This is a genomic window from Shewanella basaltis (genome assembly GCF_023283885.1).
GTDB lineage: Bacteria > Pseudomonadota > Gammaproteobacteria > Enterobacterales > Shewanellaceae > Shewanella > Shewanella basaltis.
The window spans coordinates 288358-346028 of record NZ_JAKILA010000001.1 but is presented as its reverse complement, the minus strand read 5'-3'; the positions used below and the strand labels follow the sequence as shown (position 1 = coordinate 346028).

The 57671-nt window shown below is 43.4% G+C and carries 52 protein-coding genes and 2 pseudogenes (1 of these 54 running past the window's edge); 19 read left to right on the top strand and 35 right to left on the bottom strand.

Features of this window, described 5'->3' with window-relative positions:
- The 3 genes from L2703_RS01595 to L2703_RS01585 form a co-directional block, all read left to right on the top strand.
- Positions 1-49: the final stretch of an AMP-dependent synthetase/ligase gene (locus L2703_RS01595; protein ID WP_248969396.1), read on the top strand. The gene continues 1745 nt to the left of window position 1, outside the view; only the last 49 of its 1794 coding nucleotides appear in the window; its start codon lies beyond the left edge, outside the window; its stop codon occupies positions 47-49.
- Positions 50-160: 111 nt separating this feature from the next.
- Positions 161-949, top strand: coding sequence for a lipase family protein (locus L2703_RS01590; protein WP_248969395.1), 789 nt, complete (start codon positions 161-163; stop codon positions 947-949).
- 79 nt (positions 950-1028) lie between these two features.
- Entirely contained in the window at positions 1029-1433 is a 405-nt protein-coding gene (locus tag L2703_RS01585) for an acyl-CoA thioesterase (RefSeq protein ID WP_283107767.1), read from the top strand.
- On the opposite strand, the gene L2703_RS01580 is transcribed toward L2703_RS01585, so the two are convergent.
- From L2703_RS01580 to mtnC, 3 genes are all read right to left on the bottom strand, one after another.
- Complete coding sequence (locus tag L2703_RS01580; protein ID WP_248969393.1) at positions 1434-1691, bottom strand: GNAT family N-acetyltransferase; 258 nt, start codon at positions 1689-1691, stop codon at positions 1434-1436.
- A gap of 46 nt (positions 1692-1737) precedes the next feature.
- The gene (locus tag L2703_RS01575; RefSeq protein ID WP_248969392.1) at positions 1738-2160 is read right to left on the bottom strand and encodes an acyl-CoA thioesterase; all 423 of its coding nucleotides are present in this window, start codon (positions 2158-2160) and stop codon (positions 1738-1740) included.
- Between the two features lie 831 nt (positions 2161-2991).
- Positions 2992-3672 (bottom strand): acireductone synthase, encoded by a 681-nt coding sequence (mtnC, locus tag L2703_RS01570; protein WP_248969391.1) that lies wholly within the window; start codon positions 3670-3672, stop codon positions 2992-2994.
- A 201-nt stretch (positions 3673-3873) separates the two neighbouring features.
- Here mtnC and L2703_RS01565 point away from each other — a divergent pair, with 201 nt between their 5' ends.
- Positions 3874-4134 (top strand): hypothetical protein, encoded by a 261-nt coding sequence (locus L2703_RS01565; RefSeq protein WP_248969390.1) that lies wholly within the window; start codon positions 3874-3876, stop codon positions 4132-4134.
- Positions 4135-4249: 115 nt separating this feature from the next.
- On the opposite strand, the gene L2703_RS01560 is transcribed toward L2703_RS01565, so the two are convergent.
- From L2703_RS01560 to hutI, 6 genes and pseudogenes are all read right to left on the bottom strand, one after another.
- Positions 4250-6121, bottom strand: a complete 1872-nt coding sequence (locus tag L2703_RS01560; RefSeq protein WP_248969389.1) for a DUF885 domain-containing protein — start codon at positions 6119-6121, stop codon at positions 4250-4252.
- Positions 6122-6365: 244 nt separating this feature from the next.
- Positions 6366-6668, bottom strand: a pseudogene (locus L2703_RS01555) (GNAT family N-acetyltransferase); the annotation flags it as partial.
- Positions 6640-6913: pseudogene (locus L2703_RS01550) on the bottom strand (type II toxin-antitoxin system TacA family antitoxin). The pseudogenes L2703_RS01555 and L2703_RS01550, both read right to left, overlap by 29 nt.
- A 109-nt stretch (positions 6914-7022) precedes the next feature.
- The gene (locus tag L2703_RS01545; protein WP_248969388.1) at positions 7023-8690 is read right to left on the bottom strand and encodes an amidohydrolase; all 1668 of its coding nucleotides are present in this window, start codon (positions 8688-8690) and stop codon (positions 7023-7025) included.
- A 122-nt stretch (positions 8691-8812) separates the two neighbouring features.
- A complete protein-coding gene (locus L2703_RS01540) occupies positions 8813-9589 on the bottom strand; it encodes a haloacid dehalogenase type II (RefSeq protein WP_248969387.1) in 777 nt (258 codons plus the stop codon).
- A 203-nt stretch (positions 9590-9792) separates the two neighbouring features.
- Positions 9793-11025 carry an imidazolonepropionase gene (hutI, locus tag L2703_RS01535; protein ID WP_248969452.1) on the bottom strand — a complete coding sequence of 411 codons (1233 nt, stop codon included), beginning with the start codon at positions 11023-11025 and terminating at the stop codon, positions 9793-9795.
- A gap of 134 nt (positions 11026-11159) precedes the next feature.
- On the opposite strand from hutI, the gene hutC reads away from it, so the two are divergent.
- The 5 genes from hutC to L2703_RS01510 all read left to right on the top strand — a co-directional run bounded on the left by hutC (position 11160) and on the right by L2703_RS01510 (position 18125).
- On the top strand, positions 11160-11864 hold the full coding sequence (gene hutC, locus L2703_RS01530) for a histidine utilization transcriptional repressor HutC (protein ID WP_248969386.1): 705 nt from the start codon (positions 11160-11162) through the stop codon (positions 11862-11864).
- Between the two features lie 76 nt (positions 11865-11940).
- Positions 11941-13611 (top strand): urocanate hydratase, encoded by a 1671-nt coding sequence (gene hutU, locus L2703_RS01525; RefSeq protein ID WP_248969385.1) that lies wholly within the window; start codon positions 11941-11943, stop codon positions 13609-13611.
- 3 nt (positions 13612-13614) lie between these two features.
- Complete coding sequence (hutH, locus tag L2703_RS01520; protein WP_248969384.1) at positions 13615-15153, top strand: histidine ammonia-lyase; 1539 nt, start codon at positions 13615-13617, stop codon at positions 15151-15153.
- A 219-nt stretch (positions 15154-15372) separates the two neighbouring features.
- Positions 15373-16635: a mechanosensitive ion channel family protein gene (locus L2703_RS01515; protein WP_248969383.1), complete on the top strand. Its 1263-nt coding sequence runs from the start codon at positions 15373-15375 to the stop codon at positions 16633-16635.
- Positions 16636-16667: 32 nt separating this feature from the next.
- Complete coding sequence (locus L2703_RS01510) at positions 16668-18125, top strand: alpha/beta fold hydrolase (protein ID WP_248969382.1); 1458 nt, start codon at positions 16668-16670, stop codon at positions 18123-18125.
- On the opposite strand, the gene L2703_RS01505 is transcribed toward L2703_RS01510, so the two are convergent.
- From L2703_RS01505 to L2703_RS01485, 5 genes are all read right to left on the bottom strand, one after another.
- Positions 18122-18694, bottom strand: a complete 573-nt coding sequence (locus L2703_RS01505; protein WP_248969381.1) for a lysophospholipid acyltransferase family protein — start codon at positions 18692-18694, stop codon at positions 18122-18124. The genes L2703_RS01510 and L2703_RS01505 overlap by 4 nt on opposite strands.
- Before the next feature lie 229 nt (positions 18695-18923).
- A complete protein-coding gene (locus tag L2703_RS01500) occupies positions 18924-19391 on the bottom strand; it encodes a DUF2489 domain-containing protein (protein ID WP_248969380.1) in 468 nt (155 codons plus the stop codon).
- A 94-nt stretch (positions 19392-19485) separates the two neighbouring features.
- Positions 19486-20034 (bottom strand): Der GTPase-activating protein YihI, encoded by a 549-nt coding sequence (gene yihI / locus L2703_RS01495; protein ID WP_248969379.1) that lies wholly within the window; start codon positions 20032-20034, stop codon positions 19486-19488.
- A 55-nt stretch (positions 20035-20089) separates the two neighbouring features.
- Positions 20090-20752 carry a class I SAM-dependent methyltransferase gene (locus L2703_RS01490; protein ID WP_248969378.1) on the bottom strand — a complete coding sequence of 221 codons (663 nt, stop codon included), beginning with the start codon at positions 20750-20752 and terminating at the stop codon, positions 20090-20092.
- An 809-nt stretch (positions 20753-21561) separates the two neighbouring features.
- Positions 21562-22185, bottom strand: coding sequence for a c-type cytochrome (locus L2703_RS01485; protein ID WP_248969377.1), 624 nt, complete (start codon positions 22183-22185; stop codon positions 21562-21564).
- A 265-nt stretch (positions 22186-22450) separates the two neighbouring features.
- Between L2703_RS01485 and yihA the strand changes: the two genes are divergently transcribed.
- Positions 22451-23122 (top strand): ribosome biogenesis GTP-binding protein YihA/YsxC, encoded by a 672-nt coding sequence (gene yihA / locus L2703_RS01480; protein ID WP_248969376.1) that lies wholly within the window; start codon positions 22451-22453, stop codon positions 23120-23122.
- Between the two features lie 602 nt (positions 23123-23724).
- Here the strand turns inward: yihA and polA are convergent.
- Positions 23725-26481, bottom strand: a complete 2757-nt coding sequence (gene polA / locus L2703_RS01475) for a DNA polymerase I (RefSeq protein ID WP_248969375.1) — start codon at positions 26479-26481, stop codon at positions 23725-23727.
- Between the two features lie 625 nt (positions 26482-27106).
- Here polA and elbB point away from each other — a divergent pair.
- A complete protein-coding gene (gene elbB / locus L2703_RS01470; protein ID WP_248969374.1) occupies positions 27107-27763 on the top strand; it encodes an isoprenoid biosynthesis glyoxalase ElbB in 657 nt (218 codons plus the stop codon).
- A gap of 37 nt (positions 27764-27800) precedes the next feature.
- Here elbB and glpG read toward each other — a convergent pair whose 3' ends face one another.
- From glpG to L2703_RS01445, 5 genes are all read right to left on the bottom strand, one after another.
- The gene (gene glpG, locus L2703_RS01465; RefSeq protein ID WP_248969373.1) at positions 27801-28643 is read right to left on the bottom strand and encodes a rhomboid family intramembrane serine protease GlpG; all 843 of its coding nucleotides are present in this window, start codon (positions 28641-28643) and stop codon (positions 27801-27803) included.
- Positions 28640-28948: a thiosulfate sulfurtransferase GlpE gene (gene glpE / locus L2703_RS01460; RefSeq protein WP_248969372.1), complete on the bottom strand. Its 309-nt coding sequence runs from the start codon at positions 28946-28948 to the stop codon at positions 28640-28642. Before glpE ends, glpG begins: the two co-directional genes overlap by 4 nt.
- A 99-nt stretch (positions 28949-29047) precedes the next feature.
- Positions 29048-30073, bottom strand: coding sequence for an L-threonine 3-dehydrogenase (gene tdh, locus L2703_RS01455; protein ID WP_248969371.1), 1026 nt, complete (start codon positions 30071-30073; stop codon positions 29048-29050).
- A gap of 34 nt (positions 30074-30107) precedes the next feature.
- Positions 30108-31301 carry a glycine C-acetyltransferase gene (locus tag L2703_RS01450; RefSeq protein ID WP_248969370.1) on the bottom strand — a complete coding sequence of 398 codons (1194 nt, stop codon included), beginning with the start codon at positions 31299-31301 and terminating at the stop codon, positions 30108-30110.
- 482 nt (positions 31302-31783) lie between these two features.
- On the bottom strand, positions 31784-32440 hold the full coding sequence (locus L2703_RS01445) for a TetR/AcrR family transcriptional regulator (RefSeq protein ID WP_248969369.1): 657 nt from the start codon (positions 32438-32440) through the stop codon (positions 31784-31786).
- 131 nt (positions 32441-32571) lie between these two features.
- Here L2703_RS01445 and waaA point away from each other — a divergent pair, with 131 nt between their 5' ends.
- Complete coding sequence (gene waaA, locus L2703_RS01440) at positions 32572-33846, top strand: lipid IV(A) 3-deoxy-D-manno-octulosonic acid transferase (protein WP_248969368.1); 1275 nt, start codon at positions 32572-32574, stop codon at positions 33844-33846.
- Here waaA and L2703_RS01435 read toward each other — a convergent pair.
- Positions 33841-34560 carry a 3-deoxy-D-manno-octulosonic acid kinase gene (locus L2703_RS01435; protein ID WP_248969367.1) on the bottom strand — a complete coding sequence of 240 codons (720 nt, stop codon included), beginning with the start codon at positions 34558-34560 and terminating at the stop codon, positions 33841-33843. The genes waaA and L2703_RS01435 overlap by 6 nt on opposite strands.
- Positions 34561-34669: 109 nt before the next feature.
- Between L2703_RS01435 and L2703_RS01430 the strand changes: the two genes are divergently transcribed.
- Positions 34670-35710: a glycosyltransferase family 9 protein gene (locus tag L2703_RS01430; RefSeq protein WP_248969366.1), complete on the top strand. Its 1041-nt coding sequence runs from the start codon at positions 34670-34672 to the stop codon at positions 35708-35710.
- A 57-nt stretch (positions 35711-35767) separates the two neighbouring features.
- Here L2703_RS01430 and L2703_RS01425 read toward each other — a convergent pair whose 3' ends face one another.
- Positions 35768-36637 (bottom strand): adenylyltransferase/cytidyltransferase family protein, encoded by an 870-nt coding sequence (locus tag L2703_RS01425; RefSeq protein WP_248969365.1) that lies wholly within the window; start codon positions 36635-36637, stop codon positions 35768-35770.
- Positions 36638-36892: 255 nt separating this feature from the next.
- On the opposite strand from L2703_RS01425, the gene L2703_RS01420 reads away from it, so the two are divergent.
- Complete coding sequence (locus tag L2703_RS01420; RefSeq protein WP_248969364.1) at positions 36893-37966, top strand: CDP-glycerol glycerophosphotransferase family protein; 1074 nt, start codon at positions 36893-36895, stop codon at positions 37964-37966.
- An 85-nt stretch (positions 37967-38051) separates the two neighbouring features.
- Here L2703_RS01420 and L2703_RS01415 read toward each other — a convergent pair whose 3' ends face one another.
- From L2703_RS01415 to L2703_RS01400, 4 genes are all read right to left on the bottom strand, one after another.
- The gene (locus L2703_RS01415) at positions 38052-40241 is read right to left on the bottom strand and encodes a YjbH domain-containing protein (RefSeq protein ID WP_428848636.1); all 2190 of its coding nucleotides are present in this window, start codon (positions 40239-40241) and stop codon (positions 38052-38054) included.
- Positions 40242-40243: 2 nt separating this feature from the next.
- Positions 40244-41029 (bottom strand): capsule biosynthesis GfcC family protein, encoded by a 786-nt coding sequence (locus L2703_RS01410; protein WP_248969363.1) that lies wholly within the window; start codon positions 41027-41029, stop codon positions 40244-40246.
- The gene (locus L2703_RS01405) at positions 41026-41745 is read right to left on the bottom strand and encodes a YjbF family lipoprotein (RefSeq protein ID WP_248969362.1); all 720 of its coding nucleotides are present in this window, start codon (positions 41743-41745) and stop codon (positions 41026-41028) included. Before L2703_RS01405 ends, L2703_RS01410 begins: the two co-directional genes overlap by 4 nt.
- A gap of 92 nt (positions 41746-41837) precedes the next feature.
- On the bottom strand, positions 41838-42119 hold the full coding sequence (locus L2703_RS01400; protein WP_248969361.1) for a putative periplasmic lipoprotein: 282 nt from the start codon (positions 42117-42119) through the stop codon (positions 41838-41840).
- A gap of 246 nt (positions 42120-42365) precedes the next feature.
- Here L2703_RS01400 and coaD point away from each other — a divergent pair, with 246 nt between their 5' ends.
- The gene (gene coaD, locus L2703_RS01395; protein WP_248969360.1) at positions 42366-42860 is read left to right on the top strand and encodes a pantetheine-phosphate adenylyltransferase; all 495 of its coding nucleotides are present in this window, start codon (positions 42366-42368) and stop codon (positions 42858-42860) included.
- Positions 42861-42868: 8 nt separating this feature from the next.
- Positions 42869-44347: a capsule assembly Wzi family protein gene (locus tag L2703_RS01390; protein WP_248969359.1), complete on the top strand. Its 1479-nt coding sequence runs from the start codon at positions 42869-42871 to the stop codon at positions 44345-44347.
- 125 nt (positions 44348-44472) lie between these two features.
- On the opposite strand, the gene mutM is transcribed toward L2703_RS01390, so the two are convergent.
- The 7 genes from mutM to L2703_RS01355 all read right to left on the bottom strand — a co-directional run bounded on the left by mutM (position 44473) and on the right by L2703_RS01355 (position 50640).
- On the bottom strand, positions 44473-45288 hold the full coding sequence (gene mutM, locus L2703_RS01385; protein ID WP_248969358.1) for a bifunctional DNA-formamidopyrimidine glycosylase/DNA-(apurinic or apyrimidinic site) lyase: 816 nt from the start codon (positions 45286-45288) through the stop codon (positions 44473-44475).
- 9 nt (positions 45289-45297) lie between these two features.
- Positions 45298-45756: a hypothetical protein gene (locus tag L2703_RS01380; RefSeq protein ID WP_248969357.1), complete on the bottom strand. Its 459-nt coding sequence runs from the start codon at positions 45754-45756 to the stop codon at positions 45298-45300.
- A gap of 223 nt (positions 45757-45979) precedes the next feature.
- Positions 45980-47794: a bifunctional molybdopterin-guanine dinucleotide biosynthesis adaptor protein MobB/molybdopterin molybdotransferase MoeA gene (locus tag L2703_RS01375; RefSeq protein ID WP_248969356.1), complete on the bottom strand. Its 1815-nt coding sequence runs from the start codon at positions 47792-47794 to the stop codon at positions 45980-45982.
- A gap of 10 nt (positions 47795-47804) precedes the next feature.
- The gene (gene mobA, locus L2703_RS01370; protein WP_248969355.1) at positions 47805-48401 is read right to left on the bottom strand and encodes a molybdenum cofactor guanylyltransferase MobA; all 597 of its coding nucleotides are present in this window, start codon (positions 48399-48401) and stop codon (positions 47805-47807) included.
- Positions 48385-49137 carry an energy-coupling factor ABC transporter ATP-binding protein gene (locus L2703_RS01365; protein WP_418357748.1) on the bottom strand — a complete coding sequence of 251 codons (753 nt, stop codon included), beginning with the start codon at positions 49135-49137 and terminating at the stop codon, positions 48385-48387. The genes mobA and L2703_RS01365 overlap by 17 nt, the downstream gene beginning before the upstream one ends.
- Before the next feature lies 1 nt (position 49138).
- The gene (locus tag L2703_RS01360) at positions 49139-49846 is read right to left on the bottom strand and encodes an ABC transporter permease (protein ID WP_248969354.1); all 708 of its coding nucleotides are present in this window, start codon (positions 49844-49846) and stop codon (positions 49139-49141) included.
- Positions 49843-50640 carry an ABC transporter substrate-binding protein gene (locus L2703_RS01355; protein ID WP_428848638.1) on the bottom strand — a complete coding sequence of 266 codons (798 nt, stop codon included), beginning with the start codon at positions 50638-50640 and terminating at the stop codon, positions 49843-49845. The genes L2703_RS01360 and L2703_RS01355 overlap by 4 nt, the downstream gene beginning before the upstream one ends.
- Positions 50641-50926: 286 nt before the next feature.
- Here L2703_RS01355 and L2703_RS01350 point away from each other — a divergent pair, with 286 nt between their 5' ends.
- A complete protein-coding gene (locus L2703_RS01350; protein WP_248969352.1) occupies positions 50927-52315 on the top strand; it encodes a sigma-54-dependent transcriptional regulator in 1389 nt (462 codons plus the stop codon).
- 53 nt (positions 52316-52368) lie between these two features.
- A complete protein-coding gene (locus L2703_RS01345) occupies positions 52369-54459 on the top strand; it encodes a sensor histidine kinase (protein WP_248969449.1) in 2091 nt (696 codons plus the stop codon).
- 754 nt (positions 54460-55213) lie between these two features.
- Here the strand turns inward: L2703_RS01345 and L2703_RS01340 are convergent.
- Positions 55214-55894 (bottom strand): 7-cyano-7-deazaguanine/7-aminomethyl-7-deazaguanine transporter, encoded by a 681-nt coding sequence (locus L2703_RS01340; RefSeq protein ID WP_248969351.1) that lies wholly within the window; start codon positions 55892-55894, stop codon positions 55214-55216.
- Between the two features lie 50 nt (positions 55895-55944).
- Between L2703_RS01340 and L2703_RS01335 the strand changes: the two genes are divergently transcribed.
- Entirely contained in the window at positions 55945-56208 is a 264-nt protein-coding gene (locus tag L2703_RS01335; protein ID WP_248969350.1) for a hypothetical protein, read from the top strand.
- Here L2703_RS01335 and L2703_RS01330 read toward each other — a convergent pair.
- Positions 56205-57560 (bottom strand): isochorismate synthase, encoded by a 1356-nt coding sequence (locus L2703_RS01330; protein ID WP_428848635.1) that lies wholly within the window; start codon positions 57558-57560, stop codon positions 56205-56207. The two genes, L2703_RS01335 and L2703_RS01330, sit on opposite strands and share 4 nt — an antisense overlap.
- Positions 57561-57671 lie beyond the last annotated feature (111 nt).

Genomic DNA, 57671 nt, shown 5'->3' with positions numbered 1-57671 from the left:
GATTTACAGTAAATACCATAACGAAATTAATGCTATGTATACTAGCTAATGGTTTGAGTGTTTAAGCCAGAGGGCGCATGATGCGTCCTTTTTGTTGTTCACTGAATTGTCATCTTTTTGTCTTATGCTCAAGTCTGTCTTACCTGGCAGGCCATAGGATGTGAAAAAGCTTAAGCGTTACCAATATGAACGTTACGCAGTGCTCTGTAAGGTAACGTATCAAACCGACTTTGATCCGCAAAGTTTGGGATTCTCACCTGATAATTATGCCGAAATTGCCAATCGTTGGGGACATATTTGTGCGCGGGTTTTGTGGCGTGATGATCACCCTGAGGTGCTGGTGGTGTTTAGGGGCTCGCAAACGCTACACGAGTGGCTTATCAATATTTATTGTTTACCCAAAGTGAAACGTTTTGTTGGTTGTCGTTATCATGTGCATGCGGGTTACGATTATTTACTCGAGCAGCCTAGTAACCCATGTGCGCCTGATTATCAACGTGACGTTAGTATTTATCAGCAGTTAAATGCCATTGTGAGCCCGCTGATTTTATTGGGAAAAAGAGTCACGCTTACAGGGCATTCATCTGGTGGTGCGATGGCAATCTTGGCGGCCGACAGGCTAGAGCGCCAATACATAAAATCAATAAAGCGCGTGGTGACATTTGGTCAACCTGCACCGGGTTTTGGCAGTTTTAAGCGCCAATATTTATTGCACAGGCGCACATATCGAATTTGTTGTGGCGTTGATGTGGTGACATTTTTACCGCCCCTGCCGGGGATGTTTCATCATGTTGGGCGTATGCTGTGGCTGCATAACGAGCGTATTTATGACAATATTTCGCCTTTTAAGCGTTTTGTATTGAGTTTTGCCAGTTGGTTGTTGTCGCCTTTTGCCTCTCATTACATGCACAAATATATTCGTGATAAAGATTTTTTTGATGACCTGTAGCGAGATGTGTCGTTAGAATGGCTTCACATTGATACATTATAATAATAAAGGATTTATTGTGGCTGATACTCAATTTAGCATGACCCTTAAACCGCGTTTTTGTGAAACCGACGCACTAGGACACATCAATAACACAGTGATACCCGTTTGGTTTGAAGCAGCACGCGAGCCTATTTTTGATATTGTCAATCCGGGGCAAGATTTAACCAAGTGGAACATGATTATTGCCGGTTTTACCATCGCTTTTACCGCCCCTACTTACTACGGCACTGAAGTGACAGTAAAAACCCATATTAGCCGTTTGGGTAACAGCAGTTTTGATATTGTACAAAGCTGTTGGCAACACGGTAAACAAACCGCACAAGCGACCACCACCATGGTGCACTACAACTACCAAACCGAAAAAAGCGAACCATTAACCGATAATGTGCGTCAGCAATTAGCTGTGTTAACGGGCCCAGTATGCTCGCAGGCTAACAGCTAATTAACCTAAAAACTTAACCACATAACTGCAGCTGGCATTAATATTAAAATCGTTAGATTTTGCCCACGCCAGCCCAGTACGCACGAGCTTTTCGGCTATGCCTTGTCCGCGCAATTGCGGCGATACAAAGGTGCGATGAAAGTCAATGTTTTGGCCTGCCAAATGATATTCGAGCATGGCTTCAGCCCCTTGAGTTTTAACCACAAAACGTTGCTGCTCAGCTTGGTGCTCTACGTTTAACGTATCCTTATTGCTCATGCTGTTATCCTTGTAGGCTATTAATTTAACGATGAATTGCTCAAGCTTATTGATGCTTCGACAAGGCGTCTAGTAATTGTGGGGTGAGTTTGGCTTTTTGTCCGGTTTTCACATTAAACATCACCACTTTTGCCCAACCAATGGTGGTGACAGCTTGCTGCGCTTGGCTAAACACAGTGTAATGCATGACAAAGCGGTCTTCAGTAATATCGCTAATTTTGGTACCGACAATAATGGTGTCTGGAAACGTTAGCGGGCGCTTAAAACGGGCGTTAGTTTCGCTTAATACTGGGCCAACACCTGTGGTTTTTAAGTCGGCAAGTAGGTTTATTTGGTTGAAAAAATCGAGGCGAGCCGTTTCAAAATACTTAAAGTAGACAGCATTATTAACGTGTTGTAATGCATCCATTTCACCCCAAGCTACTGGGATTGTTGTGTTAATTGGGTGTTGAGCTAAAAAGTTATCCATGGGTTGCCTTGTGTTAGGGGGTGTTGATCTTTCAAGGTTGTTTTTGCAGCCAATTGTTGGCCATTACTCACATAAACACCTGCGCGGCACAGACGTTGAGGCGTGGTTATTCTACATAAAAAGCCGATAACGCAGTAACAATGGCCAACAAACGCAGCACATAAGATTCGGCTAAAAACGTGTGACGCTTTGCAATAAAGAGTTGCTTAGATGGCTAAGCTTCAATCCATTCGCCTCGATTAACAGGTTTTTAACTCGAACAACATTCAACCTGAAAAGGGCAGTGTTGCCTAGGGCCTGTTGACCTTTCAAGGTTGTTTTTGCAGCGAATTGTTGGCCATTACTCATATACAAGTGCGCGGCAGAGACTTTGAGGTGTAGTTATTCTACATAAAAAGTCGATAACGCAGTAAAAATGATCAACAAACGCTGCCCACAGGGTTCGGCTAAAAACGTTTTACTCTTTGTTGAACGATGCTTTACAAATAAAGAGTTGCTTAGGTGACTAGGCTACAATCCATTCGCCTCGATTAAAACGTTTTTAACTCGAACAACATTCAACCAGCAAAGATCAACAGGCCCTAGTTAATTGATTGTTTTTATTGTTTATTAATGTATCAGCCTGAGCGGTGAACAACAAGCGTTAAGCTTAATACTTCGTTATCAATCACAATTGTGACTGTGAAAATAAGCACGATTCAGCTTTTATGGTATTTAAAGTGTATCTGGCAAGGATTTAGGGTAATACAAATAGTTATACCAATCCGCATTATAATAAGAGCAAAAAACGACCATTAAGGTCGTTTTTTGCTATAGGGAAAGCTGCACTGTTTAGTCAAAATGCAGTTCATTAAAACTGGTGACTTTTTTACAATCCGCTTGGCGTTGGTCGGTAAAACGTAGCATTTGGCAGGTTGTCATGCCTGCTGCAGCGGCTGCTTTTAGCTCTTCAGCAACATCAGATACAAACAAAATTTGTTTGGGCTTTAAGCTAATCGTATTGCAGATGTTGCAGTAGGCTTGCTTGTCTAATTTGTTACCAGTACGGGTGTCAAAGTGACCACTAAATGCGCTGGTTAAATCGCCTGAGTCTGAATGACTAAAAAGCAGCTTTTGTGCTTCAACCGATCCAGATGAAAAACTGTAAATACGGATACCTTTTTGGGTTATACGTTCAATTGACTCGATAAAGTCTGGGTAAATATGGCCAGTAAAATCAACACGATTGTAGCCTTGTTTCCAAATTAACCCTTGTAAGGTTTTTAGGGGCGTCACTTTACGGTCTTCATCGATCCACTGTTGTAAAATTTCAGTTACACGCGCTAATGAGGCCTCTGGCTCTAAGGCAATATCTTTTACATCGCTAATGCAGCAATCGACCAACACATTGTGTTGGTTTTTCTCAAGAAAATCGGCCATTGCAGTGCGTGAGTATGGAAATAACACATCCTGAATAAAGTTAAGATCGGTAGTGGTACCGGCGGTATCAACGATGATAGCTCTAATACTCATAAGATTTGTGACTCCCAAACAATAAATTAACGTGCCCATGATCCTATGCTTTATTGGTCGCTAAGGCTAGTGCTATTGACGATATTCCCCCTAGGTTTAGCGACTTTTAGTACAAGATGTGACCTCGGTTTAGATAATGCTAAATTGCCTTGTGTGAAGAGGGTAATGGATGTATTTTTGCAATCGCAAACCGATTAGCCAGTGCAAACTCGTTACCTATTGGCGCTCGAAGACCGCTTTGTTCATGATAATCCAGCACAAGCAATTGCGGTATATCAAGATACGCTCAATGCTTATCCTCATGCGCATACTGCGTATCATGCTTTAGCCATGGTTTATGCCGATTTAGGCGAATTAACGAAAGCCATTACGGCTGAACAGCAAGCCTTAGCAAATACTGACCATCCATTTTATTTGAACAAATACACTCAGCAATTGGCTAAATTTCAACAGCCGCGATAATGATAGTTATTCATCAATGCACAGTGTCACAGGACGAGTATCGCCCTGTGACAGGCTGTTGAGTGTGATTGACTGTTTAAACACACTGTGAAAATCATTTATCTTATCGCTTAATTTATACCGTGGTTTGGCTGGTTAACCACTGGTCAATTTTTTGCTCCATTAAATCGAGCGGCAATGCCCCGTTTTCTAATAAGCGATCGTGAAATACTTTAATATCAAACTTATCTCCTAAGGTTTTTTTCGCCTTTTCACGTAGTTCGATGATTTTCAGTTCCCCTAATTTATAACCGAGAGCCTGGCCTGGCCACACAGTGTAACGCTCAATCTCGGCAGTGGCCTCTGAACGATGGATCCCCTCTGTGGTAATAGCATAGTCGATGGCCTGTTCACGGCTCCAACCTCTGGCATGCATTCCAGTGTCAACCACAAGTCGAACTGCACGGTGTAGTTCAGACTGTAAACGGCCAATATCGTCAATAGGGTCATTGGCGTATATTCCCATTTCTGCAGCTAAACGTTCGGCATACAGTGCCCATCCTTCACCTGCAGCATTGGAATAAAATACTGTGCTTAATATGGGCAAGGTGTCAGATAAACCAATAATAGTTTGTAAATGATGACCTGGATTTGTCTCATGGTAGGTTAACGTTTGTAACGAGTACGATGGTAGGGCTGCTGTGTCGTATAAGCTGATCCAGAATGTGCCTTTGCGAGAACCGTCTTGTGATGGAGCATCATAAAATGCGCCACTGGTCGATGCCGCGCGACTGTCTGGTACTGCTTCAATTGCGACATCTTGGTCGGGTAAGCGGCCAAACCATTGCGGTAATTGGGCATTAATTAAGGCTAGGTCTGCATCAATATCGGCCATGAGTTGTTGTTTACCTTCGGCGGTGTTGGGGTAAAGGTACTGTGGGTCGTTAAGTAACACTTGCATGCGTTCACCTACTGTGCCGTCAACATAACCCACTTTTTTTAGTAATCCGTCCATTTCTGCTGTGATGCGTGCAACTTCGGTTAACCCAAGTTGATGAATGTCTTCAGCAGTTCTGTTCGAGTTCCCTAAATGTTGGATCATCGCTTGGTAAAGCTTCGCACCCTGGGGGAGGTGGCTAATGCCTGCATAATGACGTGCTTTAGGCTGGATAACTTCCAATGCTGCAATCAGTTGGCGGGTGGCCGCGTAGTATTTAGTGTCGACTAATTCTACCGCTGAGTTTACCAAAAGCTGAGACTTTGCCACCTTGGCAGTATTGAGCTTGTGGGCAAAACTGGTGACTAAAGGATGGCTGTTTGCTGGGCCACTAATTTGGGCTTTTAAGCCATCTAAGGTTTGACTAATCACAAAATCTGGTGGGATAACGCCCACTTCAACATCGTGGTTTAACTTGTCGATTAAGGTGCCCATTGCCGCGGGATACATACGTAAACGAGTGAGATAGGCATTGGCTTCATTGGTGTTGGTGACGGCAAATTTGTCTTCCATATAGCTTGGAAACTCAATGTGTAAACCTGACAGGTGATTAACGGCATAGGGTAAAAACCACACCCCATATTCGCCCAAAACTGTACCGTAATTCACGGTTTTTGCAGGGAGCAGGGCGCCATTAATTTCAGACTGTATGGCACGTAAGCTCACTTGTTCTGATGTGTTTAATGTCGAGGCATCAATGCTATTTAGTTGATCTAATAGGCTCGCGAGGCCATTTCGGCGATGAGTTTCGCCAGACGGACTGTAGTCCGTTAGTTTAGACATCACATCGGCACCAATGCTGGTATCACTTACACCGTAGTAAGTTGCAATCTCTGGGCGTAAGACAAAATAGTCTTTGGTTATGCTTGTGATTTGTTGCTGCAGACTTTGTGTTACCGTCACGTCAGTTTGGCTCGTTTGGGCTGCTGTTGTGTTGGTGGTTTGTTCATTAGAATCGGTACATCCGCTCATTAACAGCGCGATGACTAAACCATTTATTATTTTGTTCATTGGTTACTCAGTGAGGTTTGTTGGTATTTTTAGGTTGTTCAAATCGATTTGGATAAGTGCGGTTATTGACGTTTTTGTTGCACATTTATTGGCTATGGTAGCAGTTTTTAGGTGTCGATCGCGATTTAACCTCGTGGCATCTGTAGCTAACCCTTAAGGCTGTTAAATACAGCAAACATAAAGGGGCGAAATATGTTAGGCGAAAAACATGCGTGATGAGTCGATTTTCCTGAATATACACTGACCATTCCACCCCCCCCTGGCCTTTGTAACGCTTATCTACTACTAAGCGGGCGATGAGGCCGCCTGAAGTTGAAGACTGATACTTTTTTGGAGTTTATGTGGCAGGGCTTTTATGTTCTATCGGGGTCATTGTTAATGTATAAAAACCGATAATATGAGCGTTATTGATATCATCTTCTAAAACAAAGGTTCTGGTGTTGTCTTTTTTAGCTTGCTAACTCGCCATAACTTTCAAGTAGTTATTAAGTGCGTCACTGCCACAGTTAAAGCGGTTTCTATCGTGTTTTGCTTTTATAACGTTCAGAAGCCGCTTGTAGATTTGAGTTTTCGGTTGCTGGGAGGTCTAGGGCTTTCATAAGTAAAGTGGCATCAGCTTGATTAAGCTTTAGCGTTTCTTCACGTTCAATCACTTGTCTGGCCTTTTTCGATTGCAGCATTTAACACAAATGAATTTAAGCTCGACATGCCAGTAAACGCCGCGGCTTTCGTTAATCAATCTTGGGTGTCAGCATCCACTCTAGCGGTGATGCGAGGTAACGAAACTGCCATAATATTTTCTCCAGTTGTGCCAAAATGTCACATACACATTATGTGGTTAAGTTGCTCAAAAAGTAATCTGCGTATCACTTTGGCACATAAGGAAATAGATTGAGAAACTCTATTCCTCTTCTTTCACAAATACCTGACGACCGTTGACCCAGGTGGCAATGACCTTGTTTTGCCATATTTGTTGTGGGTCGACTTTAAAATAGTCATCGTCGACTAAGATAAAGTCTGCTTTTTTACCTGGCTCTAATGAGCCCAATAGCTGCTCTTGGTGGCCAGCGTATGCGGCGTCGATGGTGAAGCTTTTGAGTGCTTCGATGCGTGAGAGTTTTTCAGTGGCGAGCCAGCCGTCGAGAGGTTGATTGGCATGATCTTGGCGCGTGACAGAGGCATGCAGGCCAAAGAATGGGTTAGGCGATTCGATAGGAAAGTCTGATCCATTAGCAATGACGGCATTGGCATTTAACAGTTTTCGCCACGCATAAGCACCTGCAAGACGCGCCTTGCCTAAACGGTTTTCAGCCATGTTTTTGTCGCTGGTGGCGTGAGTTGCCTGAATAGATGCAATCACTCCAAGTTGCGCAAAGCGGGGCACGTCAGCTAAATCAAGAATTTGTGCATGCTCAATACGATGACGCAGTGCTTTTGAGTCGGTTGCGGCAATGGCCGTTTGGTATTTATTGAGCACTACCTGATTCGCATTGTCGCCGATGGCGTGGGTGTTAACCTGAAAACCGGCTTTCATTGCCTGTGAAATCAGTTTACCTAATTGCTCGTCTGAATACAGCATTAAGCCTTTGTGGCCAGGTTGGTCTGAATATTCCTTAATTAACGCAGCGCCACGGCTGCCTAATGCGCCATCGGCTGATATTTTAACACTGTCGACTTTAAACATGTTGTCTGCTGTGTTGATGTGGCCTTGTTTTAGAATGCTGGGAAAACGAGGGTCTTCAACCGACAGCATGCCATTAACGCGCACGCTCATGGCATTGTTTGCCGCTAATTGTTGGTAGGCTTTAATGTTGTCTATGCTGATGCCCGCATCGTGCACACTGGTTAACCCGTAGGAGGCTAAACTGTCCATCGCGAGGGTTAAGGTTGATTGTAATTGCTGCTGATTAAGATCGGGGATCACGTTAAACACGAGGTTCATGGCATTGTCGATTAATACACCAGTCGGATTCCCTTGTTCATCTTTGACTATCTCGCCGCCTTTTGGCGCCACGGTACTGGCTGAAATCCCGGCCAGTGCTAATGCTTTGCTGTTAACCCAAATAGCATGGCCGTCAACTCGGCCAAATGAAACCGGATTAGCAGTAAACACCTTATCTAGCGTTTCTTTTGTCGGAAATTGTTTGCTGTCCCATAACTCTTGGTTCCATCCGCGACCCATTAACCAGCTGTCTGTTGGATTTTTTTTAATAAATGCTTGTGCGCGAGCCACTGCATCTTGTTCGCTTTGGGTATTGGTTAAGTCGGCGGTTAACAAGCTTAAACCATAGCTGAGAACATGGCCGTGGGCGTCAATTAACCCCGGCAGTAAGGTTTTACCTTTACCATCAATGCTAATGATCTCGTTGGTTGTGGGTAAAGCCTGGTCTTTGGTGAAAAGTCGGTCGATTTTATCGTCGGTGAACTGTATGGCATTAAAGGTGTGTAATTTACCGTTAACCAAGGTGTAGCCGTTAACATCATGCACCAGGGTGGTTTGCGCCAAGGCACAGGTGCTAAAACCGGTAAAACATAATGCAACCGCCAGTGTTAAATACCCTTTCTTCATCATTTTATCCCTTTATGCGACTTATTCATCAATAGGTATTAAATGTTAAGTAATCGTTAATAGCAAGGGGTAACATAATTGAAAAACCGCCTAATAGGCTTAGGCGGTTTGGGTGTTGATGCTTAGTTAAATTTAGCTAAGGTTTTTGCTAAGTCATTGACATCTAGCACGTTATAGTCTGGCTTTTCCGCCAGTGGAAACAGCACTTTACCCTGACGACGAATAAACGCCGTTTGTAAGCCTGCTTTTTCTGCACCTGCGATATCCCAGCCGTGTGCAGCAACCATTAGGGCGTCGTTAGCGTTAACGCCTAAATCTTTAATGGCCCATTGGTAAGTACTTAAATGTGGCTTAAATACACCGACAGACTCGATGCTCAGGTTAGCATCAAAATACTGGCTTAAGTTGGCATTTTTTAGCTGCAGTTGAACGCCTTCTAATGATGAGTTAGTTAACGTTACTAATTTATAACCTTGCGCTTTTAATGCCGCTAAGCCCTCAGCTACATCTGGGTGAGCGGGTAATGAACGTAACGGTGTCACAATGGCGGTTTTGGCCTGCTCGTGCGTAATGGCAATACCGTAAATCTCGGCCACCATTTCCAATGATGCGACCCCAATATTACCAAACGACTGATACTCGCCAGTAGCAGACACCACTAAAGAGTGGTGCAACATGGTTGAGAACCATAATGGCAATAAGTCGTCTCGGCCATTTAGTGCTGTGCCGACTGATTTACGCATGTTTTCAAGGTCTAATAAGGTTTCATTCACATCAAAGATAATCACTTTAGGTTTAGTGAGTTGAGCTGCTGATTCTGCTGAGTCGTTAGCGAAAGCATGGCCGCTGTTTAACAATATCCATGTGCTAGCAAGCGTGAGTAGAGTGCGAATTTTCATAATACCTCTGTTATTAGTTAGGTTAAGCGTAGTTAATTTGTTGAACGATCGTTCACTTTATGCCTAGACTAAATGAAGCTGAGCTTAAAATCACCCTTTTATTGCGAAGAGATACAGAATTTACGGGTTAGTGGGCGTTTGAGTTTAGCGTTAATAACTCAAATCCCGCTGGTAGTGATGGCTTAACTACGGCCAAGATAAGGTCAACGAGGCAGGGCAACAACTTGGCCGTTTTTGACCACGTTTTGACAAGGATTAACCCCAAAAGCATAAGCTAATTGTGCAGGTGTGTGGATATCCCATAAACAAAAGTCAGCTTGTTTGCCCACGGTAATGCTGCCAATGCGCTGCTCGAGCCCCAATGCTTTGGCGGCATTAAGGGTGACCCCTTGTAAGGCTTCTTCTGGGGTTAACCTAAACAGAGTGCAAGCCATGTTGAGCATTAATAGCGTTGAACAAAGCGGTGACGAACCGGGGTTGAAGTCGCTGGCAACCACCATAGGTACGTTGTATTTACGCAGCAGATCAATTGGCGGTAATTGAGTTTCGCGTAAAAAATAAAAAGCACCAGGTAATAAGGTTGCACAGGTGCCACTTGCACTAATGGCTTTGACACCTGCTTCATCTAAAAACTCAATATGGTCGACAGATTTTGCGCCTAATTTTGCCGCTAGCATGCTTCCGCCCAGATTGGATAATTGCTCAGCATGCAGTTTTATCTGCAAACCGGCTTGTTTGGCTGCATTTAATACCCGTTCGGTTTGAGTAAGATTAAACGCGATATTTTCGCAAAAAACGTCAACGGCATCGGCTAAATTTTCAGCGATAACCGCTGGCAGCATGTCATTAATAACGAGATCGACATAGCCGTCTACATCGTCCTGGTATTCTGGCGCAATAGCATGGGCCCCTAAAAATGTGGTGCTCACATCAATATGATGATGCTCGCCAAGTTCGCGTGCAACCCGTAACAGTTTAAGCTCGGTTTCGGTGTTTAAGCCATATCCAGATTTAATCTCAACCGTGGTGACACCTTCTCTGGCTAAGGCATTTAAACGTTGGCGACCCAGTTCAAATAATTCAGCTTCATCGGCGTCGCGGCAGGCATTAACGGTTGAAATAATGCCACCACCGGCGCGGGCAATGTCTTGATAGCTGGCACCTTGTAGCCGTTGTTCAAACTCGTTGGCGCGATTACCTGCAAACACTAAGTGAGTATGCGCGTCGATGAGACCTGGGGTTATCCAGCCACCTTTGCCTCTGTAAACTGGCGTTGCCAAAACATCAAATTCTGGCAATGCATTGCGCGGGCCAACCCAAGCGATTTTACCGTCTTTTACTGCAATGGCTGCTTGATGTATTGCGCCGTAAGCACCATCAATACTCGGGTCCATCGTTGCTACGTTGACATCTATCCAGACTTGATCCCACACCATGACAACCCCTAAAAACACAAAAAAGCGATAACGCAATATTTGGTAAACAATACTTGTTTTGGCTTGTATATACAAGGTAGAGTTAATGCAGTAATAAACATTCATTCTATTTTAGCGAGCGTGGAATTCTTGACATGGCCCAAGCAAAATTTGCTCAGATTAAACAATTTATTTTGGCGCGTATTGAAACCGGCCAATGGCAAGAACACGACCGCGTGCCGTCAGAAAACCAATTAACTGAACTCTTTAGTTGCAGCCGCATGACAGCAAGACGTGCGTTAACTGAGCTGGTGGACTCGGGTGTGTTAGAGCGCACTCAAGGTGTGGGCACTTTTGTTGCGGGACTCAAGTCGCAATCGTCACTCTTAGCGATCCGCAATATTGCCGATGAAATTAAAGATCGGGGCCATGGATACAGTGTAAAACAGCTTGAGTTAAAGCAGATTGCTGCCAGTGCCGCAGAGGCAAATGCCTTAGGGCTTGAGGTCGGTAGCCCGGTATTTTATTCAGTGCTAGTGCATTGCGAGCAAGGAATGCCACTGCAAGTTGAAGAACGCTTTGTGAACCCTAAATTAGTCCCCCAGTACCTAGAGCAAGACTTTAGGTTACAGACACCGCACGAATATTTATCGGCTGTGGCGCCCTTAACAGAAGCCCGCCATACCGTTGAAGCCATTATGGCAACAGCCTTGTTGCAACAAAGGCTTGCAATAAGCGCAACAGAGCCTTGTTTACAAATTTTACGCCGTACCTGGTCACGCCAAGGTGTGGTGAGTTTTGCCCGTTTAGTGCATCCGGGCAGTAAATTTAAACTCACCTCTGCGTTGGTAAAACAATGATGCTAATCAAGCCGCTATAACAACAATACAAAACACAACAAGACCAAACCGGATAGATTCGGTTGAAGAGGACATTATGGATAAACGACATGACTCAAGCAGGCGTATTATTGCGCCGCATGGCACTCAATTACAGTGTAAAAGTTGGTTAACGGAAGCCGCAATGCGGATGTTAATGAACAACCTTCATCCCGATGTAGCTGAACGCCCTGAAGATTTAGTGGTATACGGTGGGATTGGCCGCGCCGCGCGAGACTGGCAAAGTTACGACAAAATTATTGAGGTTTTGCAGCGTCTTGAAGACGATGAAACCTTGTTGGTGCAGTCTGGTAAACCGGTTGGGGTGTTTACCACTCATGCTAATGCGCCACGGGTGATTATTGCTAACTCAAACCTGGTGCCACACTGGGCGAATTGGGAGCATTTTAACGAGCTAGATAAAAAAGGCTTGGCGATGTATGGCCAAATGACCGCTGGGTCATGGATTTATATTGGCTCTCAAGGCATTGTGCAAGGCACCTATGAAACCTTTGTCGCTATGGCCAAGCAGCATTTTAATGGCTCGTCTGCGGGTAAGTGGATTTTAACCGGTGGTTTAGGCGGCATGGGCGGTGCACAGCCGTTAGCGGGCACAATGGCGGGCTATTCGGTATTAACCTGTGAAGTGGATGAAACCCGAATTGATTTTCGTATGCGCACTGGGTATGTCGATAAAAAAGCCACGTCATTAGATCAAGCCTTAGCTATGATTTACCAAGCCAATCAAAGCGGCAAGCCTGTTTCTGTGGGTTTATTGGCTAATGCAGCCGATGTGTTTTCCGAGTTAGTTACCCGTGGTATCACCCCAGATGTCGTCACCGACCAAACCTCGGCACACGATCCCTTAAACGGTTATTTACCTCAGGGGTGGACTTTAGCGTACGCCGCAAAAATGCGTCAAACCGATGAAGCTGCGGTTGTTAAAGCGGCTAAGCAGTCGATGGCCGTGCAAGTTCGCGCCATGTTGGCATTGCAAGCGGCAGGGGCGGCAACCACAGACTATGGCAATAATATCCGCCAAATGGCCTTTGAAGAAGGCGTGACTAACGCGTTTGACTTCCCTGGGTTTGTGCCTGCGTATGTGCGCCCGCTATTTTGTGAAGGCATTGGACCATTTCGCTGGGTTGCGCTATCTGGCGACCCTGAAGATATTTATAAAACCGACGCTAAAGTCAAAGAGTTGATCCCTGATAACCCCCATTTACATCACTGGCTCGATATGGCCCGGGAGCGCATTGCGTTTCAAGGTCTGCCGGCACGCATTTGTTGGGTTGGCTTAAAAGATCGCGCCCGTTTAGCGTTAGCATTTAACGAAATGGTAAAAAACGGTGAGTTGTCGGCGCCCATTGTGATTGGCCGAGATCATTTGGATTCTGGCTCAGTGGCCAGCCCAAATCGTGAAACCGAAGCCATGCTTGATGGCTCTGATGCCGTGTCAGATTGGCCATTAATGAATGCGCTGTTAAATACCGCCAGTGGCGCGACCTGGGTGTCGTTGCATCATGGTGGCGGTGTTGGCATGGGCTTTAGTCAACATTCGGGGGTAGTGATTGTCGCTGATGGTACTCAAGAGGCCGCAGTGAGGTTAGGCCGAGTGTTATGGAATGACCCCGCAACGGGCGTGATGCGCCATGCCGACGCTGGCTATGAGCTTGCAAAAAATTGTGCCAAAGAGCAAGGCTTAGACTTGCCAATGTTAGGAGCCTAATCCATGTCGACTTACTCATTTGAACTGGTACCAGGTACCTTAACATTGGCACAAGCTCGGGCCATTAGTCGTAACAACGTCAAGCTAACGCTTGCCCAAGAGGCGATTAAAGACATTAATCACAGTGCCGAAATTGTCCAGCAAGTGCTGCGTGAAGGTCGCACGGTTTATGGGATTAACACCGGGTTTGGTCTATTAGCCAACACCAAAATTGCACCACAAGATTTACAATTATTGCAGCGCTCAATCGTGTTGTCTCATGCTGCAGGTATTGGCCAGTACATGCAAGATGCCACCGTGCGCTTAATGATGGTGTTAAAAATCAACTCATTAAGCCGTGGTTTTTCTGGCATTCGGTTAGAAGTGATTGAGTTTTTAATGCAGTTAGTGAATACGGGGGTGTATCCGTGCGTACCAGAAAAAGGCTCTGTGGGGGCGTCTGGAGATTTAGCGCCACTAGCACATATGTGTTTGCCCTTATTAGGCGAAGGCGAAATGAGCTATCAAGGGCAGATTATCTCGGCAAGCGAAGGGCTTAAGATTGCGGGGTTAAAGCCGATTGAGCTGGCCGCGAAAGAAGGTCTGGCGTTATTAAATGGTACCCAAGCATCAACCGCTTTAGCGCTTGAAGGCCTGTTTAATGCTGAAGATTTATTTGCTGCAAGCTCAGTGATTGGTGCCATGAGTGTTGAAGCAGCCATGGGGAGTCGTAGTCCTTTTGATGCGCGTATTCATGCCGCGCGTGGGCAAAAAGGTCAAATCGACTCGGCGGCAATTTTTCGTCACTTGTTGACTCACGAATCTGACATTAGCCTTAGCCACACGCATTGTGAAAAAGTACAAGATCCTTACTCGCTGCGATGTCAGCCACAAGTATTGGGTGCGTGTTTAACTCAAATTCGTCAGGCGGCAGAAGTGCTAGGGGCTGAGGCAAATGGTGTAACCGACAATCCATTGGTGTTCCAAGATACTGGCGACATTATTTCTGGCGGTAATTTCCACGCTGAACCTGTGGCAATGGCCGCAGATAATTTAGCCATTGCCATTGCCGAAATGGGCGCCATTGCTGAGCGTCGTATGGCATTGCTTATTGACTCGAGTTTGTCAAAATTACCCCCATTTTTAGTCAACAATGGTGGGGTTAACTCAGGCTTTATGATTGCTCAGGTCACGGCGGCGGCTCTAGCGTCTGAAAATAAAACCTATGCTCATCCGGCCTCGGTAGACAGTTTACCTACATCGGCCAACCAGGAAGATCATGTTTCAATGGCGACGTTTGCTGCGCGCCGTTTACGCGAAATGAGCGAAAACACTCGCGGTGTATTAGCCATTGAGTTACTGGCTGCGGCGCAAGGGCTAGATTTTAGAACCCCATTACGGCCCAGCGCATCAGTGGCAATGGCTAAAGCTGAATTAAGGGCAATTGTGGCGTTTTATGATCAAGACCGCTATTTTGCCCCAGATATCGAAAATGCGGTCGATTTATTGGTTAGTGCGAGTTTTAATCGACTGTTACCGCAAGGGTTGATGCCAAGCTTTTAGCTCACTTTTATTGTTAAACTTATATAATAAAAGGACCGCAAGGTCCTTTTTTTCGGTAAAATTCTCAATAATTTGTGAACTATCGTTATTGAATGAATGTGCTGAATTGTATGCTCAATTCAGTGCATAATGTTGGCAGGGAAACCTTAACATTCTGGTTTGTGTTTTGGGTATTAAACGTTCTTTTGTGTAAAGGACAATATTGCTAAGGATTTGTGTGTGAATACAGAAGTACGGATTGAAATAGCGGCCTGGTTAACCCGCCTAGGTATTAATAGCCAACCTACCGATGGACTCGCCACCTCCATATTAATTTTTGCCTGCTTAATCATTGCTGGCATTGGTTACTTTATTGCGCATCGATTTGTTGTGAATGTGCTTAATGTCATTATTCGCCGCTCTTCGGTAACGTGGGACGACATTTTCATGCGTTTCAATGTTCTTGAGCGTCTTGCGCTATTAGTGCCGATAGCCATTCTCGATTTGCTTATACCGATAGTGCTGACCTCGCATGAGTTTGCCAGTACGGTAATTGATCGCTTGCTAAGTTCGTTATTAGTGGTCTTTATTTTACGCGCTATTTACAGCGCCCTAAATGCCGCTGATGAGATTGCCGATGTTAACCATATCAATCGTCGTTTACCTGTAAAAAGCTTTGTGCAGTTAACCAAGTTATTCTTATTTTTTATTGGTTTAATTGTTGTTTTTTCGATACTAGCCGACCAGTCGCCTATCTATTTTTTTAGTGGCTTAGGTGTTGCCACTGGCTTTGTTATGCTGGTGTTTCGTGACACTATTTTAGGCTTTGTTGCAGGTATTCAGTTAGCTGCAAACCGCATGGTCAGTAAAGGCGACTGGATCCAAATGGACAAGTACGCCGCAGACGGCGCGGTAGAAGATGTCACACTCACCACGGTAAAAGTGCGTAATTGGGATAACACTATCACCATGATCCCTGCGTATGCTTTGGTGTCAGACGCCTTTAAAAACTGGCGGGGTATGTCAGAGTCTGGTGGCCGCCGGATCAAGCGCTCAATCAATATTGATGTTAACAGCATTCAGTTTTTAACTGATGACGAGCGTATTCGTTTAGGTAAGGTCAATTACTTAAAAGAGTATTTACCGCAAATATTTAATGAAATTAGTGCAGCCAATGCCAATGTAAGTGATATTGACATGAAAGTTAACGGTAGACGACTAACCAATATCGGTACTTTTAGGGCGTATTTACAAGAGTATTTACGTCGTCATGACAAGGTGCACAAAGACATGACCTTAATGGTGAGGCAGTTAGCGCCGACTACCGAAGGCTTGCCGATAGAGTTGTATATTTTTACCAATGATATCCGTTGGACTTATTACGAAGCGATACAAGCTGACATTTTTGATCATATTTTTGCGGTGTTACCCGAGTTTGGTTTACGTGCATTTCAAATACCTACCGGAAATGATATCCGCAGTATTAAACAGGGTGCTGAATAGTGTGTTAACCAAGTTACCTAAGGAAATGTAAAGTGGCTAAGTGGTTCGTGTTAGTGTTGTTATCTTTGTTGATGTTGCCTGTACAGGCGAACTGGCTAAATGACATAAACCGAAAAGTGCGTGCTTTAGGAGAGCCTGAAGCAGAAATACAAGTAGCCAAACCGCTTTCAGCGTTAGAGTTAGCTGACTATCCACCTCAATATCAATATCAACGTGTGATGGTGCCGAGTCATGACACGCCTTTATTTGTTCTGCAAGCTGGACTTGAGCATCAAGATACCGTGGTGCTCGTGCATGGTTTAGGAGACTTAGCCTCTAAAGATTGGCTTACTGTGATCCCGGCTTTAGCCGCGCAATACCATGTGGTAGCGATTGATTTACCCGGTTTTGGTTTGTCTCAAGGGGCGGTGTTTACCTATTCTCCGAAAGAATATGCCAAAGTGATTGATTGGGTTATTACGCAGTATCGTCACCCTGGGCAAGTAAGTTTGGTGGGCCATTCCATGGGGGCGGCGATCAGCCTATATTATGCTAATCAATACCCTGGGCGTATTGGGCAACTGGTGTTAGTTGATGCGGCGGGCATTTTAGATCGTACAGCGTATATAAAACATCTCTCGACACGTGATAACGATAAGGCCGATTTACCGCAAGGCGTGAGGCGGGTCATCGCGCGAGTCGATAATTTTGCCGATAAAATGCTAGAAAAAACCGGTACCGGATTTGACCCAACGCGTCTGTTTAGTAACGATTCTTCTTTGCGTAACATGACGATTGGCGAACAAACTAATATGAACGCTGCGCTAGCATTAATGGAACAGAATTTCTCGGTACTTAATTACCAACAAATGCCCACGACCCAAATTATTTGGGGGGCACAAGACACGGTCGCCCCCTTGCGAACAGCTCATGCGTTACAGCATGTGTTGCCCTTGTCTCAATTGCATGTCATTAGCGATGCGGGCCATGTGCCAATGAAGTCTCATCCACAGCGATTTAATTCATTACTGTTGGCAAGCTTGCAAGGTTTGACGACGGCGCGCCCCGCGCGGATGACTAATGTTAGCCAGCGAATAGGCCGCTGCTTTCAAGATGATCACACTCACTTTAGTGGCCAGTATCAACACATTATATTAAATGATTGCAAACTTGTGCGCTTTGATAACCTTGATACCCAACAGCTTACCTTGACCGACTCGATTGTGAGTATGAGCAAAAGTCGTATTGGTACCGCTGGCCACACAATGGTAATCACGCGCAGTGTAATGACCGCCACAGATACTGACATAGTGGGTAGGATTAACAGTAATCGCAGTCGTTTTGATTTTGCCGGCGTGAGTTTTTACGGTGAGTCACCAGTGTTTATTTCGCAAGCGTCAACTCGGCTTGTATTATCACTCACCAGGATTATTACTCCCACCCAATCGACACGCTTAGGTGGAAGTTACGTATTAGCAGAACAAAGCCTTGAGAGTATGTTGTCGTATTAAGGTTGCTTGTTTGAGGGCGGTAGCTGATAAACCGGGATCGCTTTTGCGCGATAGCCTTTAATGGTGCGATAAAAATCCATGAGTTGATTTATCTCATTTTCAATATCCCCTGTTGGTGTCATCGGGGCAGAAAGCACTATCGCCTTGCGAGAAAAGTCTAATCCTACTGGCACTATCTTTACGTTTGATTTCATAGCGATATGATAAAAACCACTTTTCCACCGCGTAACCGGACTGCGTGTGCCTTCAGGTGCCAGTGCTAATTTATAGTTGGGATCTTGCTGAAATAATTGAGCTGCAGCATCGACTAAGTTGTTATGTTTACGCCTGTCTACCGGGCTGCCTCCCATGGCGCGAAATAACCATCCCCAGGGCGGTATAAATAATTGGTGTTTGCCCAAAAAATGGATTTTAGTGCCCAAAGCACTGCGGGCAATAATACCAATAATAAAGTCCCAATTACTGGTATGTGGGCCAACGATAATCACGTAAGGTTGAGTGCTGTCGAGTTGGCCTTCAAATTTCCAGCCGATGAGTCGCAGTAATCCTGAGCAAAATGTACTTAACATGTTGGGATCCTAATCAGAGCGTTAACGCTTCTTGTTATAAGTCTATTTTTGTGCGCACCAAAGCGGGGCATTTGCTGATTAAAGCATATAAGCCATTATTCGCCAATGGCGTTTTGTTGAGGGGTGACGGGTTTATTGGGTACAGTTTGGCTACACATAAACAATATGTAGTGGTTAAAGCAAGAGTGCTGTTTAACGCAAAGGGAGCGTTAATGATTGAAAGTTCAGGCTAATGAGTCTTTGGCTGGTAAAATTCAGCGATACGTTTTGCCTCATCTAATATAGCCTGTTCTCGTTCTGCTTCTGACTTCATTCGGGCTAAATCAAACTTCATCCGTTGTTGTTTTGGAAGTGCTTTGCGTGCTTCCATGATGGGGTGGTCGCGAATGATGTCATAGTGAGCAAATAAGTTTGGAAAGTCGCTGTTGACTTGTTCAGACATTGATAATGCATCAAACAGTTTACCAATACGCACAACGCCTTCAGAAAGCTCGCAACGGTCCTCTAGCATGGCAGCAGCAATGTAACGTATGTCGGTAAGTATTTGTTGTTTTCGCTCCTCTGCTTTAGCTTGGCGCTGAGCTTGCGCTTGTTGATTGGCTTTAGTACGACGTTGTAGCGTAAGCAATAAGTAGGCGGCGTAAGTCGCTAGAGAGATAATGATTAGCGAGGCAATGACAATAGCGATAGTAGGCACAATTTATCCTTTTTTGAATACAAAACTGGCGCCCGTACCCAATCGATTAGGTGTGCGCCAGTTTACTTGATTCAAATGAAATGCATTGAGTGGTTTAGTCTTGTTTTTGATAATCTTTAAGCAAATCTGCACCGGATTCAAAACGACTTAGCAGTTCATCATCTGACAGCTGTTTTTTAGCACTTGCAGGAGGCGTGTCATCATCTTCAGTTAACCCTAAACGCTGCATTAGCTGCTCAATTTTATCTAATTGAACGTCTAACCATTTTTGGTCTGCGTCAGATAAGTCACGGCCTTCTTCAAGTTGGTCAAGTAACTGATTGAGTCTTGGGTCTTCTTCCAGTTTCAATAACTTTTGTTCGTCAGTTAATTTAGGCTGTTTAGGCTTAACTGCTAATGGTTCAGCTATCGATGTTGGTAATGACAATGCCACAGGCTTTTTACTGCCATGACGCGCGTCTTTTTTTACCGCAGAACCCTGACCTGAAGCTTGCTTTAGTAATGCTTCATTGTGGCGGCTACCAGATTTACGACCCGTTTCTGATTTTTTACCATCGACCGTTTTGCGATCGGCTTTTTTTACTCTTGGGGCAAACTTAGGGCCGTTTTCGCCGCCTTTGCGAGTTTTTTTACTGCGAGCCATGATGTTCTCGTTAGGTTTTCTTAACACGTCCTCGCAGAGTAATTTCTACAAGGCACTAAATATGGATGCGCTTTATATCAGGTTTTGACGTTTTTTGCATCAAAACCAGATCTTTCGATGCAAATAATAGCTCAAAATCGCTATTGGAGGCTAAATATTCGAATGTAGCTTGTTGATAAAAGCTCACATGGGTCGGATTATTTTTATAGTGCCATTTAGAAAACAGGGCTTTGTCAGTCATCAGTGGTGTACTGACGGCTAACCAACCATTGGGTTTTATTAATTGATTAAGTAATTTCCATTCACGATTTGGGTGCCTAAAATGTTCAAATACTCGATAGCAACACACAAAATCATAGCGTTGCGTTAACACTGATTGATCTGCGGCAAAGAATGGGTCGTATTGATTAACTACATGGCCTGCTTCGTAAATGGTATGTTGGCTTTTTTCATCTAAGACTCTGCCAAAGTTTAATCCAGTTAACCGGCCCGTTTGTTGTTGTGAAATTTGTTGTAATAGCGGTAATACAAACTGCGATAACTGCTTTTGTTTAGAGGAACGTTGCGCACGCCCATAACGTTGTCGCTCTAAATTGGGCATCAGATGTGATTGAGGGTTTGCAAAAACTAACCCGCATTGAGAACAAGCGTAAAATGCTCTTTTTTTGTCCTGTAAAAAAAAGTCTGCTTGATAGCTACACAGTGGGCATGGATTCATTAACGACAGCAACACCTTAATAAACAATATATATAGTGATAACAGTAAATTATGCCAATGTCCAAATTCTCATGTTGGTATAACGCATAAAAAAAGGTGGCAGTAAACTGCCACCTTACAAAACAGTGCTTAAATGCACTTTATCCTGATTCCAAGTTTCCGTACTTGCTATGTGACTTTCCCGGTCAGATCTTAACTTTTATTATGCTTTCCGTGCTTTTTTAGTTGTTATTGGTCATCGCTGACGCTTTTTTATATTCTGTCGCCATCCTGACTACAGCTTCCGTAGATGGTCTTCAATGACGCATCATTGTCCTAATTGTCTTCTGTGACTATCAGTCAACCATCCTTGTTTTAATGTACCTTCGAGCAAGCTTCTTATGGATGCATCATCAACAATATGTTGGGTTTGCAATTATTTGAATCATTCAAATAACGCCAAAAGGATTACTCTGTTGTGTAAGGCAATGCTAAATAGCGAGTTGACCAGTGGGTCTGTTCCTTACAAATTTTACGACCAGGATTTCAACTGAAACCGCGACTCATTATTATTATTGTTGAGTGGCCTTAAATTATTATTGTTATGACTTTTCTTTATTCTTATATCTTAAATGTGCCTGTCCGAAATCTGCTTGATGTTATTTGATTTATGGTTCAAACAGCTGGGTTTACCTCGGTACGGGGTGTATTTAACTCTAAAACCGTGAGCTATGTCAAGCAATAATGCATGAAGTTTACGTCAACGTAAACTTCGGGGTGTAAAAAAAGGGCAACAATATCGCCCTTTTTGTTATTTCAAACTCAGTAAATTACTGCTTAATTGTTGAAATATATTTAGATAATGCTTCGATATCGGCATCAGACAATTTTTTAGCAACATCTTGCATCATGCCATTTAAATCGTTGTTACGAGTGCCATCACGGAACTTGGTTAACTGGATTTTAATATAATTTGCATGTTGACCGCCAATCATTGGGAAACCTGCAGCCGCCGCACCACTACCATCAGGGCCATGGCATGCGATACAAGAGGTGATACCACGTGCAGCGTCGCCGCCTTGGTATAGCTTTTCACCTGCCTCTGTGCCTTCAACCGCTGGATTAGCTGATTGGGTTTGGCTTGCAAAGAATGCCGAAATATCTGCGATGTCAGTATCGCTTAACGCAATAGACATACCACCCATGATTGGGTCCATACGGCCTTCTTTTCCGCCCGTTTGCATGGCAGAGCGGAATTCTTTTAATTGTTTCTCAAGGTATGCAGGGTGTTGGCCTGCAAGCTTTGGATACATATCGATCATGCTGTTGCCGTCAACACCGTGACAGGCAGAACATACGATTACTTTAGTTTTGCCGACTTCAGCATTACCTTCAGCCATAGCAGGTGATGACATAGTGGCTACTACAGACAGCGCAAGAGCTAACTTTTTCATGGCGTTCCAACTTCTTGTTAATTTATTGTCCTGAGCTTACTAGGAAGACCCGCAAGCGTGGTAAAATACTTTTTCCAAGCGCTTTTGATGTAGTTTACGTTGCTCGAATAGAACGAGATCAAATATCACTACATCACACATATCAGCGTTGCTTGGGTATATAATGTGATCAGGCTAATATTTTACACGAAAACGTGCAAAAGTAAGCAATTGTTGAACATTTATGGTAAAGCGTTTACTAAACGTAATTTAATTGGAGTGACTAGTGACCGAATCTCGTATCGATTTCCGTAAGGCTAAATTTTTAATTAGTGCGCCAGATATCGCGCATTTAGATCAGTATCTTCCAGGTGATATCGGGGTTGAGATTGCGTTTGCTGGGCGTTCTAATGCAGGGAAATCGAGTGCGTTAAATGCACTGACAGAGCAAAAAAGTTTAGCGAGAACCAGTAAAACACCGGGGCGTACTCAATTAATTAACGTTTTTGCATTAGATGCCGATCGCCGTTTAGTGGATTTACCTGGCTATGGGTTTGCGCAAGTGCCTTTGGCACTGAAAAACAAATGGCAACAGGCATTAGGTGAGTACTTACAAAAACGTGCATGTTTAAGTGGTGTGGTGGTGTTGATGGATATTCGTCATCCACTAAAAGATCTCGATATGCAAATGATTGAGTGGGCAGTATTAAGTCATATTCCGGTATTGGCGTTGTTAACCAAGGCTGATAAATTGACTCAAAGCATTAAAACGAAAACGGTTAATGATGTTCGAAAAGCGTTAGCTGAGTTTGGTGACAAGGTACAAGTCGAGCCGTTTTCATCATTAAAAGGCACTGGTAAACCTAAGGTGTTGAGTATTTTAAATGACTGGTGTCATCCTACATGGTTGGCAGAACAGCAAGCATTGCGTGAGCAAAATGAGCAAGAACAGCAGTGATGTTTATCATGCCGTTTACACAAACCGACTTTGATGTCGGTTTTTTTATGTTTGACGAAATGAATGCAAAAAAAAACCGACAACCAAGTGGCTATCGGTACAAAAATTAGCTCTTTTGGGGAGAAGCTAAATTCAACAAGACTCAAGTGTCATCAACTCAATTTGACGACCCTCAATAACCATAGAATAACTGCTTTTTTGATAAAGTTAAAGTATTTACTCTAAATATTTTTGTTAGCTAAAAAAATGCCAAAAAAAGCCCCAGCAACCTAAGTTGCTGGGGCGCCGAATTTGGCTAGTCACTATTGCTAGTGAAATAAAGGTTTGAAAGATTGAACATCTTAACCTCTGTACCCTACAGACGAGATAATACCCTATTCGCCTTAAAATGAAAAACTGTTTTTCATAAAAAGGTACAATAACTGTGAGTTATACCTCAAATCGTTGCTTATTTGTTAATCTAGCTCGACAAGCTGTTATAAGTTTTATACTGATATGAATACAAGGTTAGTGATATTGAGAGATGCTTTGTCACCTTAAACAACAATGCCGCATTGAAGCAATGCGGCATTGTTGTTGAGTGTAATACGTCAATATTAGCTTTAGTGGGCTTCGTCCCAGTTATTACCGATACCCGCTTCAGCCAGCAGTGGCACATCAAGTGTTGCTGCTTGTGCCATTAGGTCGCACACTTTGGTTTTTAGTGCATCGGCCTGTGCTTCATCAACTTCAAAAACCAGCTCATCGTGTACTTGCATAATGAGGGTGATTTCACCTTGTGTGTCTTGATTAATCCACTGGTGAATGGCAATCATGGCTTTTTTAATGATATCAGCAGCAGTGCCTTGCATTGGGGCGTTAATCGCGGCGCGCTCAGCGCCTTGACGGCGCATTGCATTGCGATCGTTAATTTCTGGTAAGTATAAACGACGGCCAAATAGGGTTGATACATAACCTTGTTCAGCGGCGGCTGCACGGGTTTCTTCCATGTATTTCAACACACCAGGGTAGCGAGCAAAATAGGTGTCGATGTAAGTTTGTGCCTCGTTACGCGGGATATCCAACTGCTTAGCTAGGCCAAATGCAGACATGCCGTATATCAAGCCAAAGTTAACCGCTTTAGCACGGCGGCGCTGTTCGGTGGTGACTTCTTCAAAGTGAACGCCAAATACTTCTGCTGCAGTGGCTCTATGAATGTCTTTCCCTTCAGCAAACGCTGTTAGCAAGCCTTTGTCTTGAGAGAGATGAGCCATGATGCGCAATTCGATTTGCGAATAGTCGGCCGCTAAAATCTTACGCCCTGCTGGGGCAATAAAGGCCTGGCGAATACGGCGACCTTCTTCGGTTCTAATTGGGATATTTTGTAAGTTAGGTTCGCTTGACGACAAGCGCCCAGTTGCAGCATTGGCTTGATGATAACTGGTGTGAACACGGCCAGTGGTGGCATTGACCATGAGCGGTAATTTGTCTGTGTAGGTGCTCTTTAATTTGGCTAGGCTGCGATGCTCAAGAATAATTTTAGGCAGCGGATAGTCTAGTGCTAATTCTACTAATACTTCTTCTGAAGTTGAAGGCGCACCTTTGGGGGTTTTCTTTTTAACGGGGTAGTTAAGCTTTTCAAAAAAGAGCGTTTGCAGTTGCTTAGGCGATGCGAGATTAAACTTCTCGCCAGCAATGTCGTAGGCTTTAGTTTCAAGGTCGTCGAGTTTTTGGGCCAGTTCACCACTTTGCTGGCTAAGTAGCATAGAGTCGATCAGCACGCCTTGGCGCTCAACGTCTGACAGCACTTGAATTAACGGCAGTTCTAGTTCGTTAAATACTGAGGCTAATTCTGACTCTTTTTCTAGTCGTGGCCATAAGTGCTCATGTAAACGCAAAGTAATATCGGCATCTTCTGCGGCGTAGGGCCCTGCTGTGGCTAAATCAATTTGATTAAAGGTGAGTTGTTTGGCGCCTTTACCTGCAACCTCTTCAAAGCTGATATTTTTATGGCCTAAATACTTTAACGCCAAACCGTCCATGTCGTGGCGTGATGCTACCGAGTTAAACACGTAAGACTCAAGCATGGTGTCAAAACGTACACCGCCAAGCTTAATGCCTGCATTGGCTAAAATACTCATGTCATATTTTAGGTTTTGGCCGACTTTTTGTGGTGTTGTCCCTTCTAATATGGGGCGCAGTTTTTCAAGTGTAGCGGCTTTGTCGAGTTGCTGTGGCGCATCAAGATAGTCATGGGCTAATGGCAGATATGCAGCCTTGCCTGCTTGAGTGGCAAAGGATAAACCGACAAGCTGTGCTTCCATGTAATTAAGGCTTGTGGTTTCGGTGTCGACGGCAATCAGCTCGGCTTTGCTCAGCTCATCAATCCATTTGTCTAATGCTGCTTCGCTAAGGATGGTTTCATATTCGGCTTCTATAGCGGCAGACACGCTGACCTCTTCGTCGCTATTTGGGCTCACCGTGCCCGTTGGCTGCTTGTTGTCTAATACTTCTGCTAACCAACGTTTAAACTCCATTTCACCGAAGCATTTAATTAATTCATCGCGATCTTGCGGCTTAACGCTTAATTCATGCCAGTCTTGATCTAATTCGACATCGGTTTTGATGGTGGCAAGCTCATAAGACAGCTTAAGCATGTCGGCGTTTTCGATAATTTTAGCCGGCATGGTTTTGCTGCCTCTAAAGCCGACTTCAACCACACTTTGTGGGTCGGCTAATAGTTGTGCCACACTGCCCACCCCAGTCAACATGGCTAATGCGGTTTTTTCGCCAACACCTGGTAATCCTGGAATGTTATCGGCTTTGTCGCCCATTAATGCTAAAAAGTCGATGATACGATCTGGGCCTACACCAAATTTTTCTTTGACTTCTGCTGGGCCCATGATGGTGTCTGTCATGGTGTTAATTAGGGTGACATGGTCATTGACCAATTGTGCCATGTCTTTATCGCCGGTGCTGATTAACGTGGCCCGGCCTTCTTTGCTCGCTTGCAAGGCTATAGTGCCAATCACATCGTCGGCCTCGACGCCGGGAATACTGATTAGCGGTAACCCCATCGCATGAATAATACGGTGTAATGGTTCAATCTGACTGCGAAGATCGTCAGGCATAGGTGGACGTTGTGCTTTATATTCGCCATACATATCGTTACGAAAGGTTTTGCCTTTAGCATCAAAGACAACAGCTATGTGGCTTGGGCTATAGCGGCTTAATAAACTGCGTAGCATGTTCACAACACCATAAACCGCACCAGTGGCTTCACCTTTTGAATTCGTTAAATGCGGTGGCGCATAATAAGCGCGATAAAGATAAGAAGAACCATCGACAAGAATGAGCGGATTATTAGGAATTGTTGGCATAATATGATTTTCGTTTTGTGTATTTTGCGAGACTGATAGGATGACATTATACCCACAGCACCTCAAGGTGCTTGTGTCATTGTCTGTCATTTATCTTTTGGGCGAGAATGACTTTAATGGTCCAATAAGCCGCGTCACTGGTGAGTTTTAACGGGTTCAGTGTTGAGGATAATGTTTATTTTGACCACGAAAAATAACCCACAGCCTGTGGATAAGTCTGTGAGTGAAATAATCAACCTTGCTAGATAGATTTTCTTACGGCTTGATGCGAAATCAGTAACTTGTTGAATTTTATTTGTTATTTTTATTTTTGTGAGCTGTTTATTAATTTCAATAAATTTAACTAATTTGTGGACTTTTTTATTGATGTCAGTTAAGCCACAATCAATTTAGCGCACGTTGCCAGTAGCGTGATATGGCTTAAAAAGCCCATGGGCTAAATTCGACGTTCTAAGTTAGCACGTTTTTTAATCAGATCAACCGTTTTGTTGGATTTTTGTTGTAAAATTTACACTATTCATTAAAAGTACAATTAAAAGTACAACTAAAAGCTGAGTGTCAATTTGCAACCGAATACGCCTTAAATTTATGGGCCAAAATTTCATCACATTTGAAGGTAAAGAATATGAAAAAAATAGCAGTGTTACTGAGTGGGTGCGGTGTGTTTGATGGTACTGAGATCCATGAAGCCGTGTTAAGTTTGCTTGCTATTACTCGTGCTGGTGCGCAGTATCAGTGTTTTGCCCCTGACATTGTTCAAATGCATGTGGTTAATCATTTAACGGGCGAGGTCAGCACTGAAGAGACTCGCAATGTGTTGGTTGAGTCAGCTCGTATTGCGCGCGGTGAAGTCCTTAATGCAAGTAGTTTGCAGGTTAATGACTATGATGCGTTAGTGGTACCAGGTGGTTTTGGTGCGGCCAAGAATTTATCTAACTTTGCGACGACACGCAGTAGTTGCCATATTAACCCAATAGTAGAAAACTTTATCCGCGACTTTGCTAATGCCCGTAAGCCTGTTGGTTTTGTGTGTATTTCCCCTGTGATGATCCCACAGATTTACGGCCAAGGAGTGGTGGGGACGATAGGTAATGATAGCGGCACGGCAAAGGCGTTTAATGAAATGGGGGGCCAACATCAGGCGGTGCCGGTGGATGATATTGTGGTCGATGAGGTGCACAAAGTGGTGAGTACGCCTGCCTATATGTTGGCAACGTCAATTTTGGAAGCGCATATTGGCATTGAAAAATTAGTCAATAAAGTGATTGAGATGATTGACTAGCATAAGGTTTGGGTAGTTTGTTATTGTGATCAGTCAATTATATTTGAGGCTGTTTACGGCTATCAAACAATGCTTGTGCAAGCCCAACCAGCAAACCACCTATGTGGGCGCCGTTTGCAATTGGCATGCCGAGTAAATCCGTAAAACCGAGCACAAGCCAGACCATCATAAACCCCATGTATGCTTGTGGTAATTGAATACCGCAGTGTGGTTGGCGGATACCCATCAACCAAGTATACCCAACCACAGCGTATACTACGCCAGACAAGCCGCCAAAGTGAGGGCCACTGAGATAAAATTGCACAATACTGGGAAGCGTTCCTGCTACTAGCAGTAAAAATAGTAATGGTCTGGTGCCAATTTTATTTTCGATTTTTCCGCCTAAATACCACCACCACAGCAAGTTAAAGATAATATGCATAGCCGAAAAGTGCATTAAACTCGGTGTAAATAAGCGCCATATCTGGCTTATGTCACTTTGGGGTACTGCACCAAAAAACGAGAGTTGGGTATAAATTGCGTCGGCAAAACCTAGGTTCATACCTGCAAATACCGCAACACAAATAAAAAATGTTATTAGCGTGAGTGGGCCTGCACCCATCAGGAACTGTTGTACTAACCCTTGGGTACCTGAGCCGTAGTTAAACTGGGCTGAAGTGTCTCCATTGTCCCACGATGCTTGTAGATATTTGCTGTCATAAGGATTTTTGGCAAATTGCAGTAGTTCTTGGCGAGCTTGTTGCTCATCTTCTGGATGAATGATAACAATGCCAACACCTTGGGCATGTTGTACGGCGTTGCATTGAATATTGAGCCCTTTTAGGTAATCAATAAATGCCTGTGCTGCACGTGCATTTGGGAGTTGGCCAATTTCTATCATGAATGAGCAAGGCTCCAAGCACTAAAGCCACCATCAAGACTGTAGACGTCATCAAAGCCTTGTTCGCTTAAATAATTTGCCGCGTTTTGACTGCTTATGCCGTGATAACAAACAACGACAAGCGGTTTATCCATATCTGCACTAGCAATAAAATGGGCTAAATTTTCGTTACTTAAATTAACCGAGTGTTGTATGTGGCCTGCCGCAAAGCTCGCAGCATCACGAATATCAACAACTTGAACATCATTCGACGCGTCAGACATATGGATTAATTCATTAACAGATAAGTGTTTAAAGCCAGACATGGTATTACCTATAAAAGTACAGAAAACGTTTATTGAAGCCAGTGTGCAACAAGGGGTTATACAACCCCTTGAGCATGCGGGTGATGATAATATTGTGGATTAATCCCAGCTTAAAATCACTTTACCAGATTGGCCAGATCGCATTGCATCAAAGCCTTGTTGGAAATCATCTACATTGAAATGATGTGTAATGATTGGGCTTAAGTCTAGGCCTGACTGGATTAGACTTGCCATTTTATACCAGGTTTCAAACATCTCACGGCCGTAAATGCCTTTAATGATTAAGCCTTTAAAAATCACTTTGCTCCAATCAATGGCCATATCGCCACCAGGAATACCCAACATGGCAATTTTACCGCCGTGGTTCATGGTATCAAGCATGGCGTGAAACGCTGAGGGTACGCCAGACATTTCTAAGCCTACGTCAAATCCTTCGGTCATCCCCAGATCTTTCATTACATCTTTTAAGCTTTCTTGGGCAACGTTTACCGCACGAGTGGCGCCCATTTTGCGGGCTAACGCTAAACGGTACTCGTTAACGTCAGTAATCACGACATGACGCGCGCCCACATGTTTGCACACTGCAGCTGCCATAATGCCAATTGGGCCAGCACCAGTGATTAAGACATCTTCACCCACTAGATCGAAAGACAATGCGGTATGCACGGCATTACCAAAAGGGTCAAAAATAGCGGCTAGGTCGTCAGAAATATCTGCCGGTATTTTAAAGGCGTTGAATGCGGGTAAGACTAGGTACTCTGCAAATGCGCCATCACGATTAACACCCACACCAGAAGTGTTACGGCATAAATGTGTACGGCCACCACGGCAATTACGGCAATAACCACAGGTGATATGGCCTTCGCCAGAGACACGATCGCCAATGGCAAAGCCACGCACTTCTTGGCCCATGTCAACGACTTCGCCCACATATTCATGGCCAGCAATCATAGGTACTGGGATGGTTTTTTGTGACCATTCATCCCAGTTGTAAATGTGAACATCGGTACCGCAAATCGCCGTTTTACGAATTTTTATTAACAGATCGTTATGACCCATTTCTGGTTTTGGTGCATCGACCATCCAGATGCCTTCTTCAGGCTTTAACTTACTTAATGCTTTCATCTTAATAACCTATGATTACTGAGCGTTGTTATTGTTAGATAATGCCCATTTCTTTACCAATACGGGTAAAGGCATCAATCGCATGATCCAGTTGCTCACGAGTGTGTGCTGCTGACATTTGGGTGCGAATACGTGCTTGGCCTTTAGGTACAACAGGAAAAGAGAAGCCAATAACATAGATATGTTCGGCCAGTAGCTTGTTAGCAAAATCACTGGCTAATTTAGCATCCCCTAGCATAACTGGGATAATGGCATGATCGGCACCGCCTAGCGTAAAACCCGCTGCGGACATTTTTTCACGGAAATAGCGGCTGTTTTCCCATACTGCTTCACGCAACTCCTGACCCGTTTTTAGCATTTCAAGTACACGGATTGAAGCGCTAACAATCGACGGTGCTAATGAGTTTGAAAATAGGTAAGGACGTGAGCGTTGGCGTAACCATTCAACCACTTCTTTTTTAGCGGCAGTAAACCCGCCTGAAGCGCCGCCTAATGCTTTACCGAGTGTGCCGGTAATAATGTCTACACGGCCCATTACGTCACAATATTCGTGGGTGCCACGGCCATTTTCACCAATAAAGCCTACTGCGTGCGAATCATCAACCATTACCAGCGCGCCGTATTTATCGGCAAGATCGCACACTCCTTTTAGGTTGGCGATGACGCCGTCCATGGAGAATACCCCGTCAGTGGCAATGAGAATATTACGTGCGCCAGCCGCTTGCGCTGCAATTAGCTGAGTTTCTAAATCGGCCATGTCGTTATTAGCATAACGGAAACGTTTTGCTTTACACAAACGCACTCCATCAATGATGGATGCATGGTTTAGCGCGTCAGAGACAATCGCGTCTTCGGCATCTAATAATGTTTCAAATAAACCTGCGTTCGCGTCAAAACATGAAGAATAAAGGATGGTGTCTTCCATACCTAAAAATTCGCTCAGGCTAGCTTCTAGTTGCTTGTGTGTATCTTGAGTACCGCAAATAAAGCGTACAGATGCCATACCAAAACCATGGCTGTCTAGACCCGCTTTTGCCGCTTTTATTAGCTCTGGGTGATTGGCTAAACCAAGATAGTTATTGGCACAAAAGTTAATCACGTTGGCGTGGTTTACTTCGATTGCTGTTTGTTGTGCTGAAGCAATAACGCGTTCACTTTTGTATAAGCCATCCGCTTTTACGTCAGCAATTTGTTGATTAATACGGTCGTAGAAAGAGGTAGATGCCACCTGTGTTCTCCTAAAATATGGTTATTATGCTTATCCAAATCACGCAGTAAAACACCGCAGTAATGGAAAGGGTGTTTTGGAGTTGCTGGCATTCTAACCTTTATTTTTGCTGCTCCACAGCGTTTTTTTTAGTCGTCAGACCAACATGAATTAGATTAGGGCTAGTGCTTGTTCACATTAAAAAAACTAATACATTTTCAATCAACTTGAAGGTGCCTGTTTTAGCGCTTCACCGTGTGTTCAATACTAGACCCTAGGCACGTTAATGCTAAAGCTTTTGTTGATTTAGCTGATTTTTTAAAAGGGAATAACCATTCACCTTAATCAATGCTTCGCCTAAACGCGTGTCGGTTCAATGGGGATTGATGTGTGGACGTTGACACATAAAAATCCGCCAGTATCTGGGCTCAATTGTAGTCAGATATTGGCGGATTGAAAGTCATTTAAAAAGACAGGTAGCCCCCGATTGCGTCAGCTTTTTATTACGCGGCTTGATGACGCTCTTGGCTGGCAATTTTTAGGTAATGTTGCTCTAATCGACTGAATGTGGCCGATGACGCCGGTGTCTCGTAGGCTTGAAAAATCATCAGTACACGGAGCAAGCCATCGTATAAAGTGGCTTTGGTAATGCTCGATGTGCTTGATTGCGTCAGTTGGTAGCTAATCCAAAAGCTGACCATCATTTTTATTGTGTCTGCAAGTGCGGTCACCTTGTTATCGTCAACATCCAGAAAACCATCTTTTTTTAATTTAAGTAAAATATTACTTGAGCGGTTAAGCACCTGTTGTTGTGCGTGCAAGTAGCGTTTTTTCAGTGCGTCATCGCGACTTAAAATATCGGCTAAGTTGGCGTACATAAAACGAAATTGCCACAAAGTATAAAACATGGCGTCAAAGTAACCCATTAATAACTCAATAGTAATGGGCACATCATCATAAGGTTTAAAGCCCGATTCTAAATGGTTTTCGTATAGCGCAAAGATGGAGTTGATAATGTCTTCTTTGTTGCGAAAATGATAGTACAAGTTACCCGGACTAATGCCTAAGTGAGCGGCGATATGGTTGGTCGTAATGCTGCGTTCACCGTGTTCGTTAAACAGCTCTATACTGGCTAAAACGATTTTGTCGCGGGTTTTCATAAGATGTCCATATTCATTATTATTTTGGGATTTTTGGCTTATTACAGCGATAACATTTCATTAAGCCGACTTAATATGATTATGTTAACATTGTGTTTATCTGACAAGCAAAAATCGATGACTCTTGTTCCATGAACCGTACCTTATATTCTTTGTTTTTGTATCTTTTATTTCCGCTAGTCGTAATGTATCTGGTGTTTAGGGCGATTAAGAGCCCTGATTACCGTCGTCGTTGGTCTGAGCGCTTTGGTTTGGCAACATTACAACCGACCGATGTTGTGGTCCACAGTGTGTCTATGGGTGAAACGTTAGCGGCAATTCCGCTAATAAAAAAGCTTATGACACAAAACCCACAGATGAAGTTTACTGTTACTACCACAAGCCCAACCGGTTCAGCTGAAGTCATAAAAGCGTTTGGAGATAAGGTACAGCATTGCTATCTGCCCATTGACTTTGCTTATGCAGTTAAACGTTTTTTGCGTCAAATTCAGCCCAAGTGCCTGATTATTATGGAGACAGAGTTGTGGCCCAATTTAATCCATTTTGCAAAACACGATAAGATTTCACTGGTATTGGCAAATGCGCGTTTGTCACAGAAATCAGCGGCTAAATATGCCAGTAAACCGCGTTTATCGACGCCAATGTTAAAGCAGTTAGATTTGATATTGGTGCAAACGCAAGCTGAGTCTGAGCGTTTTGTTCGTCTTGGTGTTGAATCGCCGCAAATACACCTTTGTGGCAGCCTTAAATTTGACCTTACCATTGCCCCTCAAAAGCAGCAGCTGGCCGTGCAAACTCGAGAGCAATGGCAGCGGAGTCATCATCCGGTTTGGGTTGCAGGTAGTGTGCATCCTGGGGAGTTTGATATTATTTTGGCTGCGCACAAGCAAGTGTTAGTTGATTTTCCTGAAGCATTATTGATTCTTGCTCCCAGGCATCCTGAGCAGTTCAACCTCGCGGCCATTACTATCACGCAAGCTGGGTTTAAGCTTGCTCGTCGCAGTATGCATGATGAAGTAACCCATGATGTTCAGGTGTTATTAGGCGACACCATGGGAGAGCTTTTAATGTTGTATGGTACAGCCGATCAGGCATTTGTGGGGGGCACGTTAATTGAGGGGGGGGGGCATAACCCACTTGAACCCGCGGCAATGGGGTTACCTGTATACGTTGGCCCTAATCATTGGAATTTTGCCGAAATTACCGAGTTGCTTGCCAATGCTGGTGGATTGCAGTGTGTTGCGGGTGCAGACGATCTTGCTCAAGTGTTAATCGCGAAATGGAATAACAACCACGCATATCAACAAGCATCAACTGCTGCATTGTCTGTCGTAAAACAAAACCGTGGTGCATTATCTAAACAGTTTTTATTGATTAATTCGCTAATAAAGGCCTCCGCGCTATAGTGGGTTGAGGCTTAGGTATCCATTTTGTAGCTGTTGCCAACAATGTTCAGAAAAGGCAAGCTCAGGCTGTTTACCTTGTTCTTTATTAAACGAGCGCAATAACCTGTCTAGGTTAGCGTGTTGCCAGTTTGAGTTAGGCTGACGTAATTCGCCGCGGTCAAAATCGATTAAGTAAAATTGATTGTGTGCTAATAAGATGTTTTTCGCATTAAGATCGGCATGATAGACACCCCGAAGATGAAATTGAGCAATTAGTTGACCTAGAGCATACCATTGTTGATCGGTTAAGGGCTGTAAACTGAGCTGGGCGACTAAGTCTTTGGCGCCTGTTACATGTTCAATAATAATGTCTGCTCGATACCATAAACCGAATCGGATCACATTGGCTGCTATTGGCCTTGGTACGGCAAAACCTTCTTGGTAGAGCGTTTCAAGAATGGCTAGCTCTGCCATTGCACGGGTTTGCTTAAGGCCTGTATATAGATAACTGTCGCGGTTAAATTTACCTACCAATCCGCCTCGCCAATAATGACGTAACACCCAGGTTTGCGCTGAGTCTGTTTTAACAAACCAGGTGGTATACCTGCCTTTTGATTGCCCTACAACTGCGGCTTTGGTTTGCCAAACATCCACAGAGAAATCTTGCGGCGTTAAAGTAGCTGCACTGGGTTCGCACCAGGCGATATGGCCTTGCTGGGTAGTTTTTATTTGCATCTAATTATCAAATAGCACGGGCTTGATTGTGGATCGAAATAACATTATACCTTAAGATCACTCACTTGCATTCCTTCCATCTTTTTCACTGACGCATATTGGATATTCAATGAAAGCTGACTTTAGTGCGATACGTTCATTATGTTTACTGCGTTTGTCTGCTATTGGCGATGTGTGTCATGCCGTGGCGATGGTTCAAGCTATTCAAAAGCATTATCCAGATTTAGCGATCACCTGGGTGATCGGCAAAGTTGAGTACCAATTACTCAAGCATTTACCGGGTATTAAGTTTGTTGTTTTTGATAAATCTAAAGGGTGGCGTAGTTATACCCAACTGCGTAGCGAGCTAAACGGTCAACATTTCGATGTGCTGTTGCATATGCAAATCGCCCTGCGAGCCACCATAGCATCGCTTATGATCAAAGCTCGGGTGCGTGTTGGTTTTGACAAAGCACGAGCCAAAGAAGGCCAATGGTTGGTGACCAACCATGCTGTTGAGCCTATCGCTGAGCCACATGTGTTAGATGGCTTTATGGGATTTGCCAAAGCGGTAGGGGTTAAGGACTTAACGCCAAGTTGGCACATTCCTGTACCCCAAAGTGATAGTGACTTTGCTGCTCAACTTATTGGGGATGGCAAAGTGATGGTGATTTGTGCCGCAGCCAGTAAAGCTGAGCGCAACTGGTTGCCTGAGCGTTATGCGGCTGCAGCTGATTACGCAATATCGCAAGGCTTTAAGGTCATGTTGTGTGGCGGCCCGACGGTACTTGAAAAAAATCTAGCAGATGTTATTCAGTCTCATAGTCAACACACCTTCGACAATCAGGTGGGTAAAACAAGTTTAACGCAATTATTAGCCTTGTTAAAACAAGCAAGTTTTGTGCTTGCTCCAGATACCGGGCCATTGCACATGGCAGTGACTCAGGGCACGCCTGTAATTGGCTTATATGCACATTCAAACCCTGGGCGGACTGGGCCATACTATTATCGTGACTATACGGTATCGATTTACCATGAGGTGATAGCGCAACAGGTTGATGGTTTAGTTAAATGGGGCAAACGAGCCAAAGGCGAGCATTTAATGGCGATGATTGAGACTGATGACGTGATACAAAGCATGAAAAAGCTAATTGCAGAACGAGCCCGATAGAATAATGCAAAAACGCCACACTAAGTGGCGTTTTTGCATTTATACACGGTATTTGAGTTATTTGTCTGCTTCTTTAGGTGTGATATTAAGCTTTTGCTTGAGCACCGTAGAGCTTACGTTAGGTGTATAGTCAAAATATACCATTTCGCAGCTGACTTCAGGGTATTTGCCTTTCCAATCCGAACCGACTGAAATTGCATCGATTTGATATTCATCAACGACTTTTTGTTTGTCTTTATCGATTTGAGGTATCACTTCATCGACGTAGCGATTGGCTTCTAAAATCGAGATGCGCTCTTCAAATGGAATAATAGGTGGACGTCCTTTAGACTTTATAATTAACTCGTCTGTTGATACACCGACAATCAAATAATCACACAGTGCCTTGGTGTTACGTAATATATTTAAATGCCCTTGATGAAATATATCAAAACAGCCTGAGGTATACATGCGGCGGTATTTTTTGCCAGACACCGCTTCATCTGCAGGTTCTGTCGCTGCAAAATCGCTTTTTAAGGTTTTTAATAACTCAGCTTTCAGGATGGTATCGAGCTGCAGTTGATCTGCTAAACTCGGTGCTTGAGGCCACTGACTATCGGTAAATTCCTTACCGCAAAACTCGATTGGGAACTCGTAACGAGGGATAACATGAAAGTGCACAGCTGGATCAACCATCATTAGCATCAAGTAATTGACTTTATGGCAATCAAATCTGTGTTTAAGTACGCGCTCAATATCAGCAATAATGTGTTTTTGTTCATTCGCAGCTTCAGCGGATATCCCCGAATATTGATGGACATTTTCTTTACACACTAACACCATAGAACCAAGAGTCGGTTGATCTGGTCTGAGTAAAAGATGCCAATGGTGATATGACTTAATTAAGCTTTGTGGATAATCAAATTTGCGTAAAGTAGATTGTGGCATTTTTAGGCTTTAACATTCAAAAAATTTGTTTCTATCTTAATTTATCTCACTCTGTGAGTCTATCTTAGTCGAGGTAATTAACGTGCTTGAGTGAGTCCTATCAATTAAACTAAGTTAGTTACGTTGCTGATGCGCATATTTAGATGTCAGCTTGAGGTAAACGTTACAGAGATAACAATTTATTGTTAAGTTGATATACTCTACTTTTGTTGTATCACTAGCTGTTTTTAGCGTTAATTAAAATAAGAGATTATTATGTTTATCGTTTTCGATACGTTAAATGTGTACTACATTCCTCAGTACATGCCTGTTATTCAAGAATTAACCCTTCGTGGTCACATCGTAAAAATGGTGTGTTATAGCAACAAAAATGACCAAGAGGTTCTGGCGAAAACATTTGATGAGGTCGGCGTTGAATGTATCTGGGTGAGTAACACTCAAGAAGCAGAACAAGTGTATGTGACAATAAAACCAGATTGGGTATTTTTTGGTAATGAATTTCCACACCTTAATTCAGTTCATCAATATTCTAAAACGGCACAATTAGGGCATGGTGTTGGCCCTAAACCTTCGTATTACCATAAATCTATCACACCAATGACGGTTAGGTTTATAGAGGGTGCCTTACGCCTTGAAAAAATTAAGCAGTATTACCCAAAGGGTAACTTTGTTGCGGTCGGTTTTTCTAAACTTGATCCATTATTTAAGCATCAAGACTTGGGTTTAAACTTAACTCAGTTAGGTTTAGATACCAGCAAAAAAACTATTTTGTATGCACCAACATTCAATCCGAGCTCTTTAGAGTGTTTTCCTGACAATTGGCCTGAAGATTTTAAAGAGTACAATATTCTGATTAAGCCGCATTCGTTAACTCAAGTAAGGCCACAATACGCTAATCAAAGAGCAAAGTTAGCGAAGTGGGCAAGGTTTTCCAATGTTTATGTCGCCAATGAAAACGACATATCATTGTTACCTTTTATTCAAAATGCAGATATTTTATTGAGCGAAGCCTCCAGTACATTATTTGAGTTTGCCGCAATAGACAGGCCTGTTATTGTGTGTAACTTCTTTAAGCTTAAATGGACCTATCGCGGTATTTTTAAGTATCGATTTGAAAAGCGCTTTGGTAAAGACAATGTGCTTTACAAGGAGATTGGTTTGCATGTAGATAACTACAAATCCTTGATAAAAGCTATTCCTGAACAATTAGCCAATCCGCAATCATACCAAGCCAATAGGCAACAATATACACACGACCATGTTGGCCCAACGGATGGCTTGGCATCGGTAAGAATTGTTGATTACCTAGAGGCGATCGATAAAGCTTAAGCGTGACTGAAAATAATAAATGTAGAGTATATAAAAAGGCAGAACGTAAACGTTCTGCCTTTTTATTATGAGGGGTAAGCGTAGGTTATTTCACGGTACTTGGTTTGTTCAACCAAGGTGCTCTGGCGTCTGTGCCACCATAGAGCTCAAATTTGCGCCCCAGTTTTTGGCCGCCGTCTCGTGTTAATGGTTGCCACGCTAGGCTACCGCGATTTGATACAGGTACAGGTAAAATCGCATCAAAAGGAACTGAAATATAGAAGCCTTTAGTAAAGCTGCCTTCGCCAAACTCATCTGCAGACAGGTTGGTTTTCGAGGCAAATGCACCCACGATAACACCACTATCAAATTGTTTAGAGAAATCGACTGTTACTCCGCGATCTTCTGCTAAATATTGGCCATAGCTCACTTTAAGCAGCACATCATCAAACCACTTTGGCTGGTAATACACACTGGCGTGTCCTGTAAAGGTGCCTGTTTGAGCTCTGTAATAGCGGCCAGAATCAGCATCATAGTTTATTTCATTTTCGAAAAAACCGAATATGTTGTCAGGATCGCGTTGTTTGACGTAATTGGCATCAACACCAAACGCCCATTCACTGTTCATTGGGCGATAGAGGACTTCGCCGCCCACGCCACCAAACATCATTTCGAGGTAACCAACATAAGCTTGCGCATAGATATTTTCACTGAGTTTATCGAGCCAGGTTAGCTGTAAGTTATCCACACGTACTGTGGTATCAGATACATATTGTCTGACTAAGGTTCTGACGCGTTTAAGATCGGTGCCATCAGGTGGTGTTTGATATTTAAACTGATCGTAGTTATCGAACAGGTTGATATACATCGAACTGCTGACTTCAATATTCTCAGTTAACCAGCGGCTCGCGCCACCATTAATGCCAACATTAAATAAGTAAAAGTTTTCTGAACCACCAAAAGATTGGTTTAATTTAGGTGCAAAACCATAATTCCATTGGTGAGGTGTTTCCCAGTCGGCCACTTCAGTGGGTAAAGTAGGTTCAACAACGGTCGTGCTGTCGGTTACTTTTGCATCGATGTAATTATGTTGCGTGACATCGATAAACTGTTTGGCGTCAATTTGAGTTTCTGTTGTTGGTAAATTACCGGTAACTTCAATGATTTTGAAGGTCTTTGCCTGTGGGAAATGATTAACTAAAATGCGCCCCACATGATCGTGAGCATATTTTCTATCACGGTATTTGGTTTGTGTCGCGACTACGGTGACTTCATCATTTTTGATGTAAATTTTTGCGCCTTTATAGCCCGCATCAAAAGCTAATTGCTTATTAAGCTCCGGTAAATCGACTTTGCGGTCGGCTAAATCCGGTTTCTCTTCAATCGGTTGCTTTGGAGTGTCGTGCCAATTTGATTTTAAGGAATTAAAGTTAGTGGCTAAACTAAACCCTAAAGTCCAGGTATTACCGCGCTCATAACTAAGCTTAAAGTCGCCCCAATTACTCACTCGGTACAGGACGCCAAAATTAATTGGGCTGTCTTGTGTTAATTCGTTACCTGTGCGTAATGCAGCAAAATCAGACTTGTAATCATTACCGTCGTATTCCACTTTTAGGCGCAATGGGTCCCAGGGAGTTTGGTATTCAATACCGGCAAAAATGGCACTGCAGCCCTTAAACCAGCGCTCAAAGTCAACGTTTCCGCCCTTGCCCTTGTACCCAGTATTACGGTTACAATCTACTGACGATGGTTTATTGGTATCAGTAACATTACCGCGGTTGCCGATATAACCCCAACCAAAACCAACGGTGGCATCAAAAGGACCAAAGCCTTTGGTCATGGCAATATATTCGCTATCAAATAAGCCGGTGCCACCGATATCTCGCACCCCAATAGAGGTTTCTGGCAGCCAATAGCTTTCTTCCAACAAACGTAATTTTACGTCGATGCCTTTGTCGGTGTAGTAAGTGTCACCACTGAAGCTTGGATCGTTACTGTAGAGCACGTCTGGTACTTGGGTATAGCGGATAGTGGTTTCTAACCAGGGAAATAACTGCAGTGATAGTGCACCGTGATAATAATCTTCGTTAAAGGTGCCGGTTACACTAAATTCGCCTTCAGCTGCCATTCTACCCGTGGGCATTTGAATGAGGCCCACGCCACCAAAATCATATTGTGAAGGTGTCAGTTTTGGGGTTGAAAGTTCATCGCTGTGCGCTGTGGTACTGATAGCAATTCCGCTTACCATGAATGAAATGGCAAAAACAGAAAAGGCAGTTTGTTTTGCATGGTTCATGGTTAACGTACCCAATGTTTTAGTAGTTCTAGAATTTGTTGGTTCAATGCTGGCTCGTTATCTCTTACACCGTCGAAATCAAGGTAGATAATCGCCCCTGGTGCGATATCAATATGTTGTTGATTCCAATAAGCAATAGGATATTTTTGCTGTTTTCCATCGGGTTGGATTAGCCAAGCGAAGCTATTTTCTGAATGCGCTAATGGTTGTGCTTTGTCTAAGTATTGTGAAGCCCCTTGCCTTACAACAAAAGGTTGAGGACCATTTTGGGCAACAGCACCTAATACCAAAATATCTTGTGGCTTGCTTTCAAGCGCAAGTAAATATTTTCCTGCTAATAATGGGTCGAGCTCATTTTTTAATCTAATGGCATCATAGTCGAGGGGAATAAATTGACGCTCAAGAAATTGATTATTTGCTACCCACGAAGAAAGGCTTTTTAATGCTTTGATATTATTTGGTTTATCTATGTCTTCGTATTGGGTTTTGAGTAAGTTAAGGATGTTTGTTTGTTTTTGTTGAAACAGACGTTGTGTGCTGATGTCATAAAGTGCAGAACCCAACCAGTAAATAGGCTGTGGCTCAGCATTGGCAATAACGTCAGTATGTAGCATGGCATCTTTTACGACTTGAGTTAAACGTGGGGCGTGTTCATATCTTAATGCCACAACATTTTTTTCATCTGCTTCGTCGTGAGTGTAAGTGACTGTAATGAGTGTTTCAGCAATAACCTGTGGTGTGCACAGTAGCAATGCCATCAACGCATAAAGTGTAATTAACGGCTTCATTTATTATCCTTGAATTCATATGGCTTTAATAAGGTGATCTCGATATAAGGCAGGTTTGGAGCAATTTTTTGATTACTTTTTATCACCATACCGTTTGAGGCATCTATCCAAAACTGATTGTCATATTCAATATCAAGATGAGGAACCACCACATGTTCGTTGAATTTTTTAAGCGTTAGGGGTTTTTCGTTAATTGTAATCGTTTCGTCGCTCACAAAACTAAATGTTGAGCGTTGCTCATAATTGATATGATAGCCTGGTTGCCAATCTATTGTGCTTGTCCATTGTAACGGGGTACTGTTTAAATGCAGGCCCAACATAAGCGGATCGATTTGTTCGCTACTGATGTTGATTCGGTCACCGTAAAAGAAATTGACCGTTTTGAGTAAGCGCCCATGTCGAGTGACGAGCATACCTGCATCAGATGAAATCCATTTTAGCTCTGCATTTTGAGCCTGGATTGTTGTTGCCGGGAAGGTTTGCGGCGCTTCAACTAAAGCTAAAAGAACATAGACATTGTGCGAGTTATTGATTCTTGCATAAATACTGGAGTATGGGCTGTTGTCTATTTCAGCTGCAGGAATATTATCATCTGGTAAACCCACAATACTTTGTTTAAGCATGCCACCAACATGCTTAAAGGTATTACTACAGCCTGTCACGGTTAAGAATAAGGTTAAGATAAGTAGGAACTTGTTATTGAAAATTGAAGGCATACGAGCTCAATTCCTTAAGCTTAAAATCATGGCTGAAAAAAGAAAATAAAAAAGCACATTAAAAAATGTGCTTTTTTGGCCAACGTACAAACTTAGTTTGTGACTGAAGTCGTAGTTGTACCAGTGCCTGTACCAGTACTTGTTGTAGTTGTGCCAGTACCTGTGTTGGAAGTGCTGTTACCACTATTTTCTTCGTTGTCGTTTAGGGCAGTTGCAACGCCCAATGCAGCAAGACCACCTGCTAAAACAACTTCGCTACCAACTAATGGCTGCCCAGTTTTTGATACAGTCTTATTAGTTGGTTTTGGGTCAGCAGCATAAGCTGAACCGATCATTAATAAAGCAGTCGTTAACGCGATAGCTGATTTTTTCATATTGAAAGTCTTCCCGTAAATTATTCAAACACACCTAGATGGAAGATTAGCACATAATCGATTTACTTCCATATATAATTCGACACAAATGCTTAATAAATATTCAGCTTGTTCGAATGGCTAATTTACACGATTTTCAGTTTTTTTACAAAAACAGTTTAATTAATTATCAATTACACGTGTGTTGCACAGGCATGAGCTGTTAAAATACGCGTAATGCTAACACTAAATTTATGGCTTTGAATCATGCATAGAAGAGCAATTTACCCAGGTACTTTTGACCCTGTGACAAACGGTCATGCAGATTTAATCGAGCGCGCAGCACGCTTATTTAAGCACGTTATTATTGGTATCGCCTCAAATCCGTCCAAACAACCGCGTTTTACGCTTGAGGAACGTGTTGCTCAAGTCAAGCTCGTCACTGCTCATTTAGATAATGTTGAAGTCGTTGGGTTTACAGGGCTTCTGGTGGATTTTGCAAAAGAGCAGCACGCCAGTGTATTAGTGCGCGGATTACGTGCAGTATCTGATTTCGAATATGAATTTCAGCTAGCCAATATGAACCGCCGTTTAAGCCCAGATCTTGAAAGTGTGTTTTTAACCCCAGCTGAAGAAAACTCGTTTATATCGTCAACTTTGGTTAAAGAAGTGGCACTTCATGGTGGCGATGTGAGCCAATTTGTTCATCCACAGGTTGCAGAAGCATTGAAACAAAAAATCAATGCCATAAATAAAGGATAATTTGATTGATGTTAAAGGGATTTTGCTTAAGTAAGTTAGTCGTTTCATTGGGGTTAAGCTCGGCGTTATTATGCTCTGCAGCGCAAGCAGCACCCTGGGTAGATACCAGTGATATTTACTTACGTGCAGATATACAAGCGCTTGCCGATGCTGGGGTAATTACTTCTCCCATTAATACCTATCCTTTAATGTGGTCTGGTATTGGGGTTGATTTAGCGCGAGCAGAGCCGTCGTTGTTGAGTAAAGCATTAATTGAAGCCTATGCTCGGGTTAATTTTTACTATCAAGGCGCAGTGAATAATCGAGGCAATACGCGCGTTAAAGTTGCTGCGGCAACTGATGCTGCTCGTTTTCAGCACTTTGGCTCGGACTATCGAGAAAAAGGCCAAATACAAGGCTCTCATGAGTATTTGGGGCAACATCTTGCTTATAAACTTTCGGCGTCGGCAAATTACCACCCGAATGACGATAAAGACTTTCGTTTTGACGATAACTACATTGCAGTAATTTTAGGGAATTGGGTCACCACATTTGGAACGGTTGCGCAGTGGTGGGGCCCAGGGTTTGACTCTTCTTTGCATATGTCGACAAATGCAAGGCCAATGTCGTCGTTAATGATAAGTCGAAATAACCCTCAAGCATTTGAAACCCCGTTACTTTCTTGGTTAGGTGCTTGGACATTGACCGCGGGTGTCAGTCTCACTGAACAAGAACGTTATGCTGCTAATGCGATGCTGTGGTCATTGCGTGGGTCGATAAAGCCATTAAAACAGCTTGAAGTTGGTGTGTCTTGGACTGCGATGTTTTGTGGCGAAGAGCAAGAGTGTGATGTAGATAGTGCCTTTGAGGCCATTACTGACCCGCAAGAATGCAATTCAACTGATTGCAGCAGTAATACCAATCAAATGACAGGCTTCGATGTGCGTTATAGCGATGAATGGTTTGGTATGCCTGTTGGTTTATATGTAGAGCAAACCTGCGAAAATGCCTCAAATGCGTCGAGTATGTCAGATTGCGGACAAATGTTCGGCGTAGACTCGCGATTTAATTTTTCAAAACAGCAATATAAAGTCTTTTTTGAATATTCAGACACTATGGTCAATTGTGATGCTGGATCTGAATATAACTGTTTTTATGAACACTCAATGTACCAAAGTGGCTCACGTTATTACGGTCGTGCCTATGGCAGCACTTATGACAGTGATGCGCAAACTTATGTATTGGGGCTGATTGGACAGTTTGAAAATAGTCATGGTTTTACTTCTATCCTGCGTTATGCTCAGCTTAATAAAGATGGCGCTAACCGCGCGAGTGCATGGGCTCCACAGCCATCAAAAGAAGATTTATTGATGTTGGAGTTGTCTTACCGTATGCCAGTATTTAATGGCATGTTGACCTTGGGAGGGAGCGTGGCGAACTCTGAGTTTGAGGTGCAAGACGATGATACACATGCGACAGTGTTTTCGACTTTTGAGTATCGATTTTAAATTAATACGCAATGGTATAAACACCCATCAGTTTAGACACCCATCAGGTTAAATAACAGTATACATTAGGATTAGGGAGCCCATTGGCTCCCTTTTTATGCTTATAGTTAAATATCATTGGAGCGTTATCGCTGCTGGCAGAGGCCGCAAAATACCGTGGTGCGTTGGCCAAGTTTTATTTCACTCAATAAATTACCGCACTGGGTACAGCTTTCGCCGCCACGTCCATATACATGTAATTTTTGAGCAAAGTAACCGGGTTTTCCATCAGCGTTAGTAAAATCTTTTAAGGTTGTGCCACCTTGCTTTATGGCATGGGCTAAAATTTGTTTTACTTCGGTGACTAATAAGGTTAACCGCTCAATATCAATGTTACCCGCTTCGGCCTGTGGGTGAATACCTGCAGCGAATAAGGCTTCATTGGCATAAATGTTACCCACACCCACCACAATATGATTATCCATTAGACATAGTTTAATGGCTTTCTTTTTGCCTTTTAATGCGGCTTGTAGTTGTTGCGGGGTAAAGTTTGCACCTAAAGGTTCTGGCCCTAATTTTGACAGTAATGGGTGGGCATCTTCGGGCAACTCGTACCATAACCAGGCGCCAAATCGTCTAGGGTCATTAAAGCGAAGCATGCGGCCATTTTCTAGCACTAGGTCGATATGGTCGTGTTTTTCAGCAGGCGTGTTACGCGGTAAAATACGCAAGCTTCCTGACATGCCTAAGTGGACGATAGTTATGCCTGCATGGGTGTCGATTAATAAATATTTTGCGCGGCGACGCACATTGTTAATGCGTTGCCCGACAATATTTTGCGCCACATCCGGTACCGGCCAACGTAGCGAACTATTGCGTATAATCAACTCACAGACAGTTTGCTCAATAAGGTAAGGGCTGATCCCCTGGCGGGTGACTTCAACTTCTGGTAATTCAGGCATAAAAACTCATTAGTTTGATTGAGGAGGTATCGCCAGCACGGGTTGTAAATCGGCGCGTAAGCTTGGCGGTACTTGGTACCAATTTTGACTCGATGACAGCAATAAGCCTTCGTCGGGAAAATAACGCCATTGCTGTGCGGTGTGAATATTACTGATCGCGATAGTCAGTATTTGTTCATTGTTGCCATGCTTTGGTTGAGCAGTTAATGGCGACACACTAATCGTTTGCCAAGCTTGGGCCCATTGTTGACAGTTAAGCACTTGCTCATGGCACCACCATTCATCCCCTTTTTTACTGAGCCAAATATCATCGAGATGAAGTTGTACTAACGGTAGTTGAGGGTCAAACAGTGCAACAGTAGTATCGGGAACCTGGGCGGTTTTGTTATCAATAAACGATAACACCGCAATCATAAAGACGCTGGCACCGATAATTATGTAGTTCCAATTTTTTCGAGAAAGTGCCATAAAAAGCGTCCTTTTAATGAAATACATCAGCATATTGAAATGAGTAGTTTATCACCCATGGGATAAAATACGAATATGGCGATGCAAGACTAACCGCGAGTGACCAAGGAATGAGTGTGATTATACGGTTGTGGCTGGGATGTAGATTAGGGTGCTTGATAGATAAAGTACAACGAGACTCGACAATCACTGCGCATTGCAATGATTGCCGAGGCATAAAGATTTAAAGTAAATCAGCAAAGGGTTGAATAAATACGCTTTCGCCCGCTGGAATCGTGGCGGTATCGTCAGCGATAACAATAAGGCAATTGGCATTGACCATGGAGCTTAACATTCCAGAGCCCTGAGCGCCGGTGGTTTTGACTGTGATGTTACCGTTATCGGCAATGCGGTACACGCCGCGTAAAAATTCTGTTCTACCAGTTTTACTGCGCAGAGCTTGCTCCGCAATAGCGGGTATAAACTGAGGTTGCCAGTGTGTTTCTCCTGCCAATTTACGAATAGCTGGCTGAACAAATTGCATAAATGACACCATCACCGCGACGGGGTTGCCCGGTAAGCCAAAAAACAGACTTTGGTCAATTTTGCCCACGGCTAAAGGGCGGCCTGGACGCATGTTGATGCGCCAGAAATGGGTACTGCCTACATTAGCTAATGCCATTTTGATGTAATCGGCATTACCTACCGATACACCACCTGAGCTGATAACGATATCGGCTTTTGTCGCTGCATCGCGTAATGTGCTTGTGAGCGTTTGTTCATTATCGTCGATAATTCCCAGGTCGATTATCTGACACCCTAGCTTTTTGGCCATAGACAAAATGGTGTAACGGTTGGCGTCGTAAATACAGTTAGGTTTTAGCTCATCTCCAGGCTGGCTAACTTCATCACCTGTTGAAAATACCGCGATAACCGGGCGCTTAAAGATGGGTAGTCGATTAAAACCAAGCGATGCCATTAATCCAAGTTCAGCGGCACCGAGTCGGCTACCTGCGGCCAGAGCCACTTCACCTTTGGCAATGTCTTCACCTGCAAGGCGGACATGCTGGCCTTTGGTAATATGCTCTGGTTCGAGTAGGGTTAATTGATTATCTTGCTCCTGGGTCAATTCACGCGGTTGAATGGTATCTGCGCCTTGTGGCACGGTAGCGCCAGTCATAATGCGAACCGCTTCGCCAGGCTGTAAAACATTAGGATAATGGTGCCCAGCTAATACTTCGGCAACAACGTTGAGTGGTGTTGTTGATAGGCCATCAAATGCAAAAGCATATCCGTCCATTGCTGAGTTTGTTTGTTGCGGAACGTTAATTTCTGAAATGATATCGTGTGCCAGTATGCGGTTATCAATATCAATAAGATCAACAAGTTCAGTTTGGCTAATCGCGTTCACTTGAGCTAATACTTTACTGATGCCTTGCGACACGCTAATGCCCTGTTCCGCTCCTGTAAGTTGTGCAACGTCAGCATTGTTAAAACTAATTGGTAAGTCTGCTTTAGGTGCTTGCCAATTTTGCTGATATTGCTGCACAAAGTCAGCAATTTGGGACACATTGTTTAAATCTAATCGCGTTAAGGTGTCGGGTACCTGGGTGTCTGCGCAGCAGGCAATTGCAACAATGTTGTCGTCATGTACGTGAATAAGCGGTTTATTGTGCGCGGCGCGGTGTAGCTCAATTTTAGGTAATGCTAATTTTTTAAAGCCTTCCACTAAGACCATATCGACTTTGTCAGCTTCAATCTGACGTAATAAATGCTGCAATTGTGGATCATTTTCAACAGGATCTTCAGTCATTAATGCCCAGCGCACATGAGAAGCAACCAACACTTGCCTGGCACCTGCTTTTCGCATTTCAAAGCTGTCTTTACCCGGAATATCCACATCAAAATTATGATGCGCATGTTTGATAACCGCTAATCGAATGCCGCGTTGATTGAGTTCAGGAATGAGCTGCTTTAACAGGGTTGTTTTACCTGTGCCACTGTAGGCACAAAATCCCAGTACGGGAATAGGTAATGGATTACTAAATTCTACAGTCATCAAAGGCCTCTTAATATGACTTGGCAATTTGCTGGGCGAGTTGTTGTTTTTGTTCTGGTGTGTTGACGTTAATAAAAGCATTAGGTTGATCGGCAAAGCTCTCTACTGCCACTTGATGTTGGCGATACCAAAAATCAATTTTGCGCTCTCCAGCATCCAGAAATGCCTGCATGGACTCGGCTAAATAGGGTTTTAGCAACAGCACCACAGGCTGTTCTCGTTCGCCGTCGCTGGCAACGGCAATCTCGGCATTTTGTTGAGTAAGTGCGGTTAATAATCGTGAGGCTAAATCGTCTGGTAACAGGGGGCAGTCACACGGTACGACTAATAAATAATCGGCTTGAGTATGTTTTAATGCCGTTACCATGCCAGCTAATGGACCAAGGTAGCCACTGTCTTGATCGCTAAAAACGCTGTAACCCCATTGCTCATATTGCGCTTGATTGCGATTGGCATTAATCATAATGTTGTCGACTTGGCTGCTGAGTTTGTCGATGGTATGGCAAATCATGGCTTGGCCGTTGAGATCGACTAATCCTTTATCGTTACCGTCCATTCGTCTTGCCATGCCGCCAGCTAAAATTACTGCGTCAATTTGTGGTGCCATAATGTAATTCCGTCGTATTGGGTTGATGCACTGCTTCTGCTGCAGGAACATGCATGCTGGTATGAATGGTTTTTTGCTTAATATGCCAATGCTGCTGACACAATGCGGTGAGACCGCACGTTTGATGACTACTAATTAACAGGCCTGTTCCGTCTTGCTTTAATTGATTTATCATCGCCAGCACTAAGCGTTGAGAATGTTTGTCCATATTCGAAATGGGTTCATCTAGCATGAGTAACTTGGGCTGCATGATCCATGCTCTAGCAATTGCAAGTCGCTGACGTTCTCCGCCAGATAAATCACTGGCATGATGACCTAATAAGTCATTAAGTTGAGCCATGTTAATCGCTTGCTTAATTCGGCTACTGCGCTCACTGGCGGTTAATTTCAATTGATTTAAGGCATAGGTTAAATTGTATTTTACTGACCCTTCAAACAAATAAGGGTGTTGGTGTAAGTACACTGCCTTACCTAATAGGCTGTCTGTTTGCCACCAAGATTTAGGTGTAAAGCCTTGACCATAAACCGTACCTTCAGTTGGCGTAATTAAACCCGCAAGTATTTTCATTAGGGTCGATTTACCAGAGCCATTATCACCCTGCAGGTAGATCACATCACCTTGTTTAAAATGCAATTGTTCCACACTGAACAAGGTGCTTTTTTGAAATGTCATCAGCACATTTTGAGCATGAATTTGTGCCAGTTTGCTGGTGGATAAATTAGTTGTCCAAGCCATCTTAATGACTCCTTGGGAGGGCTTTGCCTCGCAATGAACCTAAGATGAAGTTTAGCACTAAGGCTAAAATTAATAACACCAATCCTAATGCAATGGCTTGAGCAAAATCACCTTTACTGGTTTCCAGCGCGATAGCGGTAGGTATATTACGTGTCACATTCATAATATTTCCGCCGACCATCATCGAACAACCCACTTCAGTAAGAATGCGGCTAAAGGCAGCTATAATGGCCAAAAGAAGGGGGACGCGCAGCTCACGACATAATGTCCAAACCGCACGTATCCAAGATGCTCCAAGGGTTCGAGACGTTTCCCAGGCGCGACGATCGACGCTCGAAAAAGCCGCTTGAGAAAGTGCAATCATCACAGGTGCACAAATCAGCATTTGTCCTAAAATCATCCCTTGTTGGGTAAATAACCACTTTAAATCCCCAAGCACACCTTGGCGAGTGAGCAATAAGTACACCAGTAATCCGATAACAACTGTAGGAATGGATTGCAACGTTTGAATGAGATTAGTGACTACCCAACGGCCACGGAAATGACTGAATGCCAGAATAAAGCCCAAGACAATCGATGGAATAAAGGTAATCAGCAGCGCCGCAAACGACACCGAAAAAGAGATATTAATAATTGCCCAAACGTCTGGGTCTAATGACAGCAGCAAGCTAAATGCTTGCTGCAATAGGGCTAACCAGCCTTCATTCATTGCTTATAGGTTGCCTTGAACAATTGCTCTCCTTGCACAGTGAACTCATTAATCATGGTTTGTGTTGCAGGGCTGATAAACCAATCACTTAATGCCTTTGCACCTTTATGATTAAGATCGGGGTATTTCTCTGGGTTAATTAATATAATCTGGTATGGGTTGGCTAACGCTGCGCCACCTTCAAAGCTAATATTGAGATCCAGTTTAGTTTTATAAGCAATAAAAGTGCCGCGGTCTGCTAACGTGTAAGCTTGTAATTCACTTGCCATTAATAAGGTTTTACCCATGCCTTGGCCTACAGAAGTGTATCCGGCAAAATTGGGCGTTACACCCGCTGCTTGCCAAATTTCAAGCTCCTTCATGTGAGTGCCAGAGTTGTCCCCACGTGAGATAAATAGGCTGGGTTTAGCGGCAATTTTGCTAAAGGCTTCAGTTGCATCTTTGCTTGCTTTGGCTGCTGCTGGGTCATTTTTAGGCCCCAGTACGATAAAATCGTTTTCCATAATACCGCGTGGTTCAACACCATAACCGTCGGCAACAAATTTTGCTTCAGCATCTGGAGCGTGGGTCATAACCACATCCACATCTCCCTGACTGCCTAGCTTTAATGCCTGGCCGGTACCCGTTGCAATGACTTGCACACTGTAGCCCGATTCTGCTTCAAACTTAGGCAAAATGGCCCCTAATAGGCCAGAGTTTTCAGTACTGGTGGTTGTCGCGAGTTTAATCACTTCGTTTGCTAATGCGGCAGGACTGAACATAGCACCACTAAACACGGTTGCGGCGAGTAACATGCTGACACTTGCTTTGAGTTTTAACATTTCCATTCCTTGTATTATCAATAACCGGAGTTTGTTCTTAATGACCAAAGCCCTAAGCAAGTTAGATGCCAAACGATTTTAACGCAATTACAGTTCACGCCTAAAATTGAAAGTGTGAGCTTGATCCCAAGCTCAACGAAATTATGTTAGACAAATTGTCTCACGATCACTTTTCTGTGGTTCATAGTGACCCTGATGTTTAGATTCAATGCTAGAGTAAGTTAAAAGCGTGTCAAAATGTCCCAATAAGAGTCCATTTATGAGTCCAGAAGAACCTATTTCAGTTAAGTCTCAAACAGCAATGTCAGTGCTAATCGTTGATGACGAACCTGGTATGCGCAGCTTTCTGACCAAAGCGTTATCTAAAAAGTTTGCATTAGTTGAAACCGCATCGACGATTGCTCAAGCCGAGTCTATCCGTAGCCAAGGCCATTTTGACTTATTAATTGTCGACATACGCTTACCAGATCGTTCAGGTATTGAATGGCACGAAGCATTAAATGATCTTGAGAGGCAGTCTGACATTATTTTTATGACAGGCTATGCCGATATGGATGTGGCAATTAAAGCACTGCGAGCAGGGGCTTTTGATTTTATTATGAAGCCGTTTCATCTTGAGCAAATGATGACAGCGGTTGACCGTTGTATTGAAAAACGTCTGTTAAAACGTGAAAACTTTATGTTACGGCGCGAATTAGCTCATGGGCACGCGTCAACCATCATAGGTAACAGTGAAGCCATAGGTGATGTTAAGCGAGTGATTGAACGCATTGCGCCGACTAATGCCGTGGTATTGATTGAAGGTGAATCGGGTACAGGAAAAGAGCTTGTTGCAAGGCAACTGCACCAGCTCAGTGGCCGTAGCGGGGCTTTTGTACCTGTTAACTGTGGTGCCATTGCCCCAGAATTATTAGCTAGCGAGTTATTTGGTCATATTGCGGGCGCATTTACTGGCGCAAAAGGTAACCGTGAAGGGCTATTCAGTTATGCCTCAGGTGGAACCATTTTTTTAGATGAAATTGGTGAAATGCCAATGAATATGCAAACAGCCTTGCTCCGTGTACTCGAAGAGCGTGCAATTCGTCCCGTTGGCAGTGAAAAAGAAATCGATATTGATGTACGTGTCATCGCTGCTACAAACCGACTACTGATTGATGAAGTTGAAGCAGGTTGTTTTCGACGAGACTTATTTTACCGCCTCAATGTATTAAATATTACCATTCCATCACTGCGCTCGCGCCCAGAAGATATCATTGAATTAACACACTTTTTTACGCTGCAATTATCGCAAGAGTTAGGCATTAAAAATGTGATTTGGAGTCATGAAGACCTGCAAGTGCTGCAACAACATGATTGGCCGGGTAATATCCGTGAATTACGTAATATGATTGAGCGTTGTATTTTATTGGGCAAGCCACCGGCTGAATACTGGAAGAAAACGCCTGCCACTGTTATTCCTGAGTCGAGGGGTTACCCTATTGATTGGTCTTTAAAAGAAGTAGAGAAACAGCATGTGACTCAGGTGGTTGATGCTCATAATGGCAATAAATCCGCAGCAGCAAGAGATTTAGGTGTGTCACGCAAAACCCTAGATCGTAAATATAAAGAATGGGCCGACAGTGATGACAGTCACGGAGTTGTGTCATAGTGGCTATATTTAGCGGCTTATTTACACGAATATTTGGTATCAGTTGGCTGCAAATGCAGTCAAAAGTACGCTACCGTATTTTGTTTTTAACCTTATTACCGATTGTATTAACGTTGGTTAGCCTGGTTTTTATCACCATTTATTGGAATGTGATCTACACAGGCAAACAATTGTTTATGAAGGTAAAAGCCGATCTAGTGGTCGCCAATAGCACCTTGGCTCACGTACAAAAACGCCAACAACATCAGTTAAGTATGATTAGTGGCTCGTGGGATTTTCAACATGCCTTTCAATTGCTTAAACACAATGATCCTCAACCCAATCACACCGCAATCAATGCCCTTAATATATTACTGGCACAAGAACAACAAACCCTTGGATTAGACTTTTTACGCCTGATTAGCGTGGCCGATGCAGCAGCAGATCCTGACTTACGATTAATGTTGCATGAGACGCAGCAGCAAGCGATATCAGGTTTGATGGTACTGTCTAATGCACGACTTGCCCGCATTGATTTACGCCTTGCGGAACAGGCTCGAATTGATCTCATTGCCACTAAACATGCATCAGACCCAACACAAAATATGGAAAGTCGTGGTTTGCTTAGCAGGACATTAATGCCAATAGCCGACCGGTCTGGTAATGTGTTTTGGTATTTGGATGGTGGCGTGTTGTTTAATCGTAACACTGCAATTGTCGACCATATCCGCGACTTGGTATACGCCAAAGGCACCTTGCCTGAGCGTTCCATCGGGACGGTGACATTATTTTTAGACAATGTGCGCATTAGTACCAATGTGCCTATGACATCGTTTCCGAGCGATTCAAAACAGCAAAAAAGAGCCATTGGCACTTTAGTGTCAGATGAAGTTAAACAACAGGTGTTGCTAGAAGGAGAAAATTGGATAAACCGAGCGTTTGTGTTTAATGAATGGTATATCTCAGGTTATTCACCTTTATATGATATTCGTGGTAAACGGGTTGGGATGGTATACGCAGGGTTTTCGGAGTCGCCATTTTTACACAATTATCTATTAAACATTATCGAGCTTGGGACCATTTTAGTCATTGTGTTATTTCTATCGGGCTTTTTGGTGTACCGCGGTGCAAATAGCTTATTACAACCCATTGAGTATATACATCAAGTCGTCACAGCGGTGCAATCTGGGCGCAATATCCGTATCGGTAAGCTGGATTTAACCAACGACAACGAACTTGCACATTTAGCGCAGCAATTTGACCGAATGCTTGATCAACTTCAACGGCGTAATGCCCAAATTCAGGCTGCTGCAGAACAACTTGAAATAAAAGTCGAGCAACGCACACGCAGCTTACAAGATAAAACTGAAGAGCTAGAGCGCAATGTGGCCTTGCTGCATGCCACCAGGCAGCAGTTAGTCACTAATGAAAAACTGACCGCATTAGGCGAACTTATTGCCGGAATTGCCCATGAGATTAATAACCCCACCGCGGTCATTTTGGGCAATATGGAGTTGTTAAAATATGAGCTTGGCGATAATGCAAAAGTAGTCGAAGAAGAAATTGAGCTGGTCATTCAACAGGTTGGCCGAATTACGACAATTATACGCAGCTTATTACAGTACAGTCGTCCAGGTGAATTTAATGCGCCGATTGAATCGCAAGCTATCACGCCAATCGTTGAAGAAATGCTGTTATTAGCCCGCCACTCTATTGAGCAACAAAAAGTCGAACTGGTAAAAGAATTAACGGCAACAGGAGTAGTAGAAGTTAATCGACCTCAACTACTGCAGGTGTTGATCAACCTTATGGTCAATGCGGCTCACGCGGTTAACAATAATGGCCGTATTTGGGTGAGAGCTTACGATTGGCTCGAAGATGGCCAAAGTATTGGGGTTAAAATTGAGGTAGAAGATGAGGGCGTGGGTATTTCAAAAGAAGATTTAAGCCGAATTTTTGATCCCTTTTATACTACTCGTAAAGATGGAACAGGTTTAGGCTTGTCATTAAGTTATGGCATTATTAAACGCCTAGGTGGCACCATTGAAGTGAAATCTACTCTCGGTGTGGGCACAGTATTTACGATAGGCCTGTATCATAAAGCAAAAGAAGATCAGCAAGCAGGGCCCTATGATGGTTTGCAATTTGGTGACAAAACATCATAACCGGTTTAGGGCACAATATTGAGGTAAAAAAAAGCCGGGAATAATCCCGGCCACAAAGAGTGTGTGAGCAATGTCGTGCTTGCGAACTCTGCAAACCAATAAAGGTGATGAAGTCTCTATTGAGTAAACCGAGTTTTGGAACGCAAGTTAATAGTAATCATTCTCATTTGTATTTGCAAGTCATTTAGCCATAAAAATATCCTCTTTACATTGTAATGCCGTATTTATACCAATCCGTATTAGAATTCGCCCTTCGCAGTTGCGTCACAAACCCCATAACGGCTTCAAATGACGTTGATGTAGAATGACTACACCAGCAGTCATTTTCATTGCACTGGGTCTAGTGACACAGCCTAAAATAACCTCAACTCTGGATAAGAGATGTATTGATAACGATATAAATCAATAGATTGACTAAAATCCACTGTCAAGCTTGTGATTTGTTTTGCTAACAAGGCGAATTAACGCGTCAATAGCTAGCCTATTGCAAGTTAATTCAACGCAGTGAGGAAGACAAAGGACTGCTTGAAAGACGTTTGTTATCCAGAGCTGAGGTTAAAATAGATCACATTTTAATAAGCATCACTGACGAGGGGTAACGACATGGCCGTGATGGTTTTATAAGGGCTGGCAAGGCCAATTTTATTGGGCATATTTACAAAGTAGGAGAGAGATGATGTAGCCGATAATCATCATCAAGCCTAGAGCTTTGGAGCCGCTAAGCTTGATGTTAGATGTTGATTGAGGTTACTTATTACTTGCTTGCTTCCATAATAATCTGTTCGTGATCATTGGCTTGATTAGACAAAATCTTGTCTTGTAATACTTTTAGTAGCACGCCGTAAGCCGGTAAAAATAACCCTAAACTGACCAATAATTTAAAACCATAATCCACCGTAGCGATTTCTGGCCAGTGTGTGGCCATAAATACATCGCTTGAAGCATAAAATGCCACACTGAAAAACACCAAGGTATCGACTAGATTACCAATGAGTGTCGACGCCGCAGGAGCAACCCACCACGCTTTGGCTCGGCGTAACTTCGCAAACACAGTAATGTCCATTAACTGACCGATTAAATAGGCAACAAAGCTAGCAAAGGCGATCCTAAATACAAAGCTGTTCCACTCTGCCAATGCGCTAAATGCTTGCAGTTGACCTTGATGAAATAACACACCTACGACATAAGAGACAAACAGCGCAGGTATCATTGCTTTAAAAATGATTGTTCTGGCGGCTTGTTGACCAAAAATTCGAACCGTTAAATCCGTGGCTAAGTACACAAACGGAAAGCTAAATGCACCCCACGTGGTGTGGTAGTTAAACAGTTGAAAAGGTAATTGAACAAGATAGTTACTTGCGCAAATAATTAAGATGTGAAAACTGACCAATAGCATCAGTGCTCGGCGATATTTCGCCTGGGATAATTGCAACATATTGTGGCCTTTTTAATGGGGTTAGCGCGGGGTGAGGGAACCCGCTATTAATGTGGTTAACAGTATTGATGTACGTTGGTTTAGCAAGAGTATTGCCATCACAGCGTGTCATCAAACTTGGTAACAAAGAATATTATCATTATGGGTGTATTTATTTCACCGCACAGGAGCCTAAACGAGGCTATATCCAGGGGTGGGGTAAACACGGGGGCGGGATAATAGCATGGGTAATATACAAGCGAAAGATAGTGTCGCGCTATTTTAGTGGTCAGCGATTTTGGGATCAGCTGTTAGCCGTAATAGTACAGGCTTAAAAGTCGATTAATATAGAGAGCACCGTTGCTAATTTATTTTCTAATTCTTGCCATTCAGCTAATGGATCTGAGCCAGCAACAATACCTGCGCCAGCAAATAAATTAATTCGTCGTGGTTCAATCAATGCGCTGCGGATGGCCACTGAAAATTCGGATTCGTTACGATTAAAATAGCCGCAAGCACCCGCATACCAGCCTCTAATATACCCTTCTCGTTGGCGAATAAAGTTGAGTGCCGCTTCACGAGGTAGCCCGCCCACGGCAGGTGTTGGGTGTAAAGCTCGTAATAATTCAAAATCGCTAACTCCAGGCTGTAGTTGAGCGCGAATAGAGCGATGTAAATGTTGGATGTGATTTAATTTAAAAATTTTGGGCTGTTCGTCAGCTCCAACATATTGGCTTAGTGGTGTCAGTACATCAACAATGTGTTGCCTAACAAGCTGATTTTCATGGCTGTTTTTAATATCGTCTAACAATGCTTGGGCAAGTATGTCGTCTTCATCAGGGTTTAGCCCGCGTATTGTTGTTCCTGCCAAGGCTTCAGTAAATAATTCTTGTTGGCGACGTAAATATAAACGTTCAGGTGAGCATGAAATAAATGCTCGTTGTGGGCTAAATTGAAAACCAAACTGAAAGCTATTAGGGTTGCGGCCTTGCCAGCAGGCTAATACTGTCCACGGATCAATATCATCGTTAACATCTATTTGAGTATGGCGAGATAACACCACTTTAGGTGTCGTGCGATTAAATTTCTCTTGAGTGACTTGCTCTACTAATTCTTTCCAGCGCTCATAATGAGGCAAATCGCTGCGGCCCATTAATGACATTTTTAATGGGGGGGATAAAGGTTTTGGTTTTTGTACCTCTTTAATGGCACTTATCGCGGCTTGAATTTCTTGCTGGGGATCTGTGCCTTCAAAATTAAGGTTAATCAGTATTCTCAGTGTACTTCCGCTTCGACGTAATTCTATGCGAGGCAAAATAAAGTGTGCTCTGCCAAATTCTGGCCAACTTGCAACGGTACGGTCAAAGGAGAGGCCGCCATAATAGCGAATGTCTTGTTGGTTGGTTTTATTACGTTGTTGTTGATAGATTTGTGCTAAGTCGTTGTCATCGACATGCTCTGTAAAAAAGAAACGTTTGCATGCACCAATGGCTGCGACATCTTCATTTCGGTCTCTACCGTGCCAGTAAATTTTGGGGAATTGAGTTTGAGCCGCGAGCCAAGAGAGTAAAGGTAATGCGGGAGCCTCTACCGATAATTGTATAATTTGCTCACGCGTGGGCACTTTACTGAGCGTGTTAAGCTTAGTAATCAGTTCAGTAAATTGTGATGAAAAGCAGTGGCCCAAGAAGAAATACCTCACGTATAAATACAGAAGTTACGGTAATAAAGCCGTCAATTACTGTCAATTAGCAAGGTTAATTCGTGTGATCTGAATGACTAATATAACCATCATAGT

Excerpts from the sequence above, each read along its gene's own strand:
- L2703_RS01585 (WP_283107767.1), top strand. The coding sequence starts at position 1,029 with ATGACCCTTAAACCGCGTTTTTGTGAAACCGACGCACTAGGACACATC.
- L2703_RS01580 (WP_248969393.1), bottom strand. The coding sequence starts at position 1,691 with ATGAGCAATAAGGATACGTTAAACGTAGAGCACCAAGCTGAGCAGCAA.
- L2703_RS01575 (WP_248969392.1), bottom strand. The coding sequence starts at position 2,160 with ATGGATAACTTTTTAGCTCAACACCCAATTAACACAACAATCCCAGTA.
- mtnC (WP_248969391.1), bottom strand. The coding sequence starts at position 3,672 with ATGAGTATTAGAGCTATCATCGTTGATACCGCCGGTACCACTACCGAT.
- L2703_RS01560 (WP_248969389.1), bottom strand. The coding sequence starts at position 6,121 with ATGAACAAAATAATAAATGGTTTAGTCATCGCGCTGTTAATGAGCGGA.
- L2703_RS01545 (WP_248969388.1), bottom strand. The coding sequence starts at position 8,690 with ATGAAGAAAGGGTATTTAACACTGGCGGTTGCATTATGTTTTACCGGT.
- L2703_RS01540 (WP_248969387.1), bottom strand. The coding sequence starts at position 9,589 with ATGAAAATTCGCACTCTACTCACGCTTGCTAGCACATGGATATTGTTA.
- hutI (WP_248969452.1), bottom strand. The coding sequence starts at position 11,025 with ATGGTGTGGGATCAAGTCTGGATAGATGTCAACGTAGCAACGATGGAC.
- hutC (WP_248969386.1), top strand. The coding sequence starts at position 11,160 with ATGGCCCAAGCAAAATTTGCTCAGATTAAACAATTTATTTTGGCGCGT.
- hutU (WP_248969385.1), top strand. The coding sequence starts at position 11,941 with ATGGATAAACGACATGACTCAAGCAGGCGTATTATTGCGCCGCATGGC.
- hutH (WP_248969384.1), top strand. The coding sequence starts at position 13,615 with ATGTCGACTTACTCATTTGAACTGGTACCAGGTACCTTAACATTGGCA.
- L2703_RS01505 (WP_248969381.1), bottom strand. The coding sequence starts at position 18,694 with ATGTTAAGTACATTTTGCTCAGGATTACTGCGACTCATCGGCTGGAAA.
- yihI (WP_248969379.1), bottom strand. The coding sequence starts at position 20,034 with ATGGCTCGCAGTAAAAAAACTCGCAAAGGCGGCGAAAACGGCCCTAAG.
- L2703_RS01490 (WP_248969378.1), bottom strand. The coding sequence starts at position 20,752 with ATGAATCCATGCCCACTGTGTAGCTATCAAGCAGACTTTTTTTTACAG.
- L2703_RS01485 (WP_248969377.1), bottom strand. The coding sequence starts at position 22,185 with ATGAAAAAGTTAGCTCTTGCGCTGTCTGTAGTAGCCACTATGTCATCA.
- polA (WP_248969375.1), bottom strand. The coding sequence starts at position 26,481 with ATGCCAACAATTCCTAATAATCCGCTCATTCTTGTCGATGGTTCTTCT.
- elbB (WP_248969374.1), top strand. The coding sequence starts at position 27,107 with ATGAAAAAAATAGCAGTGTTACTGAGTGGGTGCGGTGTGTTTGATGGT.
- glpG (WP_248969373.1), bottom strand. The coding sequence starts at position 28,643 with ATGATAGAAATTGGCCAACTCCCAAATGCACGTGCAGCACAGGCATTT.
- glpE (WP_248969372.1), bottom strand. The coding sequence starts at position 28,948 with ATGTCTGGCTTTAAACACTTATCTGTTAATGAATTAATCCATATGTCT.
- tdh (WP_248969371.1), bottom strand. The coding sequence starts at position 30,073 with ATGAAAGCATTAAGTAAGTTAAAGCCTGAAGAAGGCATCTGGATGGTC.
- L2703_RS01445 (WP_248969369.1), bottom strand. The coding sequence starts at position 32,440 with ATGAAAACCCGCGACAAAATCGTTTTAGCCAGTATAGAGCTGTTTAAC.
- waaA (WP_248969368.1), top strand. The coding sequence starts at position 32,572 with ATGAACCGTACCTTATATTCTTTGTTTTTGTATCTTTTATTTCCGCTA.
- L2703_RS01435 (WP_248969367.1), bottom strand. The coding sequence starts at position 34,560 with ATGCAAATAAAAACTACCCAGCAAGGCCATATCGCCTGGTGCGAACCC.
- L2703_RS01430 (WP_248969366.1), top strand. The coding sequence starts at position 34,670 with ATGAAAGCTGACTTTAGTGCGATACGTTCATTATGTTTACTGCGTTTG.
- L2703_RS01425 (WP_248969365.1), bottom strand. The coding sequence starts at position 36,637 with ATGCCACAATCTACTTTACGCAAATTTGATTATCCACAAAGCTTAATT.
- L2703_RS01420 (WP_248969364.1), top strand. The coding sequence starts at position 36,893 with ATGTTTATCGTTTTCGATACGTTAAATGTGTACTACATTCCTCAGTAC.
- L2703_RS01415 (WP_428848636.1), bottom strand. The coding sequence starts at position 40,241 with ATGAACCATGCAAAACAAACTGCCTTTTCTGTTTTTGCCATTTCATTC.
- L2703_RS01410 (WP_248969363.1), bottom strand. The coding sequence starts at position 41,029 with ATGAAGCCGTTAATTACACTTTATGCGTTGATGGCATTGCTACTGTGC.
- L2703_RS01405 (WP_248969362.1), bottom strand. The coding sequence starts at position 41,745 with ATGCCTTCAATTTTCAATAACAAGTTCCTACTTATCTTAACCTTATTC.
- L2703_RS01400 (WP_248969361.1), bottom strand. The coding sequence starts at position 42,119 with ATGAAAAAATCAGCTATCGCGTTAACGACTGCTTTATTAATGATCGGT.
- coaD (WP_248969360.1), top strand. The coding sequence starts at position 42,366 with ATGCATAGAAGAGCAATTTACCCAGGTACTTTTGACCCTGTGACAAAC.
- L2703_RS01390 (WP_248969359.1), top strand. The coding sequence starts at position 42,869 with ATGTTAAAGGGATTTTGCTTAAGTAAGTTAGTCGTTTCATTGGGGTTA.
- mutM (WP_248969358.1), bottom strand. The coding sequence starts at position 45,288 with ATGCCTGAATTACCAGAAGTTGAAGTCACCCGCCAGGGGATCAGCCCT.
- L2703_RS01380 (WP_248969357.1), bottom strand. The coding sequence starts at position 45,756 with ATGGCACTTTCTCGAAAAAATTGGAACTACATAATTATCGGTGCCAGC.
- L2703_RS01375 (WP_248969356.1), bottom strand. The coding sequence starts at position 47,794 with ATGACTGTAGAATTTAGTAATCCATTACCTATTCCCGTACTGGGATTT.
- mobA (WP_248969355.1), bottom strand. The coding sequence starts at position 48,401 with ATGGCACCACAAATTGACGCAGTAATTTTAGCTGGCGGCATGGCAAGA.
- L2703_RS01365 (WP_418357748.1), bottom strand. The coding sequence starts at position 49,137 with ATGGCTTGGACAACTAATTTATCCACCAGCAAACTGGCACAAATTCAT.
- L2703_RS01360 (WP_248969354.1), bottom strand. The coding sequence starts at position 49,846 with ATGAATGAAGGCTGGTTAGCCCTATTGCAGCAAGCATTTAGCTTGCTG.
- L2703_RS01355 (WP_428848638.1), bottom strand. The coding sequence starts at position 50,640 with ATGTTACTCGCCGCAACCGTGTTTAGTGGTGCTATGTTCAGTCCTGCC.
- L2703_RS01350 (WP_248969352.1), top strand. The coding sequence starts at position 50,927 with ATGAGTCCAGAAGAACCTATTTCAGTTAAGTCTCAAACAGCAATGTCA.
- L2703_RS01345 (WP_248969449.1), top strand. The coding sequence starts at position 52,369 with ATGCAGTCAAAAGTACGCTACCGTATTTTGTTTTTAACCTTATTACCG.
- L2703_RS01340 (WP_248969351.1), bottom strand. The coding sequence starts at position 55,894 with ATGTTGCAATTATCCCAGGCGAAATATCGCCGAGCACTGATGCTATTG.
- L2703_RS01335 (WP_248969350.1), top strand. The coding sequence starts at position 55,945 with ATGTGGTTAACAGTATTGATGTACGTTGGTTTAGCAAGAGTATTGCCA.